At 57.2% G+C, this 57671-nt stretch carries 54 protein-coding genes and 1 tRNA gene (1 of these 55 running past the window's edge); 20 read left to right on the forward strand and 35 right to left on the reverse strand.

What is annotated here, in order from left to right; genetic code table 11:
* Together ACR0AH_RS15765 and ACR0AH_RS15770 are read left to right on the forward strand one after the other, a co-directional pair.
* Window positions 1-182 (forward strand): EF-Tu C-terminal domain-related protein (locus ACR0AH_RS15765; RefSeq protein WP_480459566.1); only part of this gene is annotated, 182 nt, incomplete at its 5' end.
* 270 nt (window positions 183-452) lie between these two features.
* Window positions 453-674: a hypothetical protein gene (locus tag ACR0AH_RS15770; protein ID WP_170420395.1), complete on the forward strand. Its 222-nt coding sequence runs from the start codon at window positions 453-455 to the stop codon at window positions 672-674.
* 34 nt (window positions 675-708) lie between these two features.
* Here the strand turns inward: ACR0AH_RS15770 and ACR0AH_RS15775 are convergent, their stop codons facing one another.
* Window positions 709-1413: a DUF374 domain-containing protein gene (locus ACR0AH_RS15775; protein WP_170402235.1), complete on the reverse strand. Its 705-nt coding sequence runs from the start codon at window positions 1411-1413 to the stop codon at window positions 709-711.
* A gap of 142 nt (window positions 1414-1555) precedes the next feature.
* Here ACR0AH_RS15775 and ACR0AH_RS15780 point away from each other — a divergent pair.
* The 8 genes from ACR0AH_RS15780 (at window position 1556) to lptF (ending at window position 14256) form a co-directional block, all read left to right on the forward strand.
* Window positions 1556-1631, forward strand: a tRNA-Trp gene (locus tag ACR0AH_RS15780).
* A gap of 228 nt (window positions 1632-1859) precedes the next feature.
* Complete coding sequence (locus tag ACR0AH_RS15785) at window positions 1860-5165, forward strand: adenylate/guanylate cyclase domain-containing protein (protein WP_480592681.1); 3306 nt, start codon at window positions 1860-1862, stop codon at window positions 5163-5165.
* A gap of 120 nt (window positions 5166-5285) precedes the next feature.
* Window positions 5286-6851, forward strand: a complete 1566-nt coding sequence (locus ACR0AH_RS15790) for an FAD-binding oxidoreductase (protein ID WP_170733097.1) — start codon at window positions 5286-5288, stop codon at window positions 6849-6851.
* A gap of 39 nt (window positions 6852-6890) precedes the next feature.
* Entirely contained in the window at window positions 6891-8564 is a 1674-nt protein-coding gene (locus ACR0AH_RS15795) for a hypothetical protein (RefSeq protein WP_480592683.1), read from the forward strand.
* On the forward strand, window positions 8557-10317 hold the full coding sequence (locus ACR0AH_RS15800; RefSeq protein WP_480592685.1) for a ferritin-like domain-containing protein: 1761 nt from the start codon (window positions 8557-8559) through the stop codon (window positions 10315-10317). Before ACR0AH_RS15795 ends, ACR0AH_RS15800 begins: the two co-directional genes overlap by 8 nt.
* On the forward strand, window positions 10314-11624 hold the full coding sequence (locus tag ACR0AH_RS15805) for a radical SAM protein (RefSeq protein ID WP_480592687.1): 1311 nt from the start codon (window positions 10314-10316) through the stop codon (window positions 11622-11624). Before ACR0AH_RS15800 ends, ACR0AH_RS15805 begins: the two co-directional genes overlap by 4 nt.
* 4 nt (window positions 11625-11628) lie before the next feature.
* Entirely contained in the window at window positions 11629-13044 is a 1416-nt protein-coding gene (gene qhpG / locus ACR0AH_RS15810) for a flavin-dependent monooxygenase QhpG (protein WP_480592689.1), read from the forward strand.
* 72 nt (window positions 13045-13116) lie between these two features.
* On the forward strand, window positions 13117-14256 hold the full coding sequence (gene lptF, locus ACR0AH_RS15815) for an LPS export ABC transporter permease LptF (RefSeq protein WP_170402212.1): 1140 nt from the start codon (window positions 13117-13119) through the stop codon (window positions 14254-14256).
* Between the two features lie 2 nt (window positions 14257-14258).
* On the opposite strand, the gene ACR0AH_RS15820 is transcribed toward lptF, so the two are convergent.
* On the reverse strand, window positions 14259-15092 hold the full coding sequence (locus ACR0AH_RS15820; protein ID WP_480592691.1) for a LysR family transcriptional regulator: 834 nt from the start codon (window positions 15090-15092) through the stop codon (window positions 14259-14261).
* A 102-nt stretch (window positions 15093-15194) separates the two neighbouring features.
* Between ACR0AH_RS15820 and ACR0AH_RS15825 the strand changes: the two genes are divergently transcribed.
* The gene (locus ACR0AH_RS15825; RefSeq protein ID WP_480592693.1) at window positions 15195-15785 is read left to right on the forward strand and encodes an HD domain-containing protein; all 591 of its coding nucleotides are present in this window, start codon (window positions 15195-15197) and stop codon (window positions 15783-15785) included.
* Here the strand turns inward: ACR0AH_RS15825 and speB are convergent.
* The 10 genes from speB to ACR0AH_RS15875 all read right to left on the reverse strand — a co-directional run bounded on the left by speB (window position 15782) and on the right by ACR0AH_RS15875 (window position 26859).
* Window positions 15782-16624, reverse strand: coding sequence for an agmatinase (speB, locus tag ACR0AH_RS15830; protein WP_480592696.1), 843 nt, complete (start codon window positions 16622-16624; stop codon window positions 15782-15784). The two genes, ACR0AH_RS15825 and speB, sit on opposite strands and share 4 nt — an antisense overlap.
* Window positions 16621-17790 (reverse strand): carboxynorspermidine decarboxylase, encoded by a 1170-nt coding sequence (gene nspC / locus ACR0AH_RS15835; protein WP_480592826.1) that lies wholly within the window; start codon window positions 17788-17790, stop codon window positions 16621-16623. The genes speB and nspC overlap by 4 nt, the downstream gene beginning before the upstream one ends.
* 109 nt (window positions 17791-17899) lie before the next feature.
* A complete protein-coding gene (locus tag ACR0AH_RS15840) occupies window positions 17900-19111 on the reverse strand; it encodes a saccharopine dehydrogenase family protein (protein ID WP_480592698.1) in 1212 nt (403 codons plus the stop codon).
* Between the two features lie 22 nt (window positions 19112-19133).
* Window positions 19134-21023: a biosynthetic arginine decarboxylase gene (speA, locus tag ACR0AH_RS15845; RefSeq protein WP_480592700.1), complete on the reverse strand. Its 1890-nt coding sequence runs from the start codon at window positions 21021-21023 to the stop codon at window positions 19134-19136.
* A gap of 102 nt (window positions 21024-21125) precedes the next feature.
* Window positions 21126-22211 carry a DUF1513 domain-containing protein gene (locus tag ACR0AH_RS15850; protein WP_170733088.1) on the reverse strand — a complete coding sequence of 362 codons (1086 nt, stop codon included), beginning with the start codon at window positions 22209-22211 and terminating at the stop codon, window positions 21126-21128.
* A gap of 3 nt (window positions 22212-22214) precedes the next feature.
* The gene (locus ACR0AH_RS15855) at window positions 22215-23225 is read right to left on the reverse strand and encodes an imelysin family protein (protein ID WP_223116913.1); all 1011 of its coding nucleotides are present in this window, start codon (window positions 23223-23225) and stop codon (window positions 22215-22217) included.
* 3 nt (window positions 23226-23228) lie between these two features.
* Entirely contained in the window at window positions 23229-24719 is a 1491-nt protein-coding gene (locus ACR0AH_RS15860) for a di-heme oxidoreductase family protein (RefSeq protein WP_480592702.1), read from the reverse strand.
* A gap of 16 nt (window positions 24720-24735) precedes the next feature.
* Entirely contained in the window at window positions 24736-25221 is a 486-nt protein-coding gene (bfr, locus tag ACR0AH_RS15865) for a bacterioferritin (protein ID WP_170392566.1), read from the reverse strand.
* A complete protein-coding gene (locus ACR0AH_RS15870) occupies window positions 25169-25462 on the reverse strand; it encodes a (2Fe-2S)-binding protein (protein WP_170594320.1) in 294 nt (97 codons plus the stop codon). The genes bfr and ACR0AH_RS15870 overlap by 53 nt, the downstream gene beginning before the upstream one ends.
* Window positions 25463-25590: 128 nt before the next feature.
* Window positions 25591-26859, reverse strand: coding sequence for an imelysin family protein (locus ACR0AH_RS15875; RefSeq protein WP_480592705.1), 1269 nt, complete (start codon window positions 26857-26859; stop codon window positions 25591-25593).
* 231 nt (window positions 26860-27090) lie between these two features.
* Between ACR0AH_RS15875 and ACR0AH_RS15880 the strand changes: the two genes are divergently transcribed.
* On the forward strand, window positions 27091-27630 hold the full coding sequence (locus ACR0AH_RS15880) for a ZrgA family zinc uptake protein (protein WP_480592707.1): 540 nt from the start codon (window positions 27091-27093) through the stop codon (window positions 27628-27630).
* A gap of 34 nt (window positions 27631-27664) precedes the next feature.
* On the opposite strand, the gene ACR0AH_RS15885 is transcribed toward ACR0AH_RS15880, so the two are convergent.
* Both ACR0AH_RS15885 and ACR0AH_RS15890 read right to left on the reverse strand, forming a co-directional pair.
* Window positions 27665-28984, reverse strand: coding sequence for a GH1 family beta-glucosidase (locus ACR0AH_RS15885; protein ID WP_480592709.1), 1320 nt, complete (start codon window positions 28982-28984; stop codon window positions 27665-27667).
* A gap of 1 nt (window position 28985) precedes the next feature.
* Window positions 28986-30017: a LacI family DNA-binding transcriptional regulator gene (locus ACR0AH_RS15890; RefSeq protein WP_480592712.1), complete on the reverse strand. Its 1032-nt coding sequence runs from the start codon at window positions 30015-30017 to the stop codon at window positions 28986-28988.
* 214 nt (window positions 30018-30231) lie between these two features.
* On the opposite strand from ACR0AH_RS15890, the gene ACR0AH_RS15895 reads away from it, so the two are divergent.
* From ACR0AH_RS15895 to ACR0AH_RS15915, 5 genes are all read left to right on the forward strand, one after another.
* A complete protein-coding gene (locus tag ACR0AH_RS15895) occupies window positions 30232-31587 on the forward strand; it encodes an ABC transporter substrate-binding protein (RefSeq protein ID WP_170512843.1) in 1356 nt (451 codons plus the stop codon).
* A gap of 65 nt (window positions 31588-31652) precedes the next feature.
* Window positions 31653-32660 carry a carbohydrate ABC transporter permease gene (locus tag ACR0AH_RS15900; RefSeq protein ID WP_170402173.1) on the forward strand — a complete coding sequence of 336 codons (1008 nt, stop codon included), beginning with the start codon at window positions 31653-31655 and terminating at the stop codon, window positions 32658-32660.
* A 12-nt stretch (window positions 32661-32672) separates the two neighbouring features.
* Window positions 32673-33821: a carbohydrate ABC transporter permease gene (locus tag ACR0AH_RS15905; protein ID WP_170392558.1), complete on the forward strand. Its 1149-nt coding sequence runs from the start codon at window positions 32673-32675 to the stop codon at window positions 33819-33821.
* Window positions 33822-33830: 9 nt separating this feature from the next.
* Complete coding sequence (locus ACR0AH_RS15910; RefSeq protein ID WP_480592715.1) at window positions 33831-35486, forward strand: alpha-amylase family glycosyl hydrolase; 1656 nt, start codon at window positions 33831-33833, stop codon at window positions 35484-35486.
* A gap of 3 nt (window positions 35487-35489) precedes the next feature.
* Window positions 35490-36572 (forward strand): ABC transporter ATP-binding protein, encoded by a 1083-nt coding sequence (locus ACR0AH_RS15915; protein ID WP_480592716.1) that lies wholly within the window; start codon window positions 35490-35492, stop codon window positions 36570-36572.
* Here ACR0AH_RS15915 and ACR0AH_RS15920 read toward each other — a convergent pair.
* The 4 genes from ACR0AH_RS15920 to ACR0AH_RS15935 form a co-directional block, all read right to left on the reverse strand.
* The gene (locus ACR0AH_RS15920; protein WP_480592828.1) at window positions 36569-37690 is read right to left on the reverse strand and encodes an aminotransferase; all 1122 of its coding nucleotides are present in this window, start codon (window positions 37688-37690) and stop codon (window positions 36569-36571) included. The genes ACR0AH_RS15915 and ACR0AH_RS15920 overlap by 4 nt on opposite strands.
* A 107-nt stretch (window positions 37691-37797) precedes the next feature.
* A complete protein-coding gene (locus ACR0AH_RS15925; RefSeq protein ID WP_480592718.1) occupies window positions 37798-38904 on the reverse strand; it encodes a mandelate racemase/muconate lactonizing enzyme family protein in 1107 nt (368 codons plus the stop codon).
* A gap of 25 nt (window positions 38905-38929) precedes the next feature.
* The gene (locus ACR0AH_RS15930; protein ID WP_170646670.1) at window positions 38930-39508 is read right to left on the reverse strand and encodes a dimethylsulfonioproprionate lyase family protein; all 579 of its coding nucleotides are present in this window, start codon (window positions 39506-39508) and stop codon (window positions 38930-38932) included.
* Window positions 39505-40587, reverse strand: coding sequence for an alcohol dehydrogenase family protein (locus ACR0AH_RS15935; protein ID WP_480592720.1), 1083 nt, complete (start codon window positions 40585-40587; stop codon window positions 39505-39507). The genes ACR0AH_RS15930 and ACR0AH_RS15935 overlap by 4 nt, the downstream gene beginning before the upstream one ends.
* Before the next feature lie 130 nt (window positions 40588-40717).
* Between ACR0AH_RS15935 and ACR0AH_RS15940 the strand changes: the two genes are divergently transcribed.
* Window positions 40718-41605: a MurR/RpiR family transcriptional regulator gene (locus ACR0AH_RS15940; RefSeq protein WP_170392553.1), complete on the forward strand. Its 888-nt coding sequence runs from the start codon at window positions 40718-40720 to the stop codon at window positions 41603-41605.
* 28 nt (window positions 41606-41633) lie between these two features.
* Here ACR0AH_RS15940 and ACR0AH_RS15945 read toward each other — a convergent pair whose 3' ends face one another.
* Entirely contained in the window at window positions 41634-42374 is a 741-nt protein-coding gene (locus ACR0AH_RS15945) for an SDR family oxidoreductase (protein ID WP_480592723.1), read from the reverse strand.
* 37 nt (window positions 42375-42411) lie between these two features.
* Window positions 42412-43407 (reverse strand): quinone oxidoreductase family protein, encoded by a 996-nt coding sequence (locus tag ACR0AH_RS15950; RefSeq protein WP_480592726.1) that lies wholly within the window; start codon window positions 43405-43407, stop codon window positions 42412-42414.
* 91 nt (window positions 43408-43498) lie between these two features.
* Between ACR0AH_RS15950 and ACR0AH_RS15955 the strand changes: the two genes are divergently transcribed.
* Window positions 43499-44335, forward strand: a complete 837-nt coding sequence (locus tag ACR0AH_RS15955; RefSeq protein WP_480592728.1) for a LysR family transcriptional regulator — start codon at window positions 43499-43501, stop codon at window positions 44333-44335.
* A 3-nt stretch (window positions 44336-44338) separates the two neighbouring features.
* On the opposite strand, the gene ACR0AH_RS15960 is transcribed toward ACR0AH_RS15955, so the two are convergent.
* The 15 genes from ACR0AH_RS15960 to ACR0AH_RS16030 all read right to left on the reverse strand — a co-directional run bounded on the left by ACR0AH_RS15960 (window position 44339) and on the right by ACR0AH_RS16030 (window position 56907).
* Window positions 44339-45031: an SDR family NAD(P)-dependent oxidoreductase gene (locus tag ACR0AH_RS15960; RefSeq protein ID WP_480592730.1), complete on the reverse strand. Its 693-nt coding sequence runs from the start codon at window positions 45029-45031 to the stop codon at window positions 44339-44341.
* Window positions 45032-45142: 111 nt separating this feature from the next.
* Complete coding sequence (locus ACR0AH_RS15965; protein WP_480592732.1) at window positions 45143-45649, reverse strand: nuclear transport factor 2 family protein; 507 nt, start codon at window positions 45647-45649, stop codon at window positions 45143-45145.
* Window positions 45650-45702: 53 nt separating this feature from the next.
* Window positions 45703-46197, reverse strand: coding sequence for a nuclear transport factor 2 family protein (locus ACR0AH_RS15970; protein WP_480592735.1), 495 nt, complete (start codon window positions 46195-46197; stop codon window positions 45703-45705).
* 58 nt (window positions 46198-46255) lie between these two features.
* The gene (locus tag ACR0AH_RS15975; RefSeq protein ID WP_480592737.1) at window positions 46256-47209 is read right to left on the reverse strand and encodes an alpha/beta hydrolase; all 954 of its coding nucleotides are present in this window, start codon (window positions 47207-47209) and stop codon (window positions 46256-46258) included.
* A 113-nt stretch (window positions 47210-47322) separates the two neighbouring features.
* Window positions 47323-48210, reverse strand: a complete 888-nt coding sequence (locus ACR0AH_RS15980) for a helix-turn-helix transcriptional regulator (protein WP_480592739.1) — start codon at window positions 48208-48210, stop codon at window positions 47323-47325.
* Window positions 48211-48365: 155 nt separating this feature from the next.
* Window positions 48366-48782 carry a universal stress protein gene (locus ACR0AH_RS15985; protein WP_480592741.1) on the reverse strand — a complete coding sequence of 139 codons (417 nt, stop codon included), beginning with the start codon at window positions 48780-48782 and terminating at the stop codon, window positions 48366-48368.
* A 209-nt stretch (window positions 48783-48991) separates the two neighbouring features.
* Window positions 48992-50170 carry a UxaA family hydrolase gene (locus ACR0AH_RS15990; protein WP_170392544.1) on the reverse strand — a complete coding sequence of 393 codons (1179 nt, stop codon included), beginning with the start codon at window positions 50168-50170 and terminating at the stop codon, window positions 48992-48994.
* Between the two features lie 12 nt (window positions 50171-50182).
* Window positions 50183-50488, reverse strand: a complete 306-nt coding sequence (locus ACR0AH_RS15995) for a UxaA family hydrolase (protein ID WP_170392543.1) — start codon at window positions 50486-50488, stop codon at window positions 50183-50185.
* An 18-nt stretch (window positions 50489-50506) separates the two neighbouring features.
* Window positions 50507-51469, reverse strand: a complete 963-nt coding sequence (locus ACR0AH_RS16000; protein ID WP_480592743.1) for an alcohol dehydrogenase catalytic domain-containing protein — start codon at window positions 51467-51469, stop codon at window positions 50507-50509.
* Window positions 51466-52203: an SDR family oxidoreductase gene (locus ACR0AH_RS16005; protein WP_170402129.1), complete on the reverse strand. Its 738-nt coding sequence runs from the start codon at window positions 52201-52203 to the stop codon at window positions 51466-51468. Before ACR0AH_RS16005 ends, ACR0AH_RS16000 begins: the two co-directional genes overlap by 4 nt.
* An 8-nt stretch (window positions 52204-52211) precedes the next feature.
* Window positions 52212-53519 (reverse strand): histidinol dehydrogenase, encoded by a 1308-nt coding sequence (gene hisD / locus ACR0AH_RS16010; RefSeq protein ID WP_170636777.1) that lies wholly within the window; start codon window positions 53517-53519, stop codon window positions 52212-52214.
* Window positions 53520-53555: 36 nt separating this feature from the next.
* Entirely contained in the window at window positions 53556-54887 is a 1332-nt protein-coding gene (locus ACR0AH_RS16015) for a TRAP transporter large permease (protein WP_170402124.1), read from the reverse strand.
* Window positions 54888-54902: 15 nt separating this feature from the next.
* Window positions 54903-55418 carry a TRAP transporter small permease gene (locus ACR0AH_RS16020; RefSeq protein WP_170392538.1) on the reverse strand — a complete coding sequence of 172 codons (516 nt, stop codon included), beginning with the start codon at window positions 55416-55418 and terminating at the stop codon, window positions 54903-54905.
* Between the two features lie 102 nt (window positions 55419-55520).
* Window positions 55521-56666 (reverse strand): TRAP transporter substrate-binding protein, encoded by a 1146-nt coding sequence (locus ACR0AH_RS16025; protein ID WP_170392537.1) that lies wholly within the window; start codon window positions 56664-56666, stop codon window positions 55521-55523.
* A gap of 31 nt (window positions 56667-56697) precedes the next feature.
* A complete protein-coding gene (locus ACR0AH_RS16030) occupies window positions 56698-56907 on the reverse strand; it encodes a hypothetical protein (RefSeq protein ID WP_480592746.1) in 210 nt (69 codons plus the stop codon).
* A gap of 153 nt (window positions 56908-57060) precedes the next feature.
* Between ACR0AH_RS16030 and ACR0AH_RS16035 the strand changes: the two genes are divergently transcribed.
* On the forward strand, window positions 57061-57671 hold the 5' portion of the coding sequence (locus ACR0AH_RS16035; RefSeq protein WP_170733105.1) for a LacI family DNA-binding transcriptional regulator. The gene runs 427 nt beyond the window's last position; only the first 611 of its 1038 coding nucleotides appear in the window; it begins with the start codon at window positions 57061-57063; the stop codon falls past the right edge of the window.

Consider the following 57671-nt stretch of genomic DNA (forward strand, 5'->3'; position numbering starts at 1 on the left):
CAACTGACGTGACCGGCACCGTGACCCTGGCGGCGGGCACCGAGATGGTTATGCCCGGCGACAACGTCGGCTTCACCGTCGAGCTGATCGCCCCGATCGCGATGGAAGACGGCCTGCGCTTTGCGATCCGCGAAGGCGGCCGCACCGTCGGCGCCGGCGTCGTCTCGAAAATCATCGAGTAATCACGGTAGTCGGGCTTTGGCCCGACAAATCGGTGAACTAAAGAAGGCCGCTCCACATGGGGCGGCCTTTTCTCATCCAATCTTCTCGGCGCATTGAGATTATTCGTCGAATGATCTCGGGCAAGCTGAGTTCATTGAACAAAACAGCTGTCGATCTCGCATTCTTAATCTACCGTCCACTCCAAACGAAGACTGAACTCCCAGCTCTCTATTGCAACAGCAAGGGTGACGCGCAAATCAAGTGCGTCCCGGCGATCAGGGGAGACTAAGATGTTTGGTTTTGAATTTCTGAACTATGGAACGCAAATCCTTCACAGCAAGGATTTGGATGATATGCGAGCCGCTGTTCTCGGTGACGACGAACAGGAAGTTGAGTGCAAAATCAGCGACTTTTGCCGAGAGCGCAAGCGATTTGATATCAAGCTTGCTGAAATGTCGGACAGCATGGCGAGAGGAGCGACCTCGGTCAAAACCAGCGCAGACGCGGCCTAACAGCGCAATAGTCGTTTCACGCCGGGTTCTGGGTTCACATGCTCTTTGCCCATGGCTCACGTCCGACCATCCGGTCGGCCTCGGCGGTGATGTCGTTCATATGCTGCTCAAGGCTCAGACGAAGGGCCTCAATCTGCTCTTCGCTGGCCTTGCGTGGAACTGGATCGGTCCATTCGCGGCACAGAAATACGCCGTCGTTGCGCCAGGGGCGAGGCATCAGCAGACGATCCCAAGTTCCGGCTTCGCGCCCGTGCCGCGCGGAATAGGTGATGCCGAAAACTCGTTTACCTGATGTGCGAGCCCAGACCAGCGGTACGGTCGAGGATACCCGCTCGGGTCCGCGAGGGCCGTCGGCGGCAATGCCAATCGAGATACCCTGTTTCATCTTTCCCAGCACTTCGCGCGACAAAGCGACGTGGCGCTTGCGGCTGGACATTGCAATTGTATCCATCCCGAACAGCTTCTGCACTCGCCCCACCATGCTACCCGCGCGCGCTGCCGAAGTGATCGAGCAGATGCGGCCCTTGTCCAGAGGGAAGAAATATGGCGATTGTGCCAGTCTCTGGTGCCACAGCACCACGATGACCGGTTCGCCCTGTTCGGCCAGTTGATCCAGCTCTTCGTAACCGATGCGCTGCCAGCGTGTGTTGCGATGCACCAACCGGATATAGCTTGCGATCCGTCGCGCGACCCAGTTCAGCACGGCTTCGCTGTCTGCGATTTTCTTGCGGATGCTCAAGGCTGCGGTCCTCCTGCTGGCCGAGCCTTGTCTTAAAGAACTGCGCGCCGGGCGCAACTTTTTTGTCAGCGGTAAAGTGTTCGGAAAACTCAAAAAGCCTCTTGAGTCCGCTGCGCCTCTGTCATATCTGATGGCCCAGCCTAGGGGTATAGCTCAGTTGGTAGAGCGACGGTCTCCAAAACCGTAGGTCGCGGGTTCGAACCCTGCTGCCCCTGCCATTTCCCACCGGACAAGCGAAATTCCTGCAACAGAGGCGCGGGCTTGGTGCATACGTGTGGCGCAATTCACTTGACGTGTGCGGCAATAAAGAAAAAGCTTGATCAAGGCTGAAGGAAAAGCCATCAGGACTGTCCAGCTAATGTGCTAAAGTCGTTCGGCTTTTGTGTCACAATATGCAAGCCTGACCGGGTAGGGGAACCCGGAGACGATCGGGGACAACGGGGATAATGATTGAGATCGACGCATTCCTTGAAGAACACGGGCTGTCGAAATATGCGCCGGTATTCGCGTCGAACGAAGTTACATTGGCCGATCTCGCACATCTCTCCGAACATGATTTGATCGACCTTGGGCTGCCACTTGGACCAAGGCGCCGATTGATGGCCGCATTGGGGCAGGCGCGGGATGCCAATCCGACCCCGGTGCAAGGCAGCGGGAAGATTGTCGCCGAGCGGAGGCAACTGACAGTTATGTTTGTTGATCTGGTTGGCTCAACTGCCATGTCCGAGCGGCTTGATCCCGAAGACTTGGGGGAGCTGCTTCGGCGGTTCAAGGAAATTTGCTCGACCTCGGTTGCTCGCTTTGGTGGACATATCGCCGATTTCATGGGTGACGGGGCGATGATCTATTTCGGGTATCCTCACGCGGTGGAAGATGCGGCCTCGCGCGCCGTTCATGCGGGCCTGGATATTCTTGAAGGATTGAATCGCATGGAAGGCCAGGAACGTCTGACTGCGCGGATCGGTGTTTCGACCGGTCTTGTCGTTGTGGGCGAGATCCATGGCGAAGGGTTGAAGGAACATGACGTGGTCATGGGGCGGACACCCAATCTGGCAGCACGTTTGCAGAGTTTGGCCGAGCCCAATACACTGATCATCAGCCCGTCCACTCGCAGATTGGTGGGCAATGCATTTGAACTGCAGGATCGCGGGTCTTTCGCACTGAAAGGGTTTTCGGAACCGATACAAGCCTGGAGCGTCACAGGGCAGGCGCGGATCGAGCGCAGATTTGACATAATGCCTGATGCCGGTTCTGGTCGGCTCATTGGGCGCCAGGCAGAGTTCCGCAAGCTGACCGACAAATGGAATGAGGCAAGTCAGGGCGCTGGACAATCGGTTCTTGTCACTGGCGAGGCAGGGATCGGCAAATCACGCCTGATTGAGGGGCTTAGCCAAGAAGTGCTGGATCAAGGCGCGCTTCGCCTGAACTTCCAGTGTTCGCCCTTTCATGCCAACTCGGCACTTTATCCGATCATTCAGCATCTAGAACGTGCAGCAGGATTTGCGCCGACAGACAACGATGAGGATAAACTGGGAAAACTCTCATACCTCTTGCGCCATCACCCGCCTGAGCATGTGCGCCTGATCGCTGATTTGTTGAGCGTTGATGCTGATGCTACGCTGGGGCCTCTCGACCTGCCGCCGCAAGTGAAGCTTGAGAAGACGTTGGAGGCAGTGACAGAACAGCTTGCGACGTTAGCGCGAGAACGACCAGTGTTGCTGTTGTTCGAAGATGCGCATTGGGTTGATCCGACCACCTTGTCTCTGACAGACCGGGTGATCGAACATATTCGGGACCTACCGGTGCTGATCGTCGTAACAGCACGTACCGGTTTCGATCCGGGTTGGGGTCACCACAACAATACCCTGCGTATACCTCTCAAGCGTTTGACCAATCGGGATGTGGCTGAGATCGTAGCTGAGGTGGCGGGAGGGCACCCAGTACCACCCGAGGTTTGCGACCTTATTGCGGCCAAGACGGATGGCATTCCGCTTTATGTCCAGGAAGTGACCCGCGGTCTTTTGGAATCGGGGCAATTGCGCTTGAGCGACAAGGGGTATGTCTTGCGCGGCCCCCTGCCATCGCTTTCAGTTCCCAGCACGTTGCAGGATTCGCTGATGGAGCGTCTGGACCGTTTGGGCAAGGCCAAAGAAGTGGCGCAAACCGGCGCCGTGTTCGGGCGGCAGTTCTCGATCGCGTTGCTGGCCTCTGTTTCGTTTCTGTCTCCGACGGTTCTGCAGGCCGGACTGGAACAGCTCTCATCGGCCGGGATCATTCTTCAAGCCCCGGATGCGGCAGAGGATGAGTTCATCTTCCGCCACGCATTGATTCGCGACATGGCTTATGACAGCCTGCTGCGCACGGAACGGCAGTCGCTGCATGACCGCGCGGCGGGTGCGTTGCTAGAGAACCAGCCGCAACTGGCCCAGACTCAGCCCGAGGTTCTGGCACAGCATTACACGTTGGCCCAACGCGCGGATGAGGCCGTGATGCACTGGCAAAGCGCGGGGCGTCGAGCGATCGAACGCTCGGCCCAGGCCGAGGCGTTGACCCATCTGTCGAAAGCTCTGGATCAGCTTGCCGATCTGCCAAAGAGCCGTGCACGGGATTTGCAAGAGATCGACATCCAGATTCTACGTGCCGGTGTCCTGCGCTCAACAAGCGGTATTTCGGGGGATGCGACGGGTGAGGCCTATGGGCGTCTGCGCGAACTATGTCACCGAGCTCACGAGACCGAGCGGCTGTTTCCTGTGCTCAACGGGCTATATGCATTCCATCTTGTGCGTGCCGAATATCGATTGGCGAAAGGCGTGGCTGCGCAGATCCTCGATCTGGCGGCGACAAGCGGCAAGACCGAACACCGCATGGTCGGTCATCGCGCCATGGGGGCGGTGCAATTGCATCTGGGCAACCTGTCAGATGCAAAGCGCCATCTTGAGCAAGCTTGGGCGCTTTATGATTTTGATCAGCACAGCCAGCTAGCCTATGTCTATGGAACGGATCATGCCGCGATTACATCAGCATTTCTGGGCACATGTTATTGCCTGATGGGTCGGCATCAAGATGCCCTGCAGGTGCAGAATACAGCGCTGGAATGGTCCAAGAACCTCAAGCACGCGCATAGTGTGGCGCAGATCTTGGTTTACATGTGCAAGGTTCACCTGCTGGCGCGCGACATCCCTGCATTGCAAAGGGATGTTAAGGCGCTGTCCGAAGTCGCCGAGGAGCATTCGCTACCCTTTATGGCGACCATTGCGCGGCTATGGGAAAGCTGGGCAAAGGCGACCACGACCTCTGAAGTCGAACATATCGAGGACCTGCGTCAGGCGTCGGAAGACTGGTGGTCGGTTGGGGCCGGAAATTACAAGACTTTCTTCCCTTCGCTGATTGCCGAGATTCAGACAAACGCCGGCCATCACGACGCTGCGCATCAGACTTTGACGCACGCCAGAGATGTTCTGAGCAAAACCGAAGAGAAATGGGCCGAGGCCGATCAACTGCGTATTGAGGCCGCCCTTGTAGCCAAGACCGGGGGCGATCCTGAACCACTGCTGTTGCGTGCTATCGAAACAGCGCAAAGGCAAGGCGCGCGGCTTTACGAGCTTCGTGCGGCGGTTGCGTTGGCGGAGTGGCGGCAACACCGAGGCGAACCGGTTGGTGAGGCGTTGAATTCGGTCATGTCGCATTTCCATCAAGATGCCCAACTGCCGGACCTCAAAGACGCACGAGCGTTGATGGAAACGATTACTTGACCCGAAGGCCAACTTGCTGCCAGCTTGGGCGCGGGCAGAGTTGGGATGATACCTGAATTTCGACTTTTTAGCGCTGGGTCACCAGTCCGGCGCCCCGCTCTTGTGGTATGAGGAGACCTAATGCGTAAGATCAGCAAAACACTTCTGGCCAAGGATGTCTTGGCGCAAAGCCGTACCGATCTGGCGCTGCAGCAGTACCATTCGATCACGCCCGATGAGATACGTGAATTTGAGAAGAAACTGATCGGAACGGTCACTCTGCCGACCGACGCGGATTACAACAATGACCGGCAGGTTTGGAATCCGGCTTTCCAGGACTACCCAGAGATCATCGTCTTTTGCGAGACCATTCAGGATGTACGCGCCAGCCTTGCTTTCGCGCGTGAGCATGACCTGTGGGTTGTTGCGCGGTCAGGGCGTCACAGCACGGCGGGGTATTCGGTCAATAACCAGATGGTGCTGGATACCAGCCGAATGCGTTACGTGACCGTCGATCCAAAGGTGCCGATGGCCTATGTCGGTCCGGGCACACCGTTCAAGATGCTGAATTCGGAGTTGAACTCCTATCACCTGCACGTGCCGGGCGGGGCCTGTCAGGATGTCTGCGTTGCGGGTTTCATGATGGGCGGCGGCTATGGCTTTACCTCACGCCGGCTTGGGATGGCTTGCGACAGCGTTCTGGGTGTCACGGTCATGCTGTGGGACGGCAGTATCGTGATCGCGGACAAAGAAACGAACTCCGACCTCTTCTGGGCCATACGAGGCGGGACCGGCAATAACTTTGGCGTGTTGCTGGAAATCCGCTACCAGCTGCACCAGCTGTATAAAGTCTGGGGTTGCCACATCACATGGCCGTTGGACAAAGCCGCCAAGGCACTGGAGTACCTGCAGGCCAACTACATGCGCACCTGCGAAGATGACCGTTTCGGGGCCTATATCTTTCTGGCCTATCAGGGAGATCGAAAGGTGCTGCTGGTGTCGGCGCTCTATGATGGCACGTCCGAAGAGGGGAACGCGTTTGTTCAGCCCCTGCTGAGCGATGAAATCGGCGGCGAGATGGGTGAGGACGACCAGAACTATGGCACCTATCAAGAAATCAACTCATGGCTGTATGACGACAAATATGACATCCCCGTCGTCCCCGATCAGGCGCGTGAAGATAAGCAGGCCGGATATATTGAACGCCAGCTCAACGAAGCCGAATGGCAGCGCGTCGTAGACTACCTCGACAGCACGCCCAACGCTTATGGCGCTGTGGCCATCGAACCCTATGGGGGGGCGATCAATCGGATGCCGTTGGGCAAACAAGGCAATGCCTTCATTCACCGTGATGTGTCGCTGAACTTCTACGTCGATGTGTTCTGGGTGTCGGAAGAAGAAAAAGAGATCGTGGTGCCGTGGCTCGACGGATTCATGAAACTGATGACCGAAGAAGGCTATTTCATTGATCGCGTCTATCAGAACTATCCACGGCGGACCCAGAAGAACTATCGCTGGCAATACTGGGGCGAGTATTTCAACTCTTTGCTGTTCGTGAAGCAGAAATTCGACCCGCATAATTTCTTCCATTATCAGCAGAGCATTTCACCGGTGCCGGATGACGCTCCGCCAGACATCATCCGAGATACGTCCAAGTCGATCTTCGACGACCCAACGATCACATACGAGAGCTATTCGAACCCCTGAAAGCAGGGGCTGCCAAGGCCAAACGGGGGAGGGCCCAGTATGGACACGATCCGAGAGATTTTCTTTCTGCCACCCATGGCGGTTGCTCGCCTGGGACCGGGCGAGACACCGCTGGAAAGCTATGAGTGGCAGCAGGACATGGATGCCCATGGCAACAACAAAACGGTCATCCGCTCGAACATAACCCTGCGCGAGATCGAAGATGGCAGTGTCACCGCCTATCTTCCCGATCCCGACACGATCCGCTTTCGCGACGAAGGCGGCGCGTTGCGCCCGGTTGCCCCGTTCTTTGAGCTGTGGGCGCGGATGCATGATGCCGAAACGGGCGAGGAATATGAGACACCGGTGACGCTCGATCTGCTCGACGATCAGGGCCTGTCGCTGCAAAACGTGCGCTATTCGGTCACCGTCGGGAACACCAAGGCCGAGCGCCGGACTGGCGACGCGGCTTGCGGGTTTCGTGCACGGGTCGAGATTGCGGGTCAGGATTTCACCCCGAAACCCCTGCTGGCCTTCAGCCCGTATACGTCCGAACAACAGCCGATGGTCTATGAGCATAACCCGATCCCGCTAGGCTCAATCCGTGTGATGCATCCTGTGCAGGGTCATGATGAACCGGTCGAAGGGGAGTTCATCGACCGCAGTATCCTGCGCCTGCGCTTTATGCCTCCGAAAGGAGAGGTTTATGGCCCGCCTGATGCTGCATACGGTCCGGCGACGCTGGCCGTACCGGGCTATCAGAACGACCCGCCGAAATCGGAATATGGTCGCATCCACGAAATCGTGCCCGAACAGAACCGCATCCTGAACCCCGACACCCCTTGGTCGAAATGGATCATGATGTCCGGCACCTCGGACGACCCTGAGCCGCACGATAGTTACGACGGTGCCCGTGTGGGCAATGACCAATCCTGGGGAGTGGCCGATGACACCAGCGATGGCGTGATCGAGGCGACGCTGGCAGTACGTGGCGAACGCCTGACCGCGCGCGCCACAATCATGACCGGACCACCCGATTTTGCACCTGATGCGCGGCCGTTCTACAGCCTTGAGGATGATCTGGCCGATCGTGATCTGTCGCTAATCTCGGTAACTCAAGAAAACTACACCCAGGCCAAAGACGAGGTGGTCGATATCTTCCGCCGCGCCTTCGAGACCAACAGCCTGATCAACCTCGACGATATCCGCGCGCAAGGTTTGAAGGACAATGCCAAATTACAGGCGAAAACCGGGATTTCCCCGACGCCGGGCCTGCCGTCAACCGATGCGAAATCCATGACGGAGGAGGATGCAAGGCCGCCGGACAAGATCGACGAACTGATCCGCCCGCAACCGATCTCGGTCTTTTCGAACTCCGTGCCGAATGATCGGCTGCCCTATACAGTGGCGACGAAGTTCGTGCATGAGCAGTTGATTGACGAGGCCAACCTGCTGGATTTCCTACGCCGTCGCCCGGATTTCGTTAAAACACTGCTGCGTCCACCATATGGTATCCTGACCGAGCTTGAAACCGACCCGAACCCTGATCAAAATCCGAACCCGGATTTTCGCGATCCTCGGATTATCCGCGACTCGATGCACGACGCACGGATGCCGCCCTATATGCGCGATTCCAACTATTACCCGCTGTCGCTGTCGCGCAGGCAGTACCATCTGGTGATCTCGTTCATCGACTATCTGGTTGCACAGGAAACGGAGGCTCAGAATGTCTGATCAGCCCGGCCAAATCCGCGTTAAACCCCGCAACCTGACCGCCCGCGCGGCCTATAAGGTACCGGGCAACCCCGACAACACGCGACTGGACGGATCGGTGGGGAATTGCTTTCCCGGTCTGGAAATGGATGTGCGCAACCTGGACCGCCGCTTTTTCCCCGGTCTGGTGTTCAACGCCGCGCGGGTGCCGCTGAACCCCGTGCCCGAGGCGCCGAAGAATTCACAGGGCTTCCATCTGGTTTTTGTGGACTATTTCTATGATCCGATGCTGCCTGACAACAGCCCCGAGGAGTGGGTGCAGACGCTGTTGGAGGCCTACAGCGGTGACATCGGCGCAAAGCTCAGCCAAGGTCGCTGGTTCCTGTCATGGGTCGAGCAGAGCGGTAAGCGCATCACTTTCAAGGAGGAAGACGGCACACCCTATGACGGGCTGATGATTTGGCGGTTCATCCGCAGTCTGGAACATGGTGATGACAAACCGGTCAGCATTGCTCTGGAACGGCGCAATCATGATGGCATCGTGGATACCGAGCAGGTCGTCCTGCACGGATTCCGCCGCCAGTACCGGACCGAGGCGGGGGTCTTCAGCGAAGCCTATGATCCCGGAGAATTGACGCAAAGCCTGTGCAATCCGTGGTCCCATGACTTTCGCGACTGCGGCTGCCACTACTGGCCTTCGAACCACCCCGACGTAGTGATGGCTGAGGTGGCGCATGACGATCAGTTACCCTCGGGTCAGTCAAAGAACCCGATCGAGGCCGAGACCTATCTGGATTGGCTGCGCTCGGACAAGTCTCCGTCCGGTAACGTCGCGGCGCTGAATACGGTCGAACAAAACCGCCCCTACCAGATTGACCATTATCAGGTAAATCAGATGTGGAGCGAATTGCCTATCGTCGTTGAAGGCCGCGAAACGGGCGAGGTTTATGAAGTTGATCCCGAAATGCCAGGTGTGGAGCCCTATGACACGCCGCAGGCGATGATCGAGGACCTCAAGACGCGTCTGGCCGCGATGGAGATGACGCTGAGCCTGCAATATCTCTATGCCTATTTTTCGTTGGCGGATCCCGAAACGGCGGATACCCGAAAATGGCCGACGCTGAAAGACGATCTGATATTTGCCCGGCGTTCGGTGCTGGAGGTCGCGATTGGCGAGATGACCCATATGCGCTGGGCGAACCAGTTGCTTTGGGAGCTTGAGCCCGAGGGGTATGAACCCATCTTGACCCCGTCCGAAACCTTGCCGGCGGGCAAGGGTAAGACTCAGCCGCGCGCACTAAGGCCACTGACGGCGGAAGCGCTTGCGGATTTCATCGAGATCGAGCGCCCCGGAGGCTTTATCGACCGCGCTTATGCGCAATGTGTGGCGACTTTGGAGCAGGAGGATTTGTTCCCGGAACGCCGCCTTTATGCGCTGGCGGTACGGATCGACACCGACGGGGACGAGCACTTCCTGCGCTTCAGTCAAATGAAGGACGTTTTGGCCAAATACGATACGGGAGAGGGCACGCCTGCCTATTTGCGTCAGATTGAGGTTGGCACTGAAGAGGAGGCCAGGACGGCGCTGGAACTCTACGCGAAGGTCAAGGATGGGTTAGCCAACGCCTATACGCTTGAAGCGGATGGCAAATTTGAAGACTCCCAGGCCTACATCCAGCAGGTGCGCGATGACATGAAGCTGTTCCGCGTCGAGGGCGAAGCGCTGGCCGCCAAGGGGATTGGCATCCCGTTCTGGACGGAGGGTAAGGCGTGATCCCACCCGCCGCGCAGGTGCATTTCTTTGACACAGGGCATGGAGATCACATGCTGGCAGTTGATGGATCGCGCGTGTTTGATGTGCCTGAGGGGACGGCGGACCAATTCGCAACGATGGACAAGAGAAGTCAAAGCGCTTTCCTCAGGTCCATGGGATTGGATGGAACACCTTTCATCGATGACACGCCGCCTCAGAGTATGCCCGTGAGGTCGCTGTCGCTGGCAGTGGCGCAGAAATGCAATCTGGCTTGCACTTATTGCTATGCTGCAGGGGGAGAATTTGGCGGACCCGCGCGGAATATGGAATGGGAAGTCGCCAAGGCTTCGGTTGATCGGCTGGTGGCCGAAGCCGAACCCGGTGTGCGGATCAACCTTGCCTTTTTGGGTGGAGAACCTCTGATCAACCGCAATCTGGTGCAACGCACTACGGAATATGCAGTCGATCAGGCGCGGGCCAACGGGTTGAGCGTCGGGTTCTCGATCACAACCAACGGGACCCTGCTACGCCCCGAGGATGCGGTGTTTTTCGAAGCGCATGGATTTGCTGTCACCATCAGTCTGGATGGCGTGGGCGAGGTCCATGACAAGCTGCGCCCAAATCGTGGCGGTCGGGGTAGTTTTGATACGATCCTGAAACGGGTCGAGCCTTTGCTGGCAGCTCAACACCGTATGCAGGTTGGTGCCCGGGTAACGGCTACGCCGCAGAATATGAACCTGCCAGAGACGCTGGATCGGTTTGTGGGAATGGGATTTCATTCGATTGGATTCTCGCCCATGCTGGCCTCGCCCAACGGTCAGCATGAACTGAACCGGAGTGATTTGGACGAGATGCTATCGCAGATGATCCGTTGCGGCGAAGTTTTCGAGGCGGCGGTAATCGAAGGGCGGCGCTACCCATTCTCGAACATGGCAGCGGCGATGCAGGAGATCCACCGCGGCACCCATCGGCCCTATGCCTGCGGGGCAGGGGGCGGGTATTTTGGCGTGTCCGCTGATGGCGGCCTGTTCGCTTGCCATCGCTTTGTTGAAGACGAAGCCGGAGCCATGGGCAACGTCTATGATGGCCCCGACCTACGGCGCGAGAACTGGTTGGCGGATCGGCACGTGCACACGCAATCCCCGTGCGGCACCTGCTGGGCGCGGTATCTATGCGGCGGCGGGTGTCATCACGAAGTCATCCATCGCGGTCGCCCCGCTTGCGACTACATTCGAGGTTGGTTGCACTATTGCCTGCAGGCCTATGTCCGCTTGTCCGAAGCACGTCCGGATTATTTTGGCGTGTCCGCTCGGGTGGCCTCTGCCTGAACGGATGGAGATTGAGACCGAAATCTGCGTGATCGGAGGCGGCCCGGCAGGTAGCGCTTCTGCGCTGAGGTTGGCTCAGCTTGGTCGGCGCGTCTGCCTGATCGAGCGGCAAACGTTCCCGCGCCAGCATGTCGGCGAGTCATTGCCGCCATCAATCTGGCCGATCCTGAACCTGTTGGGGGTCGACGAAGCCGTTTCTCATGCCGGTTTTCTGCGTGCAAGCGGATCGCTTTTGCATTGGGCCGGAGCGTTCGAACGTCGCGGCGTCGCCGGTGATCACCCCGGACTTTTGGTTGACCGGGGCCAGTTTGATGCGGTGCTGTTACGTGCAGCACAAGCGGCAGGGGCGCAGGTCGTCCAACCTGCGCGCGCATACCGCCCGGTGCGCCAGCAGTCTGGTTGGGAGATTCCCGTTCGAACCGACACGGGCGCCTTTCGGATCCAGGCACAAATCCTTCTGGACGCAGCGGGTCGGCAAGCCGGGCTGGGCCGCAGGTTTCGCCGTACATCCAAGCCTCTGCTCGCGCTTTATGCCTATTGGCAGGTGCCGCCGGGGTTTGGCCCACAAGCGCGGGTCGAGGCCGGATCGGGACATTGGTATTGGGGCGCGTTGCTACCGGGCGGAGTGGTCGACGCAATGGTTTTCGTCGACCCCGATACCTGCATCGGGCTGCCGCCTGCAGATCGACGCGATCTCTATCTGAATCTGCTGGCCCAATCGACCCTGCTGTCGCCCTGTCTGGAACAGCGCCGCATCGGGCCTGTGCGACGCGCGGATGCGACCAGTCAGGTCGAGACAACACCACCAACGCGCGACCATCTGCGGGTCGGAGAGGCCAGCTTCGCGGTCGACGCTTTGTCGTCGCAGGGGGTGCAATTGGCGATGGGGCAGGCGGTGCAGGCCGCAGCTGTGGTGAACACGCTTCTGACAACCCCCGATCATAGTGATCTGGCCTTGTCTTTTTATGCGGATCGGCAATTCGAGCGTGTGCAGACCCATGCAGCGCTCGCAGCCGATTTCTATGCACGGCAGCATGCTGTCGATCCTTCGCACTTCTGGGCTGAGCGCGCAAAGCCGTTGGATTGGGTAAAGTCTCCAGCGTTCGATCCAAACACGGAGGCGTTGCGTGATGATCAGCCCCTCATCCTGTCACCTCAGGCCAAGCTCATCACTTCCGGCGTGCAAACCGCTTCGCATATCGAACCCGGCCTTGTCATAGGGCACCCGAATCTTCCAAGGCCAGTTGCAAATCTGGAGGGCGCAATGCTGGGACCGTTGCTAGAGCGGCTGGGCGCCCCGACAACCACTCTGAACATCATCAAGAGCTGGTCAGAGGTTTTGGCCACACACACGGCGTCGCGCATTCTGCGCTGGCTTTGGTATCATCGCATCGTGATCCCCGCCGCTGATCAGGCTTAATCGAGGTTTCCTCGGCGCGTTGAATCACCTAAAGTCCGCCGCAACGCCAATCGCCAAGAAACAAGAGGTCGCATGTCGCGTTTTGATGGGTATTTCCTGCGGCAATTGCTGGTGCTGTTTGGCTTTTTCACCCTTGTGCTTGTCGGGGTGTTCTGGATCACGCGTTCAGTCAGCCTTTTTGATCGGGTCATCAGCGGCGGCCAATCGGCGATGGTATTCCTGGAGTTCACGGCGTTGACCTTGCCGACGCTGATCCGGACGGTCATGCCCATGGCTGTGTTTGCGGCCGCTGTTTACGCAACCAACCGTTTGAGCCGCGAAAGCGAGATGACGGTGATGCTGGCAACAGGCTCCAGCCCGTGGCGACTTGCGCGAGCGGTCTTGGTGTTCGGGCTCAGTGCGGGACTGATGATGGCTGTCATCAGCGTCTTTCTGCGACCTGCATCGGTTGATCAACTGGAATTAAGACAGGATGAAGTTGCCGGAGATGTCACCGCACAGCTGTTGAATGAGGGCGAGTTCTTGCATCCAGCAGAAGGTGTAACCGTCTATATCGGCGATATCGATTTGGACGGAACGCTGCGCGAAGTCTTCGTCTCGGACCGTCGCGATGGGATTAACCCGGTCAGTTATTCCAGTGCTACGGCCTATCTGGTCAATCAGGCTTCGGGCATTCATCTGGTTATGCTGGATGGGATTGCGCTGCGGTATGATCAGGCTGGTAACACGCTGTCATCCACGTTGTTCGAAGACGCCTCTTACGACATTTCCGAACTGACCCAGAATTCGAGTATGGGCCATCGCAGCCTTGAAGCCATCCCGACGGTCGAGTTGATCTGGGATCGCGAAGCGGTCTCAGTGAAAGATGATCACAGCATCGGCCATCTGGTGGATGAGCTGCACCAGAGGTTCTCGTGGATTGCAATATGTATTGCGGTCGCATTGGTCGGATATTCGACCCTGATGCTGGGTAGCTTTTCGCGCTTTGGGCTTTGGCCTCAGATCCTGGGTGCCTTTACCATTCTGGTCCTGCTTGAGGGGGTTCGGGGATTCGTATCCCCGTTCGTCATCAATGATCCCAGACTTTGGGGCTTGCTGTATCTTCCCGCCGTTATGGGCGTGCTTGTGTCGGTTCTGTTTTTACTGGCCGCGGGGCGACCCTTGATGCGAAAAAGGGTTCGAAACGGAGCACCAAAGCCGTCACCGGTCTGAAGTCAGCGGCGAAGTTCCTCCAGGCACTGCAGGATGTTTTCAACTTCTTGACTGTCCGAACGGACCACCAAATACAGCGTTAGCATTAAGTCGCGCGCATCTTTCTCGCGCAACAGCTCGCCTGAGTTCAGATGCTGAGTGATGACATAGTCCGGGAAATACCCATACCCGCCACGCTGTAGGAGATAGCGCAAAGCCATCAAGCAATTACCCAGAAAGATAGTTTGCCCTGTCGCGAGACGCGCTGTGGAACGGACATGATCCCGGTAGGTCTCGCCCAGTTCTATGTTGACAAATACCCGTTCAGCGTCGGTGTTCGCATCCTTCCTGCTTTGAACCAAAGACAGCCGTTCGGGCGGAAGTTCATGGAAGATCACGCGGCGGTCCGTAGGTTTTTCGTGGGTCAGTGCAGCGTCAAGCACATGGGTCGCAACGGCGTCGACCATATCCAGGTCATGGTCGTAATTCAGGGTCAGCAACAATTGCCCGAACCGTTGTTCAAAGCGAACCGCAAGATCCACCAGTAATGGATCCCAAACGCTCAGCTGGGCGCCCAGTCGCAATGCCGACCGATTCTGAACCTGATCAGGCAGGTCATTGGCCGCGAACGACCACAGAGACAGCATCTGTTCCGCGTAGGGTTTGAATTGGCGGCCATACTCGGTCAAAACCGTACCCCCGGCCCCGCGCGAGAATAGCGGTTTGCCTGTTGCGTCCTCCAAGGCTCTAATCCGGGCGCTGACCGCGGTTTGTGTGATGTTCAACTTACGGGCCGCTGAGTGAAACCCGCCGGTTTCGGCAACGCACAAAAAAGTTTCCAGAGAATTGGTTTGCATACCGAAAGTATTTTTTGATCGTATTGATAAAATCAATTCATTTTTTTGCCTGCAACTGCCGCCTTAAGGTGATTGGATGAATGCAGCCAAAGGATTCGCACCATGCTGGACAAGAGCCACAAACCCACCTGGACCAGTTTTGAAGAGGCGACCAAGGCCGACTGGGTTGCGGTCATGGAGTATGAAGAGAGCTACAACGCTGCTTTGCCGGATCGCATACTGGACGCCATTCGTTCACTGGATGAAGAATGGACGCCGTATCCGGTGAATCGCTATCAGCACAGCCTACAGGCCGCGACACGAGCGTATGAGGACGGCGCTGATGAAGAGTTGGTTGTGGCTGCCCTGATCCATGACACCGGCGATATCTTGTCGCCTTATAATCACGGGGAACTGTCCGCCGCTATGATGAAGCCTTATGTCAGTGAGAAGACACACTGGATTCTCAAGCACCACTGCGTGTTTCAGGGCTACTACTACAATCATCATCTAGGTGGTGATCGGAATGCCCGCGACAAATATCGCGACAGCCCGTATTGGGAGGACTGCCGCTATTTTTGTCATGAATATGATCAGAAGGCGTTCGACCCGGATTATCCGACCAAACCGCTGGAGTTCTTCGAACCCATGCTACGCCGCGTTCTGAACAAGGGCGAAGGGCACATGGAACTGAATGAGACCGCCGAGGCTTAACAGGCGGCCATCAGGCGATAGACGATCTGGGCGGCGGTAAAATCCCAGGCGGCATTGCCGTTCGGGGCCAGTTCGACGACGTCGAAACCCACACATTTTCGGCCCTTCAGGGCGTGTTCCACCAGGCGCAGGGCTTGATAATATCCCAGCCCGCCTGGGACGGGTGTTCCAGTGGCGGGCATGATTGCCGGGTCCAGCCCATCAACGTCAAAGCTGGCGTACACCAGTTCGGGAAAATCCTTGGGCAGATCAACCGAGTGGATGTTGCCGGTAACCAGTTCTTCGGCGTCTACATGAAACACGTGATTTTTCAGGCGGCTTTGGGCTTCTTCGGTCGAAAAGGCGCGAACGCCGAATTGCGCCAGACGGATACCTTCTTCGGCAAGAAGATGCATGACTGAGGCGTGAGAATGTTTCTCGCCCTGATAAGCGTTGCGCAGATCAGCATGGGCGTCGATTTGCACGATACCAATCGGTTGGTTTAGAGCGCGGGCAACACCCAACACTGCGCCGTAGCTAACTGAATGCTCGCCACCTAGCGTCACCGGGATTTTGCCGGCGCGAACGGCCGCTTCCGTGCGTTGGGCTAGGCGTTCCATTATCTCTGGCAACGCTGCATCGCAGTCAACGGGTTCTTCGGTGAAGATCCCCTCGACGCAGGGCTCGGCGTGGCCAGTGATGCGTTCCAGTTCATTACTGGCTTCGATAATTGCGTCCGGGCCTTTGGCGGTGCCCGCCCCGTAAGATACAGTGCGTTCCAGCGGCACCGGGATCACACGGAACCGCGCGTCCTCGGTGCGCTCGGATGCGGACAGTTCACTGTCGAGGAAAATACTCATGAGAGGCGGCCTTTAAAGTCGTCATAGCCGAACTGTTTGATGATTTTCAGTTCGTCCGTTTCGCTGTTCCACAGCGCTATAGTCGGCAGCGGAACTCCGTTGAAGGTGTTGGTTTTGACCATCGAATAATGCGCCTGATCGAGGAAGGCAAAGCGCTGGCCGATTTCCAGTGGTTTGTCCCATGTGTAGTCACCGATCACGTCGCCCGCCAGACAGGACGGGCCGCCCAGGCGATAGGTATGGCCTGCCTCGGCCTCATCCATGAGGGCGGGGCGATAGGGGGCTTCGATGACGTCCGGCATATGGCAGGTGGCCGAGATATCGGTGATCGCAAGGGTCATCCCGTTGGTCGGCAAGTCGAGGATTTCGCCAACCAGAATGCCCGCATCCAGGGCCACCGCCTCACCGGGTTCCAGATAGACGTCGATACCGTGTATCTCACGGATGGATTTGATGAAGGCGACCAGCCCGTCGCGGTCATAGTCATCACGGGTGATATGATGCCCGCCGCCGAAGTTCAGCCATTTGAGTTGGCCAAGGTACGGTTTGAGCTTTGGCTCAACCGCGTCCCATGTCCGGTGCAACGGCGCGAACCCCTGTTCGCAGAGCGTGTGCATGTGCAGCCCGTCCACGCCACTCATAGTCTCGGCGGTCAATTGGCTGACCGGCGTGCCCAGACGCGAGCAGGGCGCGCAAGGGTCGTATTTGGGGATTTCGCCTTCGGAATGTTCTGGATTGATGCGCAAACCGACCTGTACGCCGGCGGCTTGGGCTTTTGCCAGAAAGCGGTCCTTTTGCGCGGGTGAGTTGAAGATGATGTGGTCAGACAATGACAGGATTTCGTCGATGTCGCTTTCTTTGTATCCGGCGCAGAAAGTGGCGACCTCGCCGCCATATTCATCGCGGCCCAGCCGGGCCTCGTAGATGCCGCTAGCGCAGGTGCCGCCAAGGTATTGGCGTACAAGCGGGGCCAGCGAGAACATCGAAAACGCCTTGAGGGCGCCGAGAATGTGAGCGCCGGAGCGGGTGCCGATATCGGCAAGGATGTTCAGATTTCGTTCGACAGCTTTTTCATCGACCACGAAGCAGGGGGTAGGTATGCGGTTTAGATCAAACCTGCGGAAAGCTCCTGCATCTCCGGCTTGTGTAGTCATCATGTCGGACAAGAGGTTATCTCCGGACAGTGCGGAAGGCAGTGCCTGACCGCGGGTGGGTGCGAAGCGCCCGCCCATGGGGACGGTCGGGCGCTGCCCGGCGTTGCCGCCGGGCGAGGATTTAGAAGTTAACCGGGCCGTCGAGTTCGCGGACCTGCCATGGCAAACCATGTTCGTTCAGCATGTCCATGAAGTTGTCAGGGTCGAGTTGCTCCATGTTCCACACGCCCGGTTCGCGCCAATTGCCTTTCAGCACCTGCGCCGCACCGATCATGGCGGGGACGCCGGTGGTGTAGCTGACGGCTTGGCTGCCGACCTCACGGTAGCATTCCTCGTGATCGCAGATGTTGTAGATATAATAGGTCTTTTCGCCCGAGCCGTCCTTGGCCTGACCTGTGGCGATGTCACCGATGCAGGCTTTGCCCTTGGTCTCCGCGCCCAGATCGCCGGGATCGGGCAGCAGGGTTTTCAGGAACTGAATCGGGATGATTTCCTTGCCGTCATGCATCACCGGGTCAATGCGAGTCATACCGACGTTTTCCAGCACCTTGGCGTGGGTGATGTAGGCGTCGCCGAAGGTCATCCAGAAGCGGGCGCGCTCAATCTCGGGGAAATGGGTGCTGAGCGACTCCAGTTCCTCGTGATACATCAGGTACATGTTCTTGGGGCCGATGGCGGGGAAGTCGAACTCGACCTTGTGGGTCATCGCCGGGCTGTGCTGCCATGCGCCGTTTTCCCAATGGCGCACCTCGGCCAGCACTTCGCGCAGGTTGATTTCCGGGTTGAAGTTGGTGGCGAATTCTTGATCGTTGCTGCCGCCATTCGCGTCCAGCACATCGATCTGACGGATCGTATCCAACTTGTGCTTCTTCAGCCATTTGGCGAAGACGGATGTAACACCCGGATCGAAGCCCGAGCCGAGGATGGCAGTCAAACCAGCCTCTTTGAACCGCTCTTGATAGGCCCATTGCCAGTGGTATTCGAACTTGGCCTCGTCCTCGGGCTCATAGTTCGCGGTGTCGAGATAGTGGATGCCGGCCTCAAGACACGCGTCCATCAGAACCAGATCCTGATACGGCAGGGCCAGGTTTACGAGGATTTCTGCACCCGTTTCTTTGATCAGTTTGACTGTATCTTCAACCTTGTAGGCGTCCAACTCGGCAGTCGCGATGTCCACACCGACGCGGTCCTTAACGGCCGCTGCGATGGCGTCGCATTTCGATTTCGTGCGGCTGGCCAGCGTGATCTCGGTAAAGGTGTCCGAATTCATCGCCATTTTGTGCACGGCTGCGTGGGACACGCCGCCCGCGCCGACAACCAGTGTTTTGCCCATGGGATAGTCTCCTCTCAAGGGGTTATTCGTAATAGGTGTAGCCGTTGATCGAGTCGCGATAGGCGCTCATCAGGGTTTTTCGGTCCTTGGCTTGCAGAGTACCGGTCGAAATCGCCTCGTCCACCATTTTGCGGAACGCGGCGACACAGTCTTGCGGGTCGAATTCCACATAAGACAAGACTTGAGAAATTGTGTCGCCCTCTTGTTCATGCAGCAAGTCGAAGCCACCGTCGGTGCGCAGGTCGATGGTGACAACATTGGTGTCGCCGAACAGATTGTGTAGGTCGCCAAGTGTTTCCTGATAGGCGCCAACGAAGAAGACGCCCATGAAATACTCGCCTTCTTCGGGCAGCGAATGCACCGGCAGGCTGGGGGACACGCCGTCGGCCAAAATGAACCGGTCAATCTTACCGTCGCTGTCGCAGGTAATGTCGGACAGGACCGCGCGGCGGTCTGGTGTTTCATTCAAGCTTTGCAGCGGCACGATCGGGTGCAATTGGTCGATGGCCCAGACATCGGGGAGGGATTGGAACAGCGAGAAGTTGCAATGGTAGATGTCTGCGACCTTCTCAAGCTGGTCATCCACTTCCGTGTCCAGATCATCACTTGCCGCCAAGGCCTTGAGACGGGCCATAAGGGACAGGTAGATGCGCTCGGCCCGGGCCATCTGGCGCAGGTCGACATACCCGCGTCTGAAAAGCGCGCGCAATTCATTGCGATAGAAGGTTGCGTCGTTCCAGCATTCCTGCAGACGATCCTTGCTGAGATAGCCGTGTACTGCGGCGAGGTCCGAAACCATGTGGTGGTCATCGGGCTCGGCCATTGGTCCGTCCGGGGCGTCGTAGAGTGTGCTTTCCAACACGTTGAAGACCAGCATGGACGACGTCGCAACCACCGCACGGCCGCTTTCGGTGATCAGTGTGGGGTGGTCGATTTCAGCCTCGTCCATGGCGTAAGCCACGGTTTCGACTACGTTGGCGCAATATTCCTCGACCGTGTAGTTGATCGAGTTTTCCGCGGCCTTTTTTTCGCCCGTGTAATCCACCCCCATGCCGCCGCCGAGATCCAAGTAGCTGAGTGGTACACCTTCACGCGAGAGTTCGGTGTAATACCGGCATGCCTCGCCAACAGCGCGGCGCACATCGTTAACGTCTTGCACCTGTGAACCCAGATGCGAATGTTGCAGCTTGAGGCAGTGCAGCAATCCCGCCGCTTTCAGCTTGTCCACGGTGGCAACAAGCTGGTCGGTGTTCATTCCAAAGGCGGAACGGTCGCCCGAACTTTCTTCCCATTTGCCGCTGATCTGATTGGTCAATTTGACCCGAACGCCTATTAGGGGCTCGATCCCCAGTTGGTTATAGACCTCGATGACGGTATTGGCCTCTTTTGGGCTTTCCAGCACGATGACGGTGTTGAACCCGATCTTGCGAGACAGGATCGCCAATTGGATGAATTCAGCATCCTTGACGCCATTGCAGACGATCAGCGCTTCGGGGGCCAGGCGATGGGCCAGGGCCAGCACCAGTTCAGGTTTTGATCCTGCTTCAAGGCCATAATTGTATTTCTTGCCGAACTCGACGATCCGGTCGACCACCTGCGCCTGTTGGTTCACCTTGATCGGAAAAACACCGCGATAGTGGCCCTTATAGTTTACGCGCGCGATTGCCTCGGCAAAGCTCTCGTTCAGGTGCGCGATTTCATGCTCTAGATAAGACGCAACACGCAAGACCATCGGGGCTTTGATCCCCCGGTCGTCCAGATCGCTGAGGATACCCGGCAGGCTGATTGGCTCGGCTTCGGGGGCCATCGGATTGCGCAGAGCTATCTCGCCCCATTCTGTCACCTCAATGAGGCCATGGCCCCATTTCTCAACCCCGTAGATGGAATGCGGTGCGTCGGGCGTCTGTTTCAATCAGATCAGTCCTTAACTTGGGTGTGCTGGTTTAGCGCCTGCCAATACGGCAGCGGTTTGATTCGTCCAAGTGTAAACTGTGAGAGGGTTCGCTGCCGAATTCTAGCCGTATGTACGGATCGGGATCAGGTGGTTGTCCCACTGGCAATCCGACCGCGCGTTGATTTCGGCGCCGGTGGTCGTCAGAGTGCCAAATGCACCGGTTCCGGTGGTAAACGCCAACCCAGCCTTGCCGGCGCCTAAACCGCAAACATCTTCGAACACTAAAGCTTCGATGAATGCTCCGCTATTTACGTCGAAACGGTGCAATGCATCGCCTCGCGGACAGGTGATCGCAACCGATTGGCCATCGGTGGAAAAGGCAATGCTGCCAGCATACCATTGCAACTCTCTTTGCTGCGTTTCGGGCGCTGACAAAAGGCGAGGCTTTTCGCCCCTTCGGTGAAGCCCCAGAAGGGCAGGGTACTTGGTCTGGCTGCCTTGCCATTGCATTGCAAAACCCACTAGACCATCGTCACGCACCGCAAGATGGCGGATCGAGTTTTTGTGCAGCGCGCGGGGTAGCTCTACTTGCTCCAATATCGAACCCGAAATGTCGAGATAGCTCAGGTTGGGCTGCATCGTTGGCAGATTTAGCTTGGTCCGACCGCTGTCGGGGTGTGTCTCGATGCCGCCATTGGCGATGACCAGTATGTCGCCACCGGGCAGCAAGCGCATGTCGTGGGGGCCTATCCCACCTGACGAGAACTCTCCCAGCCGTGCGAAGCTGATCGCGTCCCAGACGCCAACCACACCTTCTGCGGCCTCATAGTCGTTTTCGGTTGTGAAAAACTGTGTTCCATCAGCCGAGAATGCACCATGCCCGTAGAAGTGGCGGCCATTGGGTGCCTCCAGCCGCTTTAGGACAGAACCATCTGTACAATCAATTACAATTGCAAAGGTCCCGGGGCGGCGGGCAAAGGCGACCGCTTGGGCTTTGAACGGATGGGCCGCGGCCGCGTGCCCGCGCGCGGGTAGCGGTATAGCGAACAAAACTGCGCCCGAGTTATCCAGGCCGGACAGGCGGTAGCTACCATCTGGGAATAAGGCAGCGGCCAGATAGCGGGGCGCGCCGACGGACGCCCAGCCCGGCACCGAAGCAAGACTGGCGGCACCAAGGCCTGCAAGAAATTCGCGGCGGTTCGTCAATGGTCAATCCCCATCCAGTGAGTTGAATCCGGCGCTGATGCCGAGCGTCGGGCCAAGCTCGGTCGCGGCGATCTCGCGAATGTCGTTGATCGATTGCTGCAGCGCTTCGATGCGGACGCGACCTTGCGGTGTCGCAACACCGGCGAGGGCGGGGTCGTCCAGTGATTGAGCCCGGTCGATGGCCCGCGCGAAACCGGCATCCAGATCTGCAGCAATCTCGGGGTGGTCAAAGGACAGACGGGCGGCCAAGTCACGCAGGGCGATCAGAGACAGCGTGACATGATGCAACGACCGCTTGGACCGCCGCGCTTCAGCACGGTTCGGGCGCGGACGCTCGAACGTTCCTAAAGGGCGTCCAATGCGTGTGTCGGCTGTGAACTCTAGCCCCGTTGTAAGCGCCTTGAACAGCTCCTGCATTGCCTCATCGCCCGAGCGATAGGGGCTGTTGTCCCCCGGCTGCGTCAGTCGTGGTGCGTAGCTTTGCCAGTCCGCGTTGATCGCGACGGCATTTCGGTTGATATCAGTGGTGATGGCGCGGATAAGCGCGCAACGATAGTCGGCGCTTCCTTGTTCTGTCATCGCTGGATCAAAGAGCATTCGTTCCAATGCAAAAAAGCCGCGCCCGGCGATTGAGGTTTCGGCAAAGGCATCAGGGTCGTCGACGGCAGTGTCTTCACTGGCGATGTGTCGGGACAGGGTTTTGGGCGTGAATCCTTTGGTATCTGGCCAGAAAGCCAGTGCAAAAGCGCGATCGTCAGCCTCGGACGGCCCAAAACGTAAATGGCTGGCCGAAATCCAGCTATCGAATGCCGTGGCGTAATCAGCGCGCAGGTCGTCTGACTCCGATTCGCAATCTGTTTGGGCTGTGGTCGACAAAGCACCGGTTGCGTCAGCCAGCTCTGCAAAGCGCGGTAGAATATGCGTTTCGGTCACATCCATCAAAATCGGAGCACGATCCTGAGCAAAGGCGCCCAAGGGCACCAGCAGGGCGGCGGCGAAAGTAAGGCTACGCATGGGTCAGAGGCTCCCAAGAAAGCGGATCAGGGCGTCGCGGTCGGCTTTTGGCATTGAAACAACCGTGTCGCGGGCGGCCTGCGCCTCGCCACCATGCCAAAGGATGGCTTCAAGCAGGGATCGCGCGCGACCATCGTGCAGGAATTGGGTGTGGCCCGAGACGCGCTGGGTCAGGCCGATGCCCCACAAAGGCGGCGTGCGCCATTCGCGGCCCGTTGCGCGGACCTCGGGGCGGTTATCGGCCAGACCCTCGCCCATATCGTGCAACAGCAGGTCGGTATAGGGCCAGATAAGCTGGAAGCTCTGTTCGGGCCTATCGGGCATCCTGTGGGTGACATATGCAGGCGTGTGGCAGGATGCGCAGCCCGAGGCAAGAAACACTTCTTTCCCGCGCAGCACTTCAGGGTCATCGGTGTCTCGGCGCGCCGGAACACCGAGATTGCGGCTGTAGAAGGCGACGAGGTCCATGCCAATCGCGTCAATCTCGAATCCCCGCGCATCGTTGTCTCCGTGCGGTGCATCGATGCAGTTGGCCTGTAATTCGGTGCAATCGCCGTACGGCGCGGGGTAAAGCGGACTTGATATGCCGATATCACCTGCGAAGGCCGCCGCCGATTGCTCCATCACCGTGGGCATCCCGGCCTTGTGACCAAAGCGGCCCATCATTGGTTCGCCAAATTCCGTCGACCATACGATGTTCGGACGGCCCGAGATGCCATCGCCGTCTTCGTCATCAGGATCGGCTTTGGCCAGCAAGTCCTCAACCGGAATTGATTCCAGCAACCCCAGTCCGATCATCTGCGGCGCAACTCGAGGGCTAAGCATCGCGTCCGGGTGCAGCGGGCCATAGCCCAAATCGGCGGCCTTATAGCTGGGGCGGCGGAGCGAGGCCGTTTCGCCGTCGGACAGCGCGACGGGGACTTCCTCATACGTGATGTCCAGCCGATATTCTGCGGGATGGCCTGCCAGAGCGAAATCCTGCAGTTGAGTGCCATAACTCGGATCAGGCAGGGTGGCGATATAGTCTTCGATCTCGGCAGGCGCGCCCTCTGGCTTGCCGGGAACCGAAACTCTCAGGAACATCGAGACGGCATTGTCATCCGGGCCGTTAGGCGTATGACCGCGCCCGTCCTTGATGTGACAGCGCTGACACGAGCGGGCGTTGTATAGCGGACCCAAACCGTCCGAAGCCAGAGTGGACGACGGAGACGAGACCCAGATCTTTTTGAAAAACCCGTTGCCGACTTTGAAGTCCAGCTCCTGTTCGAAGCTTAAATTGGCGGAGGGCTGAGAAAACGCGTCCGCATCAGTGCGCGCCCGCACGGTCGCAGCACCAGCGGACAGTTCTTCGAACCGTTGCGGCACACTGAAGTCGTCCGGCGTTGCTGTGACAGCGTCGATCCGGGCGCGTTCTTCGGCTGTTCTTGGAAGGAAATTTAGATGAGGGTCTCGCAGCTCGGTGGCTTGGGAAGAGGTGGCCGTGAGTGCGGCCACCGATGCAAGGGCAAGCTTACTCGCCTTCGTCCATCTTGGATGCGTTAAGTTGCGCATAATTGGCTTCGCCAATCCTTTCATAAAGGTCGAGCTGCGTTTCGAGGAAGTCGATATGTCCTTCTTCGTCGCTGATTAATTCTTCGAACAGGCCCATGGACACATAGTCGCCGGCCTCGCGGCAGTATTCCCGCGCTTCGACATAAAGCGCCCGCGCGTCTTGTTCAGCGGCTAGATCGCATTCCAGTGTTTCTTTCGGGGTCTGCCCGATGCGGAGTGGGTCAAGTTTCTGCAGGTTGGGGTGGCCCTCCAGAAAGATGATCCGCTCGATCAGCTTGTCTGCATGGCCCATTTCCTCGATGGATTCCTCACGGCTTTTCTTGGCCATATGGCCAAGCCCCCAATCCTCTTGCAGGCGGTAATGTAGCCAGTACTGGCTGACCGCCGTCAGTTCATGCCGCAGTGATTTGTTGAGGTATTCTATGACCTTGGGATCGCCCTTCATGTGCTTTCTCCTGTGATACTTCGGATCGCAATGACCGAAGCTGCATGGGGACTTTAAGATTATCGTCTGCGCGCATTGTGTCTAGGAAAAGCGGCATACATCCGCCGCAATCCGCTGACTTGCCAAGGGCATGATAGATCTTGCCGGGAGTGATGATGGTCTGTGGGTCTGCCGCGCGCATCCAATCGATCGCCGCTCGGATGTCGTGGTCAGAGATGTTGGTGCATTGGCAAACGATCATGGCGACTCAGTCGGGGTATGCTATTTCCTAGTGAAATAGTAGGTTATTGTGGGCGCGTCCAGTGCCAAGACGCCACACTCGATGTTGAGAAAGGCCGAGAGCACTAAAAATGCGCCCGGCCATGATACCTATTGGAATACCGCGTCAGGGTTATCCAGGCTGTCCGAGCCTTCAAAATCGATCTGGTCAAGCTCCAGCACGGTCACGATGCGTTCGATGGTCTTGGTCTGATCGACCAGTCCATTGACGCCACCCATAATCAGCGCTTCGCCACCTTCATTGCCGCGTTCCAGCATCTGGTCATACGCAAAACCCGCTTCGGCGGTTGATTTGATACGGCCTAGCGCCAGCATGGTGTTGGCCAGCTTGGCTTTCATCTCTGTATCAAGCGTCGGATCGGCTGCGGTCACCAGATCCGATAGGGATGCACCCGAAACAGGCGTGCCATCGATGCGGGTATAGCTGCCCAAATACACATTCTGGATGCCCAGGCCGTCATAGTAATGGCTGTTATGGGTGTTGTCCGAGAAGCAGTCCTGCTCTTCCTCGGGGTCGTTCAACATCAGGCCGAGGCGCATACGCTCACCCGCCTGCTCGCCGTAGGACAGCGAACCCATGCCGGTTAGGATCGCACTAACGCCAGCAGTTTCATTTGCGGCAAGAGCGGCACGTGCGTCACCATCTTCGGCCCACTGGGCAGTCATCCATTCCAGATCACTGATCAGCAGATCAGTTGCCGCTTTCAGATACTGGGCGCGGCGATCGCAGTTGCCACCTGTACAGCCGTCACCAACTAGATAATCGGTATAAGGACGACTTCCTGCGCCCGTGCCGTGGCCGTTCAGGTCCTGACCCCACAGCAGGAATTCGATGGCGTGATAGCCGGTGGCGACGTTCGCCTCTATCCCGTCAGCCTCGTGCAGCGTATCCGACAGCAGGGCAGGGGTAATTTCGCTGGCGTCGATGGTCTCGCCAGACAGATCAAAGCTGGGGTTGGCGATGACGTTCAGCGCGGCAAACTCGTTCTCATCGCTGGGGCCGCCGTAGGAGGAATCCACATAGTCTATCATGCCCTCGTCCAGAGGCCATGCGTTCACCTTGCCTTCCCAATCGTCGACGATGGCGTTGCCAAAGCGATAAACCTCGGTCTGCTGATACGGCACGCGCGCGGCGACCCATGCGGCACGGGCTGTGTTCAGAGTGGCATCGGACGGGTCAGCAATGAGGGCGTTGACGGCAGCTTGCAGTTTCTTTGCTGCAATCAGACTGTCGTCATATTTGGCTTCGGCGATATTGGAATATGTGGTCAGAACATCGGCTTTGGACGGGGCCTCGGCGACAGCTGTATTTGCGATACACAAGGTCAGGGCACTGGCCGCGTTGAACAATCTGGTCATGTGGAACACTTTTCTTTCTTAGCGGGATTCGGACCCCGGCAGACGCAGCGGGGCTGGACGCGGCAATTTCTTAGTGAAATAGTCGGCAATGTCAACCTGAGTTTTATTGTCAGGTATTATTCCCATTTCTGACTAACCTTATCTGGGGAGCCCGATGCACCCGGCGAACATTGCGCTGAGGCGCAATTGTATTAAAATGCCCTACGGTTTGTTTGGTTAATGGTGAACAGAATGAAACGCGCGGCCGTTGTTCTTGCGCTAATACCAGCCGCGCTGATGGCGCAGGCAGAGACCGCCATCGAAGCGCATACTCATGGCGCGGGTCATATGGCAATTTCATTCGTTGAAACCGGATTTAGCCTGACGCTTGAAGTGCCAGGCGTAGATATTGTTGGGTTCGAGCACACTGCCGAGAACGAAGATGAGAGGGCGGATGTTGCCGTCGCAATCTCGGACCTTTCTAAACCGCTTGAGATCTTTGAGGTGCCGCCTGAAGCGGGGTGTGTGACTGCAACGGCCAATGTCGCGCTTGTTGGTGATGTCTTCGTTCAGGATGAGGGGCAAGTCAGCGATAATGCCGTGCATCACACCGAATTTCAGGCCGATTATCTGGTGCAGTGTCAGGAGCCGTCGTTAGTGAATTCAATCCAGTTCACCTATTTCGAACGGTTTGCGCGCGCCGAGCGCTTGTTTGTTGAGCTGACGTCATCCTCGGCCACACAGAACCTTACGGTGGAACGCCAAACGCCACATTTGAAGATGCCAAACTGAACCGGCGTGTGCCCGCAGTAGCAAAGCTTGACGGTCAGCCAGACTGATCCCGGACCAATGCGGCCTGCAACGCGCGGTAGGAATCCTTTGGCCTTCTTTCCAGCGTCTCAAAATCTACATCGACCAGCCCGAACCGTTTTTCATATCCCAGCGCCCACTCGTAATTGTCGAGAAGGGACCAGATGAAATATCCCTTGATCGGAACGCCGTGGTCCAGGGCCTTACACACTTCGGCAAGATGCTGGTTCAAGTAGTCAATTCTGTCAGCGTCGTTTTGACGTTCTGCGCTCGCCATGCCATTTTCGGTCACGTAGATAGGCAGGTTTCCAGTATACTCTTGCGCGGTCCGGATCAGGAAACGGGACAGGGCTGCCGGATCAATCTCCCACCCCATTTGCGTTTTTGGCAAGGGGCCGGGGACGTCGGTCAAAGAAGGCCAAGACGTATCTGCGCGCGTTATCAACTTGCGCGTATAGTAATTGAGCCCACACCAATCGACAGGTGCAGCTATCGTGTCGAAATCATCCTGCCACTTGTCCGGCAGATGCGGCTCCAATCCTTCCAGAACATTCTGAGGGTAGGATTTCTTGAATGCGCCGCCCAGGAAAAAGCGGTTGTAAATCCCGTCGTAAAGCGCGGCCGCAGTCTGTGCCTCATCGCTGTCGTCAGCAGGTTCCGCCCATTCAAGGTTGAACACTGCGCCAAGGTTCGACATGCCCAAACCGCGCATAGTTTCGATTGCGCGGCCATGGGCCAGCAATACATGATGCATCGCGCGCGCGGTCGCCCGGATGTCGCGCAAGCCGGGGGCATGTTGGCCTTCGAAATGGCTCAGCCAGCTTACGCACCAAGGCTCGTTGACAGGTGCGACGCTGAACATCCGATCGCCTATGCGGCCCATGATGATCTCGGTGAAGTCTGCAAACCAATTCGCGATATCCCGGTTTCGCCAACCGCCCAGATCGGCGAGTGGTGACGGGAGTTCCCAGTGATACAGTGTTGTGCAGGGTTTGATGTCGCGTTCAAGCAGCGCATCGGTCAGGCGATCATAGAAATCCAAGCCTTGCTGATTGATCGGTCCGCGCCCTTCGGGCAGCACGCGCGCCCAACTGGTTGAAAACCGGTAACAGTCGAAGCCTGCGCCCCGGATCAGATCCAGATCCTGTTCGAACCGGTTATAGTGATCGCAGGCCAAATCTCCGTTTTCCGCATTGGCGACGTTACCTGGAGTTGCGGCGAAACTGTCCCAATGGGTCTTGCCTGCGCCCCCATTGGCGTGTCCCTCGATCTGATAGGCCGACGTCGCCACGCCAAACTGAAAATCTGGCGGGAAATCTGCGCGTTTGTACTTCATCTCACATCCTTTGTGGGGCTGGCCCCGTCGAGCTGCCGACGACAAGTTCAGCCTCCAGCAAGCGCGTTTTGGGTGGGTCATCCGGAGCGTTGATCCGCTCGATCAGCATTTCGGCAGCCACCCCGCCCGCGCGTCTGACCGACGAGCGCGTTGCGGTGAAAATTGGAACATCCATACCATTGCGCATGTATGACAACTCGTCATCATGAGCGATCACCGAGATATCGCGCCCCATTTTCAGGCCGCTTTCTTCCAGTGCGCGCCGGACTCCAACCGCAGAGATAATCGAAGAGGCCAAAATTGCTGTTGGCGGGTCGTCGAGCTTCAGCATGTCGCAGGCTGTCTGATGCCCATAAATCTCGGTCATCTCAGCGCTGCGCAGCAGGTTTGGATCAGGCGACATCCCGGTTTCTTTGAGCGCCGCCAGATAGCCGTTCCTCCGCCGACGCGCGAAATCCATTTCCTCGAGCCCGTTGATTAACGCGATGCGCCGATGGCCCAGATCGATCAAAAACCGAGTAGCGCGTTCGAATGAACGCTGATTGTTCACATCGATCCAATCATATGGCTCTTTGGCGTAGGTCGACCGGCCATGAACAATGAAGGGTACGCCGAGGCGCGATAACACCGAGATGCGCGGCTCTCGTACCTTGGGGCCTTGCAGGACCACGCCGTCTACGACGCCCCGATTGAACAGGCTGCGATAGGATTCTTCAATTGATGTGTCCGGCGCGTGCGTGAACATCATGTCATAATTGTTCGCCGCATAGGTTTTGGCTGCGCCTGCCACAAAATCTCCGAAAATCGGATTGACCATTTCGTGCCGGGACGAGGTGGGAATCACATGGCCGATGACCATAGACCGCCCTGTCGCCAGCCCCTTGGCGCGGCTGTTGGGGCGGTAACCATGCTTGTTCGCGGCAGCCTGAACCCGGATGCGCGTCCCTTCGCTGACCTCCGGGTAACCGTTCAGCGCGCGGCTGACGGTTGTTTGTGAAAGGTCGAGGATCTCAGAGAGTTGCTTTAGGTTCATTTCACTCAAAGCGCCTTCAAATTGATTCCCATTTGTTTTGTTGTGAAAACCTGGCTCAGTCAACATGTTTCGAGAGAATGCCTTAGAATGGCAGTTTTTTAGGGGTTAGCAGGCGAGATATTGACAGGGTCTGAATGTTAGCGGATAAAGTACGGCATCCAAAGCGCTTTGAAAACGAATCTCGTTTGCGCCGAAAATATTGGGAGGAGAACTCATGAGACACGCACTTTATTCGGGTGCGGCGGCGATCGCTCTGCTGGCCGGGTCGGTACAAGCACAAGATTTGGTCTTCGCGCCGGGCGAGGGGCCGTTCAACTGGGACAGCTATAATGCCTGGGCCGAAAGCGCCCCGGATCTGAGCGGTCAGACGGTCACGATTTTTGGTCCGTGGCTGACCCCAGAAGACGGTTACTTCAACAACATGATTGCCTATTTCGAAGAGGCGACTGGCGCAGATGTGATCTATACCGGTTCCGACAGTTTCGAGCAGCAGATCGTTATCGATGCCGAGGCAGGATCAGCCCCCAATATCGCGGTCTTCCCGCAGCCAGGACTGGCGGCGATCATGGCATCCAAAGGGCAGCTGACACCGCTGGGTGAAGATATGGCGGCCTGGGTTGGTGACAATTATGCGGCTGGCGATTCCTGGGTTGATCTTGGCACTTACAAAGACGCCGACGGCAATGACCAGATGTATGGCTTCTTCTACAATGTGAACGTCAAGTCTCTGGTCTGGTATAACCCGGAAAACTTCGAGGATGCCGGATACGAAGTGCCGACGAGCATGGAAGAACTGAAGGCCCTGACCGAGCAGATCGTCGCCGATGGCGAAACCCCGTGGTGCATTGGCCTGGGATCGGGTGCCGCCACCGGTTGGCCCGCGACCGACTGGGTTGAAGACATGATGCTGCGGACTCAGCCGCCCGAGGTTTACGACCAGTGGGTGACAAACGAGATTCCGTTTGATGATCCGCGCGTTATCGCCGCAATCGAAGAGTTTGGCTGGTTCGCGCGTGATGACGCCAAGGTCTCGGGTGGGTCAGATGCTGTCGCCTCGACTGACTTCCGCGACAGCCCCAAAGGCATGTTCTCATCGCCGCCCCAGTGCTACATGCACCGTCAAGCGTCCTTTGTTCCGGCCTTCTTCCCCGAAGATGTCGAGTTCGGCCTGGATGCAGATTTCTTTTACATGCCGTCTTTCGCAGACAAGGACTTGGGTAACCCGGTTCTGGGTGGCGGTACTCTGATGGCGGTAAGCAATCCATCGGACGCGACCAGCGCGTTCATGGAGTTCCTCAAGCAGCCGATTGCACATGAAGTCATGATGGCACAAACCGGATTCCTGACCCCGCATAAGGGCGTGAACACCGAAGCCTATAAGGATGATACTCTGCGCGGTCTGGGTGACATTCTACTGGGCGCGACCACCTTCCGCTTCGACGGCTCGGACCTAATGCCGGGCGCCGTGGGTGCGGGTACGTTCTGGACCGGCATGGTTGACTATACTGGCGGGAAATCCGCCGAAGAAGTCACCGGCGAAATCCAGTCATCTTGGGACGCAATCAAGTAATCCGCTGAACCTTCGGGCAACCTTTCAATCAGGTTGCCCGAAACCCTAGCAAGGGAGAGGACGCCATGAATCCGGCAATTCAGGGCCTGCTGACAATCGTAATCGGTGTGTCGGGATGCGTGGGCTATTTCTACCTGTCCAACCAATTTCTGGATAAAGTCCTGTTCCCTGCGCGTGGACCGAACGCGGGTCGCAATATCAACCGCGCGAATATGATCCGGCCCTGGCTGTTTCTGCTTCCCGCGATCCTCGCCCTTGGGGTCTATCTTGCCTATCCGGTGTTTGAGACGCTGCGCCTATCGCTGACTGATCGGGTCGCCGGTGGTGGATATGAATGGGCGGGTTTTGACAACTATACCCAGATGGTAGCCGAGCCGAAATTCTGGGAGGCGATGCGCAACAACATGCTTTGGCTGATTGTTGTACCTGCCATGTCCACCGCATTTGGCCTGCTCGTGGCGCAGCTAACGGATCGCATCCGCTGGGGTAACGTCGCCAAGTCGCTGATCTTTATGCCGATGGCGATTTCTTTCGTTGGCGCCTCGGTAATCTGGAAACTGGTCTATGATGCACGTCCGGCCGATCAGGATCAGATCGGCGTCCTGAACGCGATCTACATCTTCTTTGGTGGAACCGAAACGCACACCTGGCTGACCCTGCCTTTCTGGAACAATTTCTTCTTGATGATCGTGCTGGTCTGGATACAAACCGGCTTTGCCATGGTCATTCTGTCCGCCGCGCTGCGCGGCATCCCCGAAGAGACCATCGAGGCCGCCATTCTGGACGGGGCCAATCCGTTCCAGATTTTCTTCAAGATCAAAGTGCCGCAGATCAAAACCACGATCATGGTGGTCTGGACCACCATCACCATCGTGGTCCTCAAGGTCTTTGACATCGTTTTTGCGATGACCAACGGCCAGTGGGAGACGCAGGTTCTGGCCAATTACATGTACGACAAGATGTTCCGCGCCAATGACTGGGGCGTGGGATCGGCATCGGCCATGGTGATCATGTTGCTGGTGACGCCGATCCTGATCTGGAACGTGCGCAATGCGCGCAAAGAAATGCAGTAGGAGGACGGGGTTATGAGCGATATTGCAGGAACCCGCCCAGCCCTTAGATGGGTCGTTCACGCCTCGGTCGTGCTGCTTGTGGTGCTTTGGGTTTTCCCAACACTCGGTTTGTTGATCTCGTCATTCAGAACGGCGGACCAGATTTCCAGCAGCGGCTGGTGGCGGGCGCTCTTCCCGTCGGAACAGAACCTGACTCTGCGCGCGGCTGCGCCGGAAACGCAGGTTCTGCAGGATGGTCTCTATGTGATCGAAGGCAATATCTTCGATGGTGATCGGGCCTCGGACATTTCGCGATGGGGTGTGAATTCCCGTGCGATTGATGCCTTTGCTCCGGGCGAAACGGCTGAGCTTCGTCGTGGCGGGACGATCACGGTTCAGGCCAACGGTGACTATCGGATGGAAAACGCAGAAGAGTTTTCGGGCAAGCGCGGCCCTCGCGTGTTTGTCACGACTACTCTGCCGCCTGAATTCACCTTGGAAAACTATGCCCATGTTCTGTTCAACGAAAGCAGTTCCGACAGTATGGGCAAGGCGTTCTTCAATACCCTGACGGTGACGATCCCAGCGACGATTATCCCGATTCTTGTCGCAGCATTTGCGGCTTACGCGCTGGCATGGATGGATTTCCCGGGGCGTGCCCTGCTGATCGCTGCGGTGGTTGGCCTATTGGTGGTGCCATTGCAGCTGGCGCTGATCCCGTTGCTGAAACTGCATCTCAATATCGGGATCGGCAAAGGATACCTGGGGGTCTGGATGGCCCATACCGGGTTCGGGATGCCATTGGCGATCTACCTATTGCGTAACTACATGGCCGGGCTGCCTCGTGACCTGATTGAGAACGCCCGGGTAGATGGCGCAACCGAGTTTCAGATTTTTACCAAGTTGATCCTGCCGCTTAGCTTTCCGGCACTGGCATCCTTTGCGATCTTCCAGTTCCTTTGGACATGGAACGATCTGTTGGTTGCCAAAGTCTTCCTGATCGATGCCAGCGGTCAGACAACGGTAATGACCAACCGTATCGTCGAGCTGCTGGGTACGCGGGGCGGTAACTGGGAAATCTTGGCCACGGCGGCGTTTGTCTCAATCGCGGTGCCGTTGGCAGTCTTCTTTGCAATGCAGAAATATCTGGTTCGCGGCTTGCTGGCCGGTTCCGTAAAATAAGGGCGTGTGATGAACGTGCAGACCAACGCGACAGCATTCGAAAAAACCAAGTCGGCGTCAGATTGGTGGCGGGGCGGGGTGATCTATCAGATCTATCCGCGCAGCTTTCAGGACAGCAACGGTGACGGGATCGGAGACTTAAAGGGTATCACCCAGCGGCTAGGCTACATCGCCTCGCTGGGGGTTGATGCAATCTGGATTTCGCCGTTCTTCAAATCTCCGATGAAGGATTTCGGCTATGACGTCAGCGACTACCGCGATGTCGATCCGATGTTCGGTACTATGGCGGACTTCAAAGAGTTGCTAGATGAGGCCCATGCACACGGGCTGAAGGTGATGATCGATCTTGTGCTATCCCACACCTCAGATCAGCACCCGTGGTTTGGTGAAAGCCGCACCAGCCGAGATAATCCGAAATCCGATTGGTATGTCTGGGCCGATCCCAAGCCCGACGGGACACCTCCGAATAACTGGTTATCGATTTTTGGCGGTTCGGCTTGGCAGTGGGATGCGCGGCGTTTGCAGTATTATCTGCACAACTTCCTGACTTCGCAGCCAGATTTGAACTTCCATTGCAAGGATGTCCAGGATGCCCTGTTGGATGTGGCGCGCTTCTGGCTGGAAATGGGGGTCGACGGCTTCCGTCTGGACACCATCAATTTCTATTTCCACGACGCCCAGCTACGTGACAATCCTGGTCTGCCGATGGATCAAAGGAACTCTTCAATTGCGCCGATGGTGAACCCGTATAACCATCAGGATCACCTCTATTCCAAAAGTCAGCCCGAGAATATCGCCTTCTTAGAACGTCTGCGCGCCCTGACCGATGAATACGAGGGCCGCGCATGTCTGGGTGAGGTCGGCGACGCGCAGCGCGGGCTTGAGATTATGGGCGAATACACCAGCGGCGATAAACGGATGCACATGTGTTATGCTTTCGAGTTCCTCGAAAAGCGGGCTTTGACGGCAGCTTACGCAAAGCAGGTTTTTGACCAGCTTGAGGACAAGGCGGGTGATGCATGGCCATGCTGGGCCTTCTCAAACCACGACGTGCAACGCCATGCTTCGCGTTGGGGGTTGGACGATGCAGCTGTCCGGCAGCACGCCGTTCTCATGATGTGCCTGCGTGGCTCAGCCTGTCTTTATCAGGGTGAGGAACTGGGCCTGCCCGAGGCAGATGTTGCGTTCGAAGATTTGCAAGACCCCTATGGCATTGAATTCTGGCCTGAATTCAAAGGTCGCGATGGCTGCCGTACTCCGATGGTCTGGGCCGCACAGGACGAACAATCCGGGTTCAGCACGAGCCGTCCCTGGTTGCCAGTCAGCGCTGCGCAGGCCGAGCGGGCGGTGGATCGGTTGGAAAAAGATCCAGCGTCGATGCTGCACCACTACCGCCATGCGATTGCATTGCGTCATGCGCACTCAGCGCTGATGTCCGGCGCGCAGACAGGGATGTCACAAATCGGTTCGGTATTGACCTTCACCCGAGAGGATGAAGCCGAGCAGGTCTTCTGCGCCTTCAATCTGGGTGACTGTTCGGTTGGCGTGACCCTGCCAGAAGGTGACTGGCAAGTGATCGGGGAGGAGTTGGGCGGCGTTCGCGGGGAAAGCAACGTGACGCTGGATGCCGCTCAATTCTGTCTATTGGCTCGGGAAAAGAGGTAAACCATGTCGGAACTCAAGCTTACGGATGTGGCCAAATCCTATGGTCCTGTCGATGTTCTGAAACATATCGATCTCGAGATCGAGCAAGGCGAACTGATTGTCTTTGTCGGTCCGTCAGGTTGCGGAAAATCCACTTTGCTGAGGATGATCGCGGGCCTTGAAAAGATCACTGGCGGTACGCTTGAGATCGAAGGGCAGGTGGTGAACGATGTGCCACCTGCGCAACGCGGCATCGCGATGGTGTTCCAGTCCTATGCGCTTTACCCGCATATGACGGTGCGCGAAAACATGGCCTTCGCGCTCAAGATCGCGAAGATGCCGAGCGCTGAGGTTGATGCCGCCGTGGAGCGCGCGGCCCAGATTCTACAGCTTGAACCCCTGCTGGATCGCCTGCCCAAGGCATTGTCTGGTGGACAACGCCAGCGCGTTGCCATCGGTCGTGCCATCGTGCGCGACCCCAAAGTATATTTGTTCGACGAGCCGCTTTCGAACCTCGACGCTGCCCTGCGCGTGGCGACGCGGATCGAGATTGCACGCCTGAAAGAGGCGATGCCCGACAGCACGATGATTTACGTCACCCACGATCAGGTCGAGGCGATGACACTCGCCAGCCGCATTGTGGTTTTGGCCAATAAGGGAGTTGCGCAGGTTGGCACGCCGCTGGAACTCTATGAGACGCCAGATAACGAGTTTGTCGCGCAGTTCATCGGCTCACCAGCAATGAACCTGCTGCCCGGGACTATTACCGCGACAGGAGAGGCAACAACCGTCACGCTGGATGATGGCGGCGTGGCAATCTCATCAATCCCGACGGATGCCGCTGACGAAGGCAAAAAGGTCAATATCGGTGTCCGGCCTGAGGACTTAAACATCACTGATGAAACACCAATTTATTCCGGCTTGGTGGATTTCACCGAAGCTTTGGGTGAGGTCACGCTGCTTTACTTTGCAGTCCCGGATGGACGGGAGGCCGTGATTGCAAAACTACCTGGTGTTCAGCGCAATCTGCGAGGAAAAACCGTCTCGGTCACGGCGGCACCCGAAAAGGTGCATCTGTTCCACAACGGTCAGTCGATGAGGCGCTAGTCGAGCTTCGCAAGGAAGGTGGAAACTTTTTCCAGCCCTTCGCGAATGATCGACGGAGTATTGGCGTAACCGATCCGAACACAGCCTTCGAGACCCAAGGCAGAGCCCGGTGTGAACATCACGCCGGTTTCCTGCAGCAGTTTCACGCAGAACTCGCGCGAGGGCATGTCGAAGTTGTAGTGCAACAGCGCGGTTGTTCCGGCCTTGGGTTTGACCCAACTGATTTTGGGCTCGCTTTCGACCCATTCTTCCAGCATGGCGAGGTTGCCGCGCGTAATGGCGTGGCTGCGCGCCAGAATCTTGTCGTGGTTTTCCAGCGCAAGCGCCGCGAAATGGTCGTCGATCATCCCGACCGAGATCGTGTCATAGTCCCGATGGATCGAAACCGCTTCGATCAGTTCTGGGTTGGCCGCAATCCAACCCAGTCGCAGCCCTGCCAGCGAAAACGCCTTGGACATGCCCGCGGTTGAAATGCCTTTCTCATAAAGATCCGCAACCGCATCCGTCATGCCCGAACCTTCTTGCCCGGTACCGCGATAGACTTCATCACACAGCAACCATGCTTCAGCGGAGCGTGCGATTTCGACGATCTCAATCAGGAACGCGCGATCCATCACCGCACCGGTTGGGTTGTTGGGGTTGTTGATGGCAATCAGTTTGGTGCCCGGAGTTACGGCGGCGCGCAGCTCCTCAAGATCGGGCAAATAAGCGTTCTCGGCCCGTAAATGGATCTGCGTCACCTCCGCGCCGATGCTGGCCGGGATGGAATAGTGTTGCTGATAGGTGGGCACGACGGCCACCACCTTGTCGCCGCGCTCGACCAGCGTTTTGTGGACCAGCATGTTGGCACCGATGGTGCCATGGGTGACGATGACATTCTCACGCTTTTGCTGGTCATATAGGTTACAAATCGCATCGCGCAGCCGGTCCGAGCCCCGGATCGCGCCATAGGTCATCTTCATCCCAAGCAATTCAGACAGATCATCCGAGTTCTTGCCCGAAAGCTTCAAAAGCTCGGCAATACTCAGGCTCTCGACGCAAGTCTCTGCAAGGTTATAGGCGCAGCGGGTTTCCCATTCATCCATCCAAATTTCGACGCCAAAGGGTTCGATCTTCATCGCGCTATCCTGTTCGACTAAGCCATCGCGCATCGTTCCCATGGCGAAGCGGCAAGGTCAACCTCGGCAGATGACCGTCATCGAACTTGCACAAGAGGCGCGTATCGTTACCGGTAGATCGCCACAGGATCACCCAACGCATCTTCATCTGGGTGAACGCCAAGCCCCGGTGTTTCGGGTAGATGCAGGTGGCCATCCACGTTTCTCGGCCCACGCCCACCGGCGATATCGACGGTGATCATGTCCTGACAGGCCCAGACAGCATGGCAATTCGCATCCGGAATTGTCGCCGCCAGATGCAGCGCTTCGGTATCCGCCAGCACAGAACCACCGGTTGCCATTACAAACATGTCAATCCCATGCGCCAGCGCGACATCGCGCATTCGGGCCGCCTTGGTCAGCCCGCCGACCCGGTTGAGCTTGATGCCGAATATTTCGGCAATGCCATCGCGGGCTATGCGCGTCGCGTCCTGAAGGGTCACAAGGCTTTCATCAACGGAAACAGGCGAAGCATGTTTGCCTGAGATCGCGGCAATGTCATCCAGTGTTTCGCAAGGCTGTTCGATCATGACATTGAGGTCTTCGACCGCACTCATCACGCGTAATGCTTGCTGCCGCGACCAGCCGCGATTGACGTCATAGAGGATGATGTCTTCGGGATTGCGCAGGCTTTCCATGTCACGGATTCGGGCGATATCACGGGCCACATCGCCGCCGATTTTGACGGAATGGGCGATATAGCCGCGCTGCCGGTATCGTTCGATGACTGCGCGGGTTTCTTCGATTGTCTTGGCTCCTACGGAGGATGCGATTGGGCGCGGCGTACGCGACCCTCCCCCCATCAGATCAGCAATCGGAAGACCAGCAACCTGACCGGCTATGTCCCAGCACGCCATGTCAATCGGGCTTTTGGCGTAGAGATGCCCGGGTAAGGCCTGATCCATCGCGCGTTCAACATCCAGAACTCGCCGCGGGTCGAGGCCAAGAACAAACGGTGCCATCGTCTCGATCCCGGCCCGTATGCCGGGGCCGTGCGCGGGTACATAGGTATGCCCCCAGGGCGTACCTTCGCCCCAACCAACAAGCCCTTTGTCGGTTTCAATCTTGACCAGAGTCGCATCCAGCTTCTCAAACTTCAATCGCCCGCCTGACAGCCAGTATGGATGCTCCAATGGCAGGTCGATTTGAAAGACAGAAATCCCGGTAATTTTCATTTTGGTTTCACCTCGACGCAGTATGTCATGCGGCATCCATCCGAGGTAGATCATCCATTCCATCGCCCCGCCACAAGACAAAGGTTAGGATTGAATGATCGCTTGTCGTCATGGCGTGACTTTGCCAACTTTCATGCTGGCGGGTCTGGCCCGGCCCGACAAGCTGTGCATACCCTTCAACCTTAAAACAGGCTTTTCCAGCGAGCGTCAGGTATAGCTCTTCAGCCTGATGGCTGTGCCAGTCATACTGCAGACCTGCGCCCCAATAGGCGACATAACCGCGTAGTTGGGTCGAATGGAAATGCCCGCTGGGTCCGAACAGTTCGTAATACCCGTATCGAGACAAGAAATCCGCACCGACCTCGGATTCGGAATAGGTCAGTTTCCAGTGCGCTTGCTCAGCAGTTGCTGCAATAGCCGTAACCAATGCCTGTGTTTCGGGCGTACCGCTCAGACCAAATTTGCTGACAAGCCGGGTTGCCGGAATTTGTGCGGGTTGTAAGTCCGTTCTGAATAAATCTGTTGGCCAACCCCCAAAACCCGCCAAATCCGGGTGGTTCTGATGCAATCGCCTGGCAGCCAATAAAACATCATCCAACGTCATGGGATCACCACGATGTTTCCGGTGTGTTTCTTCGCGATGAAGGCGGTTTGTGCCTCATGCAATTGGCTTAGAGGGTAGGTTGCGGCCAGGGCCGGTTTTACTTCGCCCGCTTCGATATAACGTACAAGATTTTGCATTACTTCGGGGTCGATGACGGTCGAGCCTGTAAAGGTCAGATCGCGCAAGTAGAACGTCCGCAAATCGAACTCGACCATAGGGCCCGCGATGGCGCCCGAGCAGGTATAGCGTCCGCCGCGTTCAAGAATGCTGATAAGCTGCGGCCAGTATGACCCGCCCACCACGTCGGCAACGACCGTGATCTTTTCGTCTCCCAACGATTTGCGCAAATCATCGGGGGCGCGGGAAAGGATGACATCTGGACCCAAGAGGGCCACGTCGTCGTGCTTAACCTCCGACGCCATCGCGATGACCCGCGCATTTCGGCGCTTGGCCAGTTGAACCAGAGCGCCACCGACGCCGCCAGATGCGCCCGGAACAAGAACAGTGTCAGCCGCAGTGACCTTGGCGCGGGTCAGCATACCTTCGGCGGTTGAGTAGGAACAGGAGAAGGTTGCCAGCTCAGCATCTGAAAGTGTTGATTGGATGGCTATCGCATTGACGGCCGGGATCGTTGTGTATTCAGCAAAGCCGCCATCTCGCTCTGATCCGAAGTAGCCGGTTTTGTCCTTGTTCACCGGATCGGTCGGATCGCGCAACCAGCAATCGGTTATCACACGCTCGCCCAAGCGGTTTGGATCCACGCCGTCTCCAACTCCAACGATCTGCCCACAGACATCCGCCCCTTGAATGCGCGGAAAGGCCAGTGGCGCTCCGCCCCAGGTTGGGTCATCAGTGCCGACCTCTTCAAACGCGCCACCGGTGGTCGCATCGCTGACTGTTTTAGAATACCAGCCGGACCTAGTGTTTACGTCGGTATTGTTCAGGCCACAGGCACCGACCTTGATCAGAACTTCGCCCGGTTTGGGAGTGGGACAGGGCCAGTTTTCGTGCCAGATCATCTGATCCAGATCACCGTGCCCCATGGTGACCATCGCCTTCATTGTCTCGGATTGGGCCATGCGGCAAACTCCGTCGATGCACTTACGGTGACCTCAATCAAGCGCGGGAGTGAGCTGAAAGACATCGGTCCGACCCCCTGAGTCGATTTGGTCTCGACACCGTATGCAAACAAAAATACCATCGTCAATCATGAATGGGACAGATGTATCAAATTTAGTTTTGGAACGGCTGGCGGAAGAACTGTCTCAGTTGACACCCGAGGCACGCAAGGCTGCGACCTATGTGCTTGAGAACCCGCGCGACGTGGGCGTATCGACTGTACGCGAAATTGCTGAAGCCGCCAATGTGAAACCCAATACCATTGTCCGAATGGCGCGGCAGGTGGGGTTCGAAGGCTACGAAGATTTCCGGGTTCCCTTCCGCGAGGCGATCAGGCGCGGGCAGGCCGATTTCCCGGAGCGCGCGCGTTGGCTGCAGGATATTCGTAAGTCCGGCAATATGGGCGGGCTTTATGCGGATATGGTTCAGGACGCCCTGCGCAATGTCGAGGAGACGTTTGCCAATATCTCGTCCGAACAGCTGAAAGCCGCCGCTGAAGATATCTGGAATTCGCGTAACGTGTTCGTGCTGGGCGTTGGTGTGAACAATTCGAATGCGCGAAACTTTGTTTATCTGGCCTCGACGGGCATGGTGCAGTTTCATGCTATCCCGCGCGCCGGATCAAATCCGATTGACGATCTGGCATGGGCGGACAAACGCGATGTGCTAATTGCGATGACCTGCAAACCTTATCGGAATGAAGTGGTCGAGGCGGTGCAAGTTGCCCGAGAGCAGGGCATGACGGTGGTCGGTCTTTCTGACAGCCCAGCCAGCCCTGTTCTGCGCAATGCACAACACGGGTTCGTCATCTCGGCGGATACGCCGCAATTCTTCCCGTCATCAGTAAGTACTATCGCATTGCTCGAAACGCTTTTGTCCTTCGTCATTGCAGTGGCCAGCGACGAGATTGTCGAAAGAGTGGCGACCTTTCACAAGCGTCGCCATCAGCTAGGCCTATATCACGCGGAAGAGCCCTGATTGGATCAGGCCAATCCGCATTGGCCATTCAGCCACGCACCAGGTGACCTCCATCCACATCCAGCACAGCGCCTGTGAGATAGCCATTTGTCATTGCCATTATCACAGCTTGGGCGATGTCCTCTGCCTCACCAATGCGTCCGACGGGCAGGCTGTTACCAACCTGAGCGAACATGGCCTCGCGAGCCTCATTCGACATTGCCGCGTAAGCCTCGGTCGCAACCATTCCAGGGCTGATGCAGTTCACACGCGCACGGTTTGATAGCTCCGATGCCAACCCCTTGGACAGGGCTTCGACCGCCGCGTTCACGGCCCCAAGACCCGTTGCACCGGCAGAGGGTCGGCGGCTGAGGACGCCAGAAAAGAAGGTGATGGAGCCGCCTTCAGTCAAGACAGGCAAGACTTCACGCGCCGCCACATAGGGCCCGATAAATTTAGCCTCGAACATCGCGCGCAGGTCAGTGGTTGGCAATTCGGCGAAGGCCCCACGCGCTGCGCTTGAGGCAGAGATGACCAGATGATCTACTTTTTCAAGGCCGCTGGCCCAGGACTTCATGCCAGTTTCGTTGGTGGTATCGACCGGTGCGATCTGAACTCCGCCTCCGATGTCTGCCGCTGCTGCCTCCAGCTTGGCGAGACTCCGGCTGGCGATGGTGACTTTCGCACCAAGCGCCACCGCCAGCTTTGCGGTGGCCTTACCCATGCCGCTGCTGCCGCCAATGATAACAACGTGTTTGCCAATGAGGGCCGTTTCGAAAACCGAATTCATTGCTTTGGTTCCTTGCTTGTCGTTTCTGTTAAATGAGTCAATCGATGCTGAGCACCAATTTGCCGGTGGTTTCGCCCGCCTCTAGGCGGCGATGCGCTTCTGCAGCCTTGGCGATCGGGTATGCGGTGATCTGAGGACGCAGAATGCCAGTTTCCAACAGCTTGAATACCTTGGTCATGTCCGCGCCGAATGCAGTTGGTCGGTTGGAAAAATACGTGTAAATATCGCTGATCCGCACTGAGACAGATTTCTGGAAGTGTTTCGCCAGATCCTCGGCAAAATCGCCAGCTGGCGGCCCGGCAAGGAATCCGAAGAGCACAGCCGTTCCAAGGGGAGCCAGCGCATCAAGGTCTGATTTCAAGGAGTCACCGGAAACCGGATTCAACGTCAGATCAACACCGCGCCCACTTGTGATCTCTGACACCAGCGTGGCCACGTCCTGAGTACGATAGTCGATGACAAAATCTGCTCCTTGCGCCTGGGCGTATCCGACCTTTTCAGTGCTGACCGAAGCGATCACAGTCATGCCCAGATGCTTGGCGATGTGGAGGGCCATCGTGCCCACACCGCCTGCAGCCGCATGCACAAGTACGGATCTTCCGGCTGCCGCACCGCCCAGATTGACCAGCATGTGATAGGCCGTCATTGCGTTGACCGGGATTGCTGCTGCGGTTTCAAAGGCGATGGTATCGGCAATTTTGGTTACATAAGGTGCACCTATTACGGAATGCGTACCATAGCCGCCCGCACCAATCGGCCCCATCCATGCGACGCGATCACCCACTGCGAAACCAACGACATCTTCACCCGTCGCTTCGACGATTCCGGCACCTTCAACGCCGGGTACATGGGGCAGGTCTGGCATCATGCACTCTGGCATTTCGCCACGGCGAATAATCGTATCGATAAAATTTACCGCCCCGGCATGATTACGGATCAGGATTTCTCTGGCACCGGGCTGTGCGACAGCTTGGTCAACGCTTCGCAGAACTTCGGGCCCGCCAGTTTGGGTGATTTCTATCGCATACGGCATCATGCATCTCCTATTGTTTCGCAGAAGATATCGGTGACGCCATTTCGTGATAATAGTTGAATTCAGAAAGTATTATCACATAAATAGAATTATGATCTACAACGACCTTGGCCTGTTTACTGTTGTCGCCCACCACCTCAGCTTTTCCAAAGCTGCAGATCGGCTGGGTATTCCGCTTAGCAGGATTAGCCGCAGGATTGCCAAGTTAGAGGATCATCTGGGCGCTAAGCTATTCGAGCGCACGACAAGGCAGGTGCGCCTGACCGAAGAGGGGCGCCGTCTTCTGGATCGTTGTCAGGATCCGATTGAAGCGCTTCAGCGTGTTGCGGGTTTTACCGATGACACGCGGCACCACACGATCCGCATTACGGCCCCACCCTTGGCAGCTCGTACAACGATTGGGCCAAAGCTGGTGGATTTCGCCGAACAAAATCCTCAGGTCCAGCTTGAACTGACGACGACTAACATCATGCTGGATTTTTTCGCGGACAATATCGACCTCGCCTTTCGGGTCGGTCCGCTTGCGGACTCCGGTCTTGTTGCCAAGCGGTTATGGTCAGTTCCATATTGTTTTTGCGCAGGGCAGGGCTTCATTCGAGAGCACGGGCTTTCGGGACCTTTGACGCGACCGAAGTTCCAGACTCTTCCTGCGCTGATAGCGGGTCAACTCTGGGTACTGGAAACGGGAGAGACGGTGAATCCAGCCCACATAGCCCATAATATTGGCGACCTTGATGTCATCGCACAGGCCGCTCGTCGTAATCTGGGGATAGCGATGTTGCCGAAGGATATGGTGGAGGGCGATCTGCGACGACTGGAAGTTGAGAATACTGTCCCGCTGACTCGAGACATGTATGCGGTTTATCCCAGCCGTCGCCTGTTGCCCGAGCGTGTCAGGAAACTGATCGATTTCATGGCGCCGGGATAAATCCTACCAATCAATTTGCACCCCATCCCGAAAGAAACCACCTGTTGGACCGTTTACGGGCAGTGTTGCAGCCCACACGACGCCCTTAGCCCCTTCGGGAACCGGGCGACCACCCCCGCCCATGTCAGTGGCGACCCAGCCGGGGCACACTGCGTTAACAAGGATGCCTTCGGGTTTCAAATCAGCCGCAGTCTTGATGGTCAGTGCATTGAGCGCTGTTTTCGAGATGCCATATCCGGGAGTGCTGGAAGACATGCCTGTCAGCGCTCCTGAGCCGGAAGACACGTTTACAATCCGGGCATCATGACCATTTTGAAGTAAGGGAACGGCCGAAATGGTTGTTGCCCAGGCTCCGAAGAAGTTGGTCTCGAAAGCACGACGCACGCGCACCAGGTCGGCGCTGAGCGCGTGCTGATCCGTGTCGTAGTCAACGCCTGCATTGTTTACCAGTATGTCGAGATATCCGTATTCGGAGTTGATCTTATCAAAGGCAGCGTTGACCGAGCTCTGATCGGACACGTCCAGTTGCAAGGCCTTAGCTCCATGCCCAATCTCTTCGGTCGTGGCTTGTCCCTTTTGCGGGTCGCGCGATGCTACCAAAACAAATAATCCATGATCGCGGGCCAGTTGTAGGGCGACTTCTTTGCCGATGCCTCGATTGGCTCCGGTCACAAGTGCGATACGTTGTTCGGTCATGAGGTTTCCTTTGAATTTTCGTCAGTTAACCGAAAGCAAAGCCTAATAGTGAGATTGCCAACATCGCTCTGGCAAGGCAGCCGGCGCGCAACGATGCAGCGTTAACTGATGTCAGTTGGCCCCGGCCCCGCGTTCACCGGCGAGGGCGACGAGACCACGGTCGCCGGTTTCCCAATGAGCGGTCATTGTCATCGCTGTTACAACCCAGCGGTCACCTGTTTTTTCCAGCACATAGTCATAACGGCCGCCCAATACCCATAGGCCATCGTCAAGCCGGTGGGTAGCGGTGAAATCAGCCTGCGCCGTCGCGGCGGTTTCTGAAACTGAGGTGATTGCGTGGTTGGTCACCATGTGATGCGTGCTGTCGAACCCGGGCAGGAAGGCGGCCCAGCCCGCAACAAGTTCGTCAGCGGGTTGGGTTGCCGGGTCTCCACCCCAAAGGCTGGTGTAGTCAATGGTGACGTGATCGGCGAAGGCATCCCTTACACGGGTCCAATCATGCCGGTCTGCGCCTGCAGCGATATCCGTTAGGGTGCGGGTGATGTCGGTTTGATCGGCCAATGCAGGGCCTCCAATCATTGTTATGGCGGCGAGCATGGCGATGAGGGATCGTTTCATATCCGGGTCCTTTGTCAGAGTTGGAAAATGCAACGTACATTGCTGCGCCTGCTTCATTCATTAGCCAAGCGTTCAGGCACGGGCGCTAAGGTGTATTGCGACCAAAAAAACGTATTCGCCGCATCCTGATCGGCACTGAGATTGGTGGCCTCGACGATCTTGCCGTTCTCGATCCGGTAGACCAGAGCCCAGATGGTATCGACATTCGGCTTACCTTCGGCGTTGGACCAGCCTCGGTGAATATCTACAACATGGGTTTCATCCGCGCCAAAGTAGATCGGGTCAGCCTGAAACCCAGCTGCGCCCAACTGGGCGAAGAAGGCCAAAACTTCATCCCGACCGTTTTTGGTGCCGCTCAGCGGATGGCGGCCGGGAATGTGCCATTGTACGTCCTCGTCCATGACTGCGGCGATTCCATCAAGGTCGTTCGAGCCGTAAGCCGCAAAAAAGTTCTGAACCACTTTCATATTGTCTTCGGGGGTATCGGCCATTGCATTGCCTCCCATAACGGTCGCGACCGCGAGTGCTAGTTGAAGTTTTCGGTTCATCGGGGTCTCCAAGGGAATGAGGCGTCGGATAGCGAGGCCCGACGCCTGATCAGCAGGATCAATTATCCAATCCGGCGCGGAAGTGGTCGGCAACGGCGTCGGCCGCCCGTGTCACGTCCTCGGGGTTGTCGTAAAAATCGAACTGCGTGACATCCTCGAGCCACTGCGCAGTCGCGTCACCGGCAAATCCGGCAAGGAAGGTCTGCACGCCCTGCGGGATCGCTGCGCTTTCAGAGTGAACAATGGTCAGCGGTTTATCCAGCCGCTGTGGGTTGTCGGCGGAATGGTAGGTCAGCCAGCCTTCCCAGCCTGCATTGTTCCATTTGTCATCATATTCCGGGATCGCCCCACGGTCAGCCTCATAGTAGTAGCCACCGATCGGCATCAGCACGCCTTCGGCACCTTCTGGACCCGCGGCAGGAATGATCTGGCCCCCGGCGGCTTCGGCAGCCCGAGAGACTTGAAGCAAGCCGGCAACACCTTCTGCGCCGCCGTAGACGGCCTCAACAATTTCGGCGTTCTGCAGCCAGGGAGCAACCAAACCAAGTCGCTGAACCAGCGGGTTGCCCGAGACGGCATCGACCATATAACCCGCTGAGGCGCAGATACCCAGCCCATTGATGTGCTCGGCGTCCACTTCTGGCAGGGTCGCTATGAATTCGATCGCTGCCTTGATGTCCGAGGTCTTGGCTTCGGGGCTTTCGACAAAGCGCGCTTGGTTCGGCAGATCGCCGGATTTACCCCAGCCTCGGAAATCGAAGGTGAAGGCGGCAAATCCGCGTTCGGCCATTTCCCGGGCATAGTTCGCCGGCATCTGTTCTTGTACCGAGGTCCAGGCCCCTGTGACCACGACCGTTGGCAAAGGTGCATCGCCGCGTTCTTCGGGTAGGTACAGTGTGCCGGATAGGGTGGCACCTTCATTCTCAAAGGTGACAATGCGGGTTTCGACCTGTGCGACGGCAGCTGTCGAGGCCATTAAAGCCGCAGCGGTATTCAGAGCGAGGGTTTTCATCGCGATATCTCCCAAAGTCTGTCTGGATGGGCGCAAGCCCGATGACGAAAGAGATACGTTGCCGGAGGTTCACTTGATTGCACCGGACTGCTGTGTTTTTGAATGATCCTGCATCAAGCCATGTTGGCCGCGCGATAAGCCTTGGGGGTTTGTCCCACCACCTGTTTAAAGCTGCGCGTGAAATGAGCCTGATCGGAAAAGCCACATTCCAAAGCGATATCACCCAGAGGACGCTGCTGGTCCTGCATCATCTTCATCGCCTGTTCAATTCGGTAGGCCATGACATATTGCATCGGGGTCGTGCCCAACGTCTCTTTGAACATGCGTGCGAAGTGCGAAGGGCTCATTCCCGCCTCGGTCGCGAGTTGCTCAACGGTTATGGTCTGATCCAGCCGGTTCTGTACAAAGGTCAAAACGCGCTGGTAATGCCGGGATGTGAAGCGGGATGACAACTGAACATCTTCGATCCGGCGTTTTCCATATTTCTGGAGCAGTTTCACTAGGAATACGCGGCTCATGGCTTCGAACATCACGACTGAAGACATGTCGGTCGATTCCAATGCGTCGCGCAGTATAACGCCAGCCGTGCACAGATCAGGGTCCGAGAACTGCGGCAAATCCCGAAATTGCTGCGGGTCAAGCAGCATGCCCAGCTCGGACTGAGCAAAGCGTTCAACCTTAGCCGGGTCCAGCGTGATAACGATGACATCAGACGTCGCGTACCACTGCCAACCCGATCGCATACCAGCCGGAGTGACGATGATTTCATCCTTGTGAAACATGAAATCCCGCAACTCACCATCCCTCCAGTTCTGAACTCTGTGCGGAGTGGTCTGGAGATTGAGAAGCACGTGATGCTCTTTGAAAACATCCTCGGGCATCTGATCCGGCTCAGCCCGGAAATACCGAACGGACATCAACCCTGCAGCCGAAGGCCGCTCGATCGCATCGCTGTTTAGTAAAGGTTCCGAGGGGTAAATGTCCGCATATCTCGAAGGCAATCGTCGGCTCCCATAGTGTACCTGGGCAATTCTCGCTGGCGTCGATCGCACACGGTTGAAAACATCCAACAGGGGTGCGAACCCATGGAGTGGTGCCGTGGCCACCTGCTTCTCGCAACGCAGCCGTAGCGTTCGGGTCGACGCTTAGAGAATTTTCAAGATTGCGGTCGCTGAATCAAGACGGAACACGATGCCCGACGAGAAACACGTGCTGCCGTTGATCCGAGAAAATAGTCCATTGCCGATGGGTGACGCGCTCCGACAACAATCAAATCAGCGCCGATTTCCCGTGCGAACTCGGTAATGCGCAGCCCTGGCTTTCCCGTTTCTACCTGGCAGTTTATATCGGTCGCTTCTCCGGCGATCGACTTTAGGGTTCCCATGATTTTGTTGGTCAGATGGTTCTCGGATTTCACTGTCACGAATTCCGCCGTAAAACCCGGGATCTGTTCCAGAACTGTAAGTAGTGTGATCTTTCCGTCAGCTGCCAAAAGCTTGCGGGCAGTGGTGATTTTCTCAGCAACCAACTCTTCATGATCAATGGCAACGGGGATCAATATGGATTTATACATGTAAAGCACTCCCAGTGAGTTTCGGCGATGTCAACGAGCAGGGCTTGGTGCATCATAACTTGATAAGTACTTTCAGAATTAAAAGGTTCTGATCTGTTGCCCAGGACCCCGCCCTGCCTTAGTGGCCAAACACCTCGAGCCGCGCCCATTCTGGACCTCGGTTCAAGAGAAAGACGGCCACCGCATATGCGATGGCCGCCTTGAGGTTACTATGCGCTGCGATACAGTTTTGTCATCGAGAATTCCCGATGTCCCAGCGCCTCTGCCGCGGTGTTACGGCCGTTTGCTGTCCTGCGGATCATATCGATCAGAGCATCACCAGCCTGATCGATGGTTTGTTCGCGCCGCAAGATGCCTGAAACATCAACATCCACATGCTCGCCCATGGTGCGCACTGTACGCGGGTTCGCGGTGATCTTGATGACCGGAACGATCGGGTTGCCCACCACGTTGCCCTGACCTGTCGGGAAGGTATGGATCACAGCACCGCCCGCCGCCATCAGCGTCACACATTCCGCCGCAGCTGATGAACTGTCCATGAAGTAAAGGCCTTTGCCCGAGTTAGGTTGCTCGGCAGGTTCCAGAATGTCGATATATTGCGAAGTCCGGCCGATCTTTTCGAGGTTGCCAAGCGCCTTTTCCTCAATGGTGGTCAGGCCACCTTCGATGTTGCCCTTGGTTGGCTGACTGTCGCTGAGGTCATCGGTCTGATGGGCAAAGATTACATCGTCCTGATAGGCTTTCCACATCTTGTACCAGCGTTCGCCCACCTCTTCATTGATGGCCCGCTTCTGACAGATGTGTTCCGCCCCGGTGATTTCCGAGGTTTCACCGAAGAATCCGGTGATCCCTTCGGGTAGTAACTTATCGTACATGTTGCCAACGGTTGGGCAGGACCCCAGACCCGTTGTCGTGTCGCTTTCACCGCATTTGGTCGAAATCCAAAGCTCGTTGATCGAGCATTCCTCGCGCTGGACCTCGGTGGCCTTGTGGACAAAATCCTTGGCGGCCCATGAAGCGCGCCGGATGGTCTCGAAGTCACCGTTCTGTTCGATTGAGAACTCTGCCACGTCCTTGCCGGTCTCGCGGATGCCGTCGGCAATGCGTTTGGTCCAACCCGGCTCGATGCCGATCACCACCACCGAGTGGACATTCGGGTTGGCCCCTGTGCCAATCATGGTGCGGAAATGCAGCTCGAGGTCCTCGCCGAACTGAAGGCGGCCATAAGCATGTGGGATTGCCAGCGTGCCCTTGACGTTGTTGGCGACCGCCTCGCAGGCGGCGTTGGAAATGTCATCGACGGGCAGGATCAGCACGTGGTTGCGCACACCAACCCGGCCGTTTTCGCGCCGGTAGCCCATGACAGTCATGTTTGAATATTTGCTCATGGTATTAACCCCTTACCAGCGCTTGGTCTTGCAGTTTTGCGTGTGGACATGCCCGCCGCGTGGGATGTCAGCGATGATCTTGCCGATATCCTCACCATACTTGATCGCCGTATCGCCGTTCTTGAGGTCCGTGAGCGCGATCTTGTGGCCAATCGGAACATCCGCGCCTGCGGTCAGGCGAAAGGTCGAGTTGTCATGTGTAATACAGCACAGCATGTCGGTGCCTGCAGTCAGGCCTTCGACGACCACGACACCGACATTGTCTTCCTCTTCATGCACCAAAAGGTGCGGTATTTCATTTGGGGCTGGATTTGACATGAAGGTCTCCGGTTTTTGCTATGGTTTAAGGATGGTTTTCGGCGCAAGCGTCTTGCCAGCGCGAATGTCTGTAAAGGCCGCGGCCCCGTCGGACAGGTCGCGGGTTTCAACCCAGTCAAGCGTCCCGAGGCGGCCGTTGAACATGGCATTGCATGTGTCGCGGAAGTCCTGTGCGGTATAGGTGTAGGTGCCGATCAGCGTGATTTCCTGCAGCGTGATGCGTCGGATATCCAATCCACCTTCGGAACTGCCTAGGCCGATGTGCAAAATCACCCCGCCCGGGCTGACGAGCGCCGAGGCAACCGCGCGGGTAGACGCAAACCCCACTGCGTCGATCACCAATGGAATGTCCTGTTCCGGTGTGTCCACAACGGCGATTCCACAGGTGTCGCGAAGATAGGTCGCACGGGCTGCGTTGGGTTCGGATAAGGTCACCTGCTCGACCCCCTTCGCAGTGAGCGCAAGAGCTGCCGCTAGCCCGATTGCCCCGCCGCCAATCACATGGGCACGCCGTTCGTCTGCCGGGTGCAGGGCCGCAAGCCCCAGCCGCACCGCATGCCAGCTGACCGCAATCGGTTCGGCGAGTGCGGCCTGCTCCAGCGTGATATGCGAGGGCACTTCAATCAAATTGCGCTCTGGGATAGCGACGTATTCCGCAAAAGCGCCTTCGCGCGGGGGCATTGAGATGATCTGCCGCGAGGGGCAAAGGTTCTCACGTCCGGACCGGCTGGCCGCGCTGTTGGGGTCGTTGACCAGCGGATTGATGGTTACGCGAAGGCCATCAGCCGTCACACCGGCCCCCTCATGGCCAAGGATCAGCGGTGCCGGGCGGCGGTCATCATGGCCCAGATAGGCGTGCATGTCGGACCCGCAAATACCGACGCTATCGATGCGGACGAGAACCTCATCGGGGCCTGGTTCCGGTTTCGCGAAATTGCGGTATTCCAGTGTTTCGACATCGGTGTAAACCAAAGCTTTCATTTCGCTGTAAACCCTCCATCGACCATCAAAACTTGCCCGGTCACGTAGGCACAGGCATCAGAGCAAAAGAACAGCAACGGGCCGTCTAGGTCTTTGGGTTCACCGTTGCGACCGATACAGGTCTGCGCAGCATTACGGTTCGCGCGTTCAGGATCATTGAACACTGCAGCCGTCAGCTCGGTTCGAAAGAACCCAGGGCCAATCGCGTTTACGCATATTCCGCTTGATGACCAGGCCTCGGCCATTGCTCGGGTCAGCTGTGCCACGCCGCCCTTAGACGCCCCATAGCTAAGCCCACCTGGAAAAGCTCGGCTGGACTGGAGCGATGCGAAATTTACGATCCGTCCCCAGCCTTTGGCCTTCATATCGGGCACTAGGTGCTGCGACAGAAAGAAGGGAACGGCAAGGTTCAACCCGATTGTTATGTCCCATCCTTCTGGTGACACCAAATCCGCAGGCTCGCGCGTGTTGATCCCGGCGGCATGCACCAGAATATCCGGTGCCCCAAACGGCTGCGACGCGGCAACGGCCAGCTCTGCCAACCGATCGCGATCCGAAAGATCCCATGGCAGCGCATGAACCTGATCCAGCTCGGCCAACGCTTCTGCACGTCGCGCCACGCCCACGACCTTAGCGCCAGCATGCGACAGTACCTCTGCCGCTCTGCGACCAAGGCCGGAGCTGGCCCCGGTCACAAGAGCGGTATGTCCAGTGAGATCAGGATGATAGGTCACGGGTTGGGTCAGTCTTCGGCTGTCAGGTCAAAGTTTTCATCGGGGAAGAACTTGGCCAGTCGAATATCCGCGGTACGCGCGTGCCCCTCCATACCTTCAAGGCGTGAGATACGGGCCGTCGCCTGCGCAATCGGCTTCATCGCATCAGCGGTCGAGCGCTGCCAGGTCACGATCTTCATGTATTTATGGACGCTGAGGCCACCGGTGTAAGTGGCCGCCCTGCTCGTGGGCAGCACGTGATTGGTGCCTGAGGCTTTGTCGCCAAAGGCAACCGTGGTCTCTTCGCCCAAGAAAAGCGACCCATAGCACGTCAGCCGATCCAGCCACCAATCAAGATCATCGGCCATGACTGTCAGGTGTTCTGGAGCGTATTGATCCGATGTCGCCGCCATTTCTTCGCGATCCGCGCACAGGATGACCTCGGCATAATCGCGCCACGCAGCCGTAGCGTTTTCGCGGTTCACTTCGGGCAGGTCCTCGATCAGCACTGGCACCAAGCGCATAACCTCTTCGGCGAGGTCGCGATTGTCTGTCACCAGCCAAACCGGTGAGTTGTATCCGTGCTCGGCCTGCCCAACGAGGTCAGTTGCAACAACCATCGGATCAGCAGTGACATCCGCAAGGACCAGACTGTCCGTCGGGCCCGCAATCATGTCGATGCCGACGCGCCCGAACAGGATACGCTTTGCTTCGGCCACAAACTGATTGCCGGGGCCCACAAGGATGTTAGCCTTGGGAAGCCCGAACAACCCGAAGGTCATCGCCGCAACCCCCTGCACGCCGCCCATGGCCATGATCTTGTCGGCGCCACAGATATGCGCGGCGTAGACGATCGCAGGCGCGATACCGACATCGGGGCGCGGCGGTGAGCAGGCGACAATGTGCTTACATCCCGCCACCTTTGCCGTGGTGACCGTCATGATGGCGCTGGCTATATGGCTGTATCGCCCGCCTGGGACGTAGCAACCGGCTGCATCCACCGGGATCATCTTCTGGCCAGCGGTCAGGCCCGGCACAACCTCGACTGCGATGTCGGTCATGGACGCTTTCTGTGCCTCGGCAAAGCGTTTGACGTTGCTGTGGCTGAACTCGATGTCGCGCTTCAGCTTTTCTGGCACGGCATCCATCGCGGCCTGGATTTCGGCATCGCTGAGAATGACGTTGCCTTCGTAGTTGTCGAATTTGGCTGCGTACTCTAGCGCCTTGGCATCGCCGCCTGCTTCAATATCAGTCAGGATTCCCTGCACAATTTCACTGACATCCGACGCTCCGCTGCGCGCGGTCAGCGTGGCTTTCTTCAGGTATTCACGGGTCATGTATCGAGTCCTTTTCTTACCGCGTCTTTCGGCGGCTTATCGATAGACATCAGGCAACAGCGAGGTAGAGAACGCCGGGATATAGGCGATCATCAACGTCACGATCAGCATGAAGAAAACAAACGGGATGGCGCGGTAGGCGATCTTGAGGATCGACTCGCCCGTAATCCCCGACACCACGAACAAGTTCAGCCCCAAGGGTGGAGTAATAAACCCGACCCCCAGCGCGGTGATCATCATGATGCAGAACTGGATCTGGTTCATCTCGATCTCTTGCGCCAGCGGGTAGAGGATCGGTGCGAGGATCACGATGTTGGGCGTTGTTTCCATGACGCAGCCCGCAATTATCAGGATAAGGACCATCATGGCGATCAGTACGAATTCGTTACTGCTGACTGAGGTCAAAGCCCCTACAAATCCTTGCGGCACTCCAATGATCGCCAGAGCTTCGGCCAGAGGGATCGAGAAGGCGATGATCGGAAGGATCACACCGTTGACCTTGGCCGAACTGACCAGCATGGCCGGGAAGTCGGACAATTTCAGTGTGCCCAGGATAAACCCGATGACGATGGTCACGACAACCGCCACAGCGCCTGCCTCCGTCGGGGTCAGTTTCCCCGAGAAGATGCCGTAGAAAATGATGCCGGGGACAAGGAAAGCGTACCAGCCGGACTTGACCGTCTTCCACAGGTTCGCGCGCCATTCAGCTGCGGTCATCATGCCGCCACCTTCCCAAAGGTTCAGCCGGTTCATCACGACGTTGGTGATCAGGATGGCCGTCAGGATCAAAAGGCCGGGGATCAGCGCAGCAAGGAACAAGGTCGAGACCGCTATGCCCAGCACAAGGCCGATGATGATATAAGCGATAGAGGGCGGGATGAGGATTCCGGTACAGGCTCCTGCTGCGACCAAAGCACAGGCGTAGGGGCGGGGATAACCGCTCTCGACCAGCCGGTCGATAGTCATGCGCCCTACCGCTGCCGCACCTGCTGCGTCCGACCCGGAAATCGCTGCGAACATGCCACAGACCAAAACGGTGGCCGAACCGAAGCCACCCTTGGCCCAGCAGGTCAGGGCTTCGGCGACGTCCAGAAACTTTCGACTGAGCCCGGTTCGGACAAGCACGTCTCCGGTCAGGATAAACAGCGGCACAGCTGTCAGCGCGAAGGCATCGATGCCCGAGAACAGCTTTTCGCCGACAAGGCTCAGCGGCAATGCGCCGGACATGATCAGCATTGTGATCGATGCTGCGCCTATTGCGGCCCAAACCGGAACGGCGAGCGCGACAAGAGCGACGAAGAGAATGACGGAGGCGTAGAAATCCCACCCAAGTTCAAGAGTTTGACCGCCGAGTTGTTGCCACATCATGGCTCAGGCCCTCCCTTAATCAAACAGCTTGTCGCCTTCGTAGACGGGACGGCCCGTTCGAAGGTCGGCAATATCGCGGAGGAAGGACTGCACCAGCCGAAAGATGACCAGCGCGAAGCCAAACGGCACCGCCATCAGGAAAAAGACCTGGCTGATCCGCAGGCCGTGTGTGACAGACCCGAATTTCCAGGACACGTGGACTGTCTCCCACGACCAATAGATCGCGACGAGTGCCACGATGAACATCACGATGTCGCCGAAGATGTAGAGCAGCGTTTTGACCGTGCGCGGGACGTAGTGCATCAGAACATCAATGCGGATATGCCCGCGTTCCTTGACCGCAGCGGCGGCACCGATCCATGCGAGATAGATGAACGCATACCGGACGATTTCTTCGCCCCAGATGGACGAGTAGGCAAAGACCTCGCGCCGGACCACTTCGATAAACATCGTGCCGACGAGCATGACGTAGAAGACTAAAAGCAGCCAACGTTCGGCATTTTTATCAATCGCTCGAAAGAGCTGAGACATAGCATCCTCACTACCGTCACGCGGCGGCGACGTGTTCTAGTGGGTTTTTACTGGGCAAACATCGGATGAGCCGACGCTGGACGCGCCGGCCCGAAGACGCGATCAGGCGTCGTGCACGTAGTATTTCGCACGCGTGTCTGCGGCTTCTTCCAGCTTGGCGAACGCATCCATCGATCCGGCCAGCTCGGTCTTGAAGCTGTCCCATTCGCTGCGCTGATAGCCACCGGCCTCTTTCCATTCGCCCAACTGATCTTCGCTGAGCGAGTGGAACTCGACGCCGTTCGCGATCAATTGAGACATGGCGTAGGCCCGTGCCGAAGGCACTTTGGACAGGTTCTGCTGCTGGGTGACTTCGCCCGCAAATTCGATACCTTCCTTGACGTCCATCGGCAGGCTGTCGAACCATTCAAGGTTGATCGAATAGACCTGACTGTCCGGCACCGCCTGAGTGAAGGTCACATGGCTGAGGATCTCACCAAAGCCAAAGACATGCAGCGCACCCACCGAGGGATCAAGCGCATCTGCGACGCCTTGCCGGATCGCTGACGGAGTCTCACCCCACGCAACAGGCGTCGGGTTCGCACCCACCATGCCATAATACTGCTGCAGCATTTTTGATCCGGGTACGCGGAATTTGACACCGGACATATCGCCGGGGGTAATAATTGCGTTGCCTCCCTGGCGAACAGCGACGACGCGCGGATCGATCACGATATACATCAGCGCTTTAAAGCCGGATGCCGCGATCTTGGGGTCTACTTCCGCCTTCCAAGCTTCGGAGGAAGTCAGGTTCGTGAACCGCTGGTTGGACCCACAGAAATATGGAAGGTTGATCAGATCAACCACGCTCGCAAAGGGCGCGAAATTCGACAGCGAGTGTTGCGCGGCTTGAATGGTCCCCCCCTGAACCGCCTGCGCCAGTGCACCACCAGCGCCAAGCTGACCACCGGGCGCCAGTTTCACATAGACCTTGCCATTCGTCATGTTCTGGATGTTTTCTTTCAGGTCCAGCTGCATGATCGGATAGCTGCGAGACGCGCCCAGTACATAAGCCGTCGCCAGCGTCATCTTGAATTCAGCCGCGTTTTCGCGATCGCGTTCCTCGGCGGCGGTCTGTGCTGCCGCTTCGCTGGACCACAATGTCCCAGCCGCACCGGCGACCATAGCTGCCGTGAACGAGCCGGTGCCCGCGAGTTTCAAAAAATTTCGACGCTCGGCCGAAGCTAGCTCCTGTTTAGTCTTGTCCATGTGTTCTCCTCCCGTTTGGACTTTTTCGGATTTATTCCTTTTGTTTTTCCTCCGAAATTTCTTGTGCTTCGCTGCGAAGTATGCCGACCGAAAAGGCGATGGCCGCCGCAAACAAAATCAGCATTTCCCAGACATTATTGACCAGAGGCGCCTTCGTGACCGCTCCGATCACCACATTCGCAACAAACGCGAGCAGTAATATCGCTGCTATCAAGTATGGCATGCGTCCTCCCCAACCCATCCAATGTCTCGCACTGAGTCGCCTGCAATGTAAGCGCTTACATTTTGTTATGCAAGCGCTTACATTGCATATGTGCTGTAGGTTCCCGACAAATCGTGCTTTTGATAGAATTCGTCTTGAGCTAGTTGCCCATCCAGAATGACAAGAAAAACCATGCCTCAAAGCGGTCACGAAAACACAGTCCCAACCCTTGCAGATGTTGCCCGACATGCGAACGTGTCCACCGCAACCGTCTCGCGGTGCCTTAACTCGCCAGAGCGGGTAGGGCAAAGCACAAGGGAACGAGTTCTGGCAGCTGTACGAGAACTTGGGTACGCGCCAAATTTCGGAGCCCAAGCCCTTGCAGCAAGGCAGACAAATACGATTGCTGCCGTGATACCGACTATGGAGAACGCTGTTTTTGCACGCGGACTACAGGCGTTTCAGGAAGAACTGGTGCGGCATGGTAAAACGCTTCTGGTTGCTTCGTCCGCCTATGATTCAGAGCTGGAAGAACAACAGGTGCGTGCGTTGGTAGCGCGGGGTGCAGATGGGTTGCTGCTGATTGGGTACGATCGCGAACCGGAGATCTATGCGTTTCTGGAAAAGCAGCGTGTACCAACTCTGATCGCCTGGTCATTTGATCCTGACCAATCCCCGCCGGCCATCGGCTTTGACAATCGGGCTGCGATGTTTGCCCTTGCCCGGCAGGTCATTGGATATGGGCATCGGCATATCGCGTGTATCTCTGCTCCAACCGCTTCGAATGATCGGGCAAGGGAACG

This window comes from Ruegeria sp. AM5, from assembly GCF_056540645.1.

What these genes read in the sequence shown, in the direction of transcription:
- ACR0AH_RS15985 (WP_480592741.1), bottom strand. Translation starts at nt 48,782, where the DNA reads ATGTATAAATCCATATTGATCCCCGTTGCCATTGATCATGAAGAGTTG.
- ACR0AH_RS15925 (WP_480592718.1), bottom strand. Translation starts at nt 38,904, where the DNA reads ATGAAAATTACCGGGATTTCTGTCTTTCAAATCGACCTGCCATTGGAG.
- hisD (WP_170636777.1), bottom strand. Translation starts at nt 53,519, where the DNA reads ATGACCCGTGAATACCTGAAGAAAGCCACGCTGACCGCGCGCAGCGGA.
- ACR0AH_RS15955 (WP_480592728.1), top strand. Translation starts at nt 43,499, where the DNA reads ATGATCTACAACGACCTTGGCCTGTTTACTGTTGTCGCCCACCACCTC.
- bfr (WP_170392566.1), bottom strand. Translation starts at nt 25,221, where the DNA reads ATGAAGGGCGATCCCAAGGTCATAGAATACCTCAACAAATCACTGCGG.
- ACR0AH_RS15875 (WP_480592705.1), bottom strand. Translation starts at nt 26,859, where the DNA reads ATGACCAGATTGTTCAACGCGGCCAGTGCCCTGACCTTGTGTATCGCA.
- ACR0AH_RS15800 (WP_480592685.1), top strand. Translation starts at nt 8,557, where the DNA reads ATGTCTGATCAGCCCGGCCAAATCCGCGTTAAACCCCGCAACCTGACC.
- ACR0AH_RS15895 (WP_170512843.1), top strand. Translation starts at nt 30,232, where the DNA reads ATGAGACACGCACTTTATTCGGGTGCGGCGGCGATCGCTCTGCTGGCC.
- speB (WP_480592696.1), bottom strand. Translation starts at nt 16,624, where the DNA reads ATGAGTATTTTCCTCGACAGTGAACTGTCCGCATCCGAGCGCACCGAG.
- ACR0AH_RS15935 (WP_480592720.1), bottom strand. Translation starts at nt 40,587, where the DNA reads ATGGCCCAATCCGAGACAATGAAGGCGATGGTCACCATGGGGCACGGT.
- ACR0AH_RS15770 (WP_170420395.1), top strand. Translation starts at nt 453, where the DNA reads ATGTTTGGTTTTGAATTTCTGAACTATGGAACGCAAATCCTTCACAGC.
- qhpG (WP_480592689.1), top strand. Translation starts at nt 11,629, where the DNA reads ATGGAGATTGAGACCGAAATCTGCGTGATCGGAGGCGGCCCGGCAGGT.
- ACR0AH_RS15945 (WP_480592723.1), bottom strand. Translation starts at nt 42,374, where the DNA reads ATGAATTCGGTTTTCGAAACGGCCCTCATTGGCAAACACGTTGTTATC.
- ACR0AH_RS15890 (WP_480592712.1), bottom strand. Translation starts at nt 30,017, where the DNA reads ATGAACCTAAAGCAACTCTCTGAGATCCTCGACCTTTCACAAACAACC.
- ACR0AH_RS15940 (WP_170392553.1), top strand. Translation starts at nt 40,718, where the DNA reads ATGAATGGGACAGATGTATCAAATTTAGTTTTGGAACGGCTGGCGGAA.
- ACR0AH_RS16000 (WP_480592743.1), bottom strand. Translation starts at nt 51,469, where the DNA reads ATGAAAGCTTTGGTTTACACCGATGTCGAAACACTGGAATACCGCAAT.
- ACR0AH_RS15785 (WP_480592681.1), top strand. Translation starts at nt 1,860, where the DNA reads ATGATTGAGATCGACGCATTCCTTGAAGAACACGGGCTGTCGAAATAT.
- ACR0AH_RS15880 (WP_480592707.1), top strand. Translation starts at nt 27,091, where the DNA reads ATGAAACGCGCGGCCGTTGTTCTTGCGCTAATACCAGCCGCGCTGATG.
- ACR0AH_RS16020 (WP_170392538.1), bottom strand. Translation starts at nt 55,418, where the DNA reads ATGTCTCAGCTCTTTCGAGCGATTGATAAAAATGCCGAACGTTGGCTG.
- ACR0AH_RS15790 (WP_170733097.1), top strand. Translation starts at nt 5,286, where the DNA reads ATGCGTAAGATCAGCAAAACACTTCTGGCCAAGGATGTCTTGGCGCAA.
- ACR0AH_RS15975 (WP_480592737.1), bottom strand. Translation starts at nt 47,209, where the DNA reads ATGAAAACCCTCGCTCTGAATACCGCTGCGGCTTTAATGGCCTCGACA.
- ACR0AH_RS15915 (WP_480592716.1), top strand. Translation starts at nt 35,490, where the DNA reads ATGTCGGAACTCAAGCTTACGGATGTGGCCAAATCCTATGGTCCTGTC.
- ACR0AH_RS15930 (WP_170646670.1), bottom strand. Translation starts at nt 39,508, where the DNA reads ATGACGTTGGATGATGTTTTATTGGCTGCCAGGCGATTGCATCAGAAC.
- lptF (WP_170402212.1), top strand. Translation starts at nt 13,117, where the DNA reads ATGTCGCGTTTTGATGGGTATTTCCTGCGGCAATTGCTGGTGCTGTTT.
- ACR0AH_RS15825 (WP_480592693.1), top strand. Translation starts at nt 15,195, where the DNA reads ATGCTGGACAAGAGCCACAAACCCACCTGGACCAGTTTTGAAGAGGCG.
- ACR0AH_RS15840 (WP_480592698.1), bottom strand. Translation starts at nt 19,111, where the DNA reads ATGGGCAAAACACTGGTTGTCGGCGCGGGCGGCGTGTCCCACGCAGCC.
- ACR0AH_RS15820 (WP_480592691.1), bottom strand. Translation starts at nt 15,092, where the DNA reads ATGCAAACCAATTCTCTGGAAACTTTTTTGTGCGTTGCCGAAACCGGC.
- ACR0AH_RS16015 (WP_170402124.1), bottom strand. Translation starts at nt 54,887, where the DNA reads ATGATGTGGCAACAACTCGGCGGTCAAACTCTTGAACTTGGGTGGGAT.
- ACR0AH_RS15970 (WP_480592735.1), bottom strand. Translation starts at nt 46,197, where the DNA reads ATGAACCGAAAACTTCAACTAGCACTCGCGGTCGCGACCGTTATGGGA.
- ACR0AH_RS15855 (WP_223116913.1), bottom strand. Translation starts at nt 23,225, where the DNA reads ATGCGTAGCCTTACTTTCGCCGCCGCCCTGCTGGTGCCCTTGGGCGCC.
- ACR0AH_RS15965 (WP_480592732.1), bottom strand. Translation starts at nt 45,649, where the DNA reads ATGAAACGATCCCTCATCGCCATGCTCGCCGCCATAACAATGATTGGA.
- ACR0AH_RS15795 (WP_480592683.1), top strand. Translation starts at nt 6,891, where the DNA reads ATGGACACGATCCGAGAGATTTTCTTTCTGCCACCCATGGCGGTTGCT.
- ACR0AH_RS15960 (WP_480592730.1), bottom strand. Translation starts at nt 45,031, where the DNA reads ATGACCGAACAACGTATCGCACTTGTGACCGGAGCCAATCGAGGCATC.
- ACR0AH_RS15990 (WP_170392544.1), bottom strand. Translation starts at nt 50,170, where the DNA reads ATGAGCAAATATTCAAACATGACTGTCATGGGCTACCGGCGCGAAAAC.
- ACR0AH_RS15995 (WP_170392543.1), bottom strand. Translation starts at nt 50,488, where the DNA reads ATGTCAAATCCAGCCCCAAATGAAATACCGCACCTTTTGGTGCATGAA.
- ACR0AH_RS16025 (WP_170392537.1), bottom strand. Translation starts at nt 56,666, where the DNA reads ATGGACAAGACTAAACAGGAGCTAGCTTCGGCCGAGCGTCGAAATTTT.
- ACR0AH_RS15900 (WP_170402173.1), top strand. Translation starts at nt 31,653, where the DNA reads ATGAATCCGGCAATTCAGGGCCTGCTGACAATCGTAATCGGTGTGTCG.
- ACR0AH_RS15905 (WP_170392558.1), top strand. Translation starts at nt 32,673, where the DNA reads ATGAGCGATATTGCAGGAACCCGCCCAGCCCTTAGATGGGTCGTTCAC.
- ACR0AH_RS15950 (WP_480592726.1), bottom strand. Translation starts at nt 43,407, where the DNA reads ATGCCGTATGCGATAGAAATCACCCAAACTGGCGGGCCCGAAGTTCTG.
- ACR0AH_RS15920 (WP_480592828.1), bottom strand. Translation starts at nt 37,690, where the DNA reads ATGAAGATCGAACCCTTTGGCGTCGAAATTTGGATGGATGAATGGGAA.
- ACR0AH_RS16030 (WP_480592746.1), bottom strand. Translation starts at nt 56,907, where the DNA reads ATGGGTTGGGGAGGACGCATGCCATACTTGATAGCAGCGATATTACTG.
- ACR0AH_RS15870 (WP_170594320.1), bottom strand. Translation starts at nt 25,462, where the DNA reads ATGATCGTTTGCCAATGCACCAACATCTCTGACCACGACATCCGAGCG.
- ACR0AH_RS15885 (WP_480592709.1), bottom strand. Translation starts at nt 28,984, where the DNA reads ATGAAGTACAAACGCGCAGATTTCCCGCCAGATTTTCAGTTTGGCGTG.
- ACR0AH_RS15910 (WP_480592715.1), top strand. Translation starts at nt 33,831, where the DNA reads ATGAACGTGCAGACCAACGCGACAGCATTCGAAAAAACCAAGTCGGCG.